The sequence below is a fragment of the Flavobacterium flavigenum genome (genome assembly GCF_027111255.2).
GTDB lineage: Bacteria > Bacteroidota > Bacteroidia > Flavobacteriales > Flavobacteriaceae > Flavobacterium > Flavobacterium flavigenum.
Genome location: NZ_CP114285.2, coordinates 3,056,586 through 3,114,256 on the forward strand (window position 1 = coordinate 3,056,586; position 57,671 = coordinate 3,114,256).

At 32.4% G+C, this 57,671-nt stretch carries 48 protein-coding genes and 1 tRNA gene (2 of these 49 cut by a window edge); 18 read left to right on the top strand and 31 right to left on the bottom strand.

Annotated features, from left to right (window positions below; all coding sequences use genetic code 11):
* From OZP09_RS12450 to OZP09_RS12470, 5 genes are all read right to left on the bottom strand, one after another.
* Nucleotides 1-436, bottom strand: partial view of a PorP/SprF family type IX secretion system membrane protein gene (locus OZP09_RS12450; RefSeq protein WP_269234031.1) — the 5' end (the start) only. Its footprint begins 3,596 nt before the window's first position; 436 of the gene's 4,032 nt are visible here — the first part of the coding sequence; its start codon is at nt 434-436; its stop codon lies beyond the left edge, outside the window.
* A 1-nt stretch (nt 437) separates the two neighbouring features.
* The gene (gene sprC / locus OZP09_RS12455) at nt 438-1,910 is read right to left on the bottom strand and encodes a gliding motility protein SprC (RefSeq protein ID WP_281309466.1); all 1,473 of its coding nucleotides are present in this window, start codon (nt 1,908-1,910) and stop codon (nt 438-440) included.
* Entirely contained in the window at nt 1,907-2,329 is a 423-nt protein-coding gene (locus OZP09_RS12460; protein WP_269234033.1) for a hypothetical protein, read from the bottom strand. The genes sprC and OZP09_RS12460 overlap by 4 nt, the downstream gene beginning before the upstream one ends.
* Before the next feature lie 102 nt (nt 2,330-2,431).
* Entirely contained in the window at nt 2,432-3,724 is a 1,293-nt protein-coding gene (locus OZP09_RS12465) for a hypothetical protein (protein ID WP_281309467.1), read from the bottom strand.
* 185 nt (nt 3,725-3,909) lie between these two features.
* A complete protein-coding gene (locus tag OZP09_RS12470) occupies nt 3,910-4,362 on the bottom strand; it encodes a hypothetical protein (protein WP_223682283.1) in 453 nt (150 codons plus the stop codon).
* A gap of 449 nt (nt 4,363-4,811) precedes the next feature.
* On the opposite strand from OZP09_RS12470, the gene OZP09_RS12475 reads away from it, so the two are divergent.
* The 4 genes from OZP09_RS12475 to recA all read left to right on the top strand — a co-directional run bounded on the left by OZP09_RS12475 (nt 4,812) and on the right by recA (nt 8,054).
* Nucleotides 4,812-5,960 carry a DNA polymerase III subunit gene (locus OZP09_RS12475; protein WP_281309468.1) on the top strand — a complete coding sequence of 383 codons (1,149 nt, stop codon included), beginning with the start codon at nt 4,812-4,814 and terminating at the stop codon, nt 5,958-5,960.
* A 6-nt stretch (nt 5,961-5,966) separates the two neighbouring features.
* Entirely contained in the window at nt 5,967-6,350 is a 384-nt protein-coding gene (locus OZP09_RS12480; protein ID WP_269234037.1) for a DoxX family protein, read from the top strand.
* 30 nt (nt 6,351-6,380) lie between these two features.
* A complete protein-coding gene (locus OZP09_RS12485; protein ID WP_269234038.1) occupies nt 6,381-6,890 on the top strand; it encodes an acyl-CoA thioesterase in 510 nt (169 codons plus the stop codon).
* Between the two features lie 156 nt (nt 6,891-7,046).
* Complete coding sequence (recA, locus tag OZP09_RS12490; protein WP_223682384.1) at nt 7,047-8,054, top strand: recombinase RecA; 1,008 nt, start codon at nt 7,047-7,049, stop codon at nt 8,052-8,054.
* 527 nt (nt 8,055-8,581) lie between these two features.
* On the opposite strand, the gene OZP09_RS12495 is transcribed toward recA, so the two are convergent.
* Nucleotides 8,582-9,328, bottom strand: a complete 747-nt coding sequence (locus OZP09_RS12495; protein ID WP_281309469.1) for a lysophospholipid acyltransferase family protein — start codon at nt 9,326-9,328, stop codon at nt 8,582-8,584.
* A gap of 187 nt (nt 9,329-9,515) precedes the next feature.
* Between OZP09_RS12495 and trpS the strand changes: the two genes are divergently transcribed.
* Nucleotides 9,516-10,490: a tryptophan--tRNA ligase gene (gene trpS, locus OZP09_RS12500; RefSeq protein WP_269234040.1), complete on the top strand. Its 975-nt coding sequence runs from the start codon at nt 9,516-9,518 to the stop codon at nt 10,488-10,490.
* Nucleotides 10,491-10,565: 75 nt separating this feature from the next.
* Here trpS and OZP09_RS12505 read toward each other — a convergent pair whose 3' ends face one another.
* Both OZP09_RS12505 and dprA read right to left on the bottom strand, forming a co-directional pair.
* Nucleotides 10,566-11,414, bottom strand: a complete 849-nt coding sequence (locus OZP09_RS12505) for a hypothetical protein (RefSeq protein WP_269234041.1) — start codon at nt 11,412-11,414, stop codon at nt 10,566-10,568.
* 72 nt (nt 11,415-11,486) lie between these two features.
* Nucleotides 11,487-12,587: a DNA-processing protein DprA gene (gene dprA, locus OZP09_RS12510; protein WP_269234042.1), complete on the bottom strand. Its 1,101-nt coding sequence runs from the start codon at nt 12,585-12,587 to the stop codon at nt 11,487-11,489.
* Between the two features lie 243 nt (nt 12,588-12,830).
* On the opposite strand from dprA, the gene OZP09_RS12515 reads away from it, so the two are divergent.
* A complete protein-coding gene (locus tag OZP09_RS12515; protein ID WP_269234043.1) occupies nt 12,831-13,784 on the top strand; it encodes an HU domain-containing protein in 954 nt (317 codons plus the stop codon).
* Nucleotides 13,785-13,841: 57 nt separating this feature from the next.
* Nucleotides 13,842-14,243: a hypothetical protein gene (locus OZP09_RS12520; RefSeq protein ID WP_281309470.1), complete on the top strand. Its 402-nt coding sequence runs from the start codon at nt 13,842-13,844 to the stop codon at nt 14,241-14,243.
* Nucleotides 14,244-14,282: 39 nt separating this feature from the next.
* On the opposite strand, the gene OZP09_RS12525 is transcribed toward OZP09_RS12520, so the two are convergent.
* The 8 genes from OZP09_RS12525 to OZP09_RS12560 form a co-directional block, all read right to left on the bottom strand.
* Nucleotides 14,283-15,044 carry a hypothetical protein gene (locus OZP09_RS12525; protein WP_269234047.1) on the bottom strand — a complete coding sequence of 254 codons (762 nt, stop codon included), beginning with the start codon at nt 15,042-15,044 and terminating at the stop codon, nt 14,283-14,285.
* A gap of 50 nt (nt 15,045-15,094) precedes the next feature.
* On the bottom strand, nt 15,095-17,374 hold the full coding sequence (locus tag OZP09_RS12530; protein WP_281309471.1) for a helix-turn-helix domain-containing protein: 2,280 nt from the start codon (nt 17,372-17,374) through the stop codon (nt 15,095-15,097).
* A 101-nt stretch (nt 17,375-17,475) separates the two neighbouring features.
* Nucleotides 17,476-18,051, bottom strand: a complete 576-nt coding sequence (locus OZP09_RS12535) for an OmpH/Skp family outer membrane protein (protein ID WP_269234049.1) — start codon at nt 18,049-18,051, stop codon at nt 17,476-17,478.
* 246 nt (nt 18,052-18,297) lie between these two features.
* Nucleotides 18,298-19,146 (bottom strand): class I SAM-dependent methyltransferase, encoded by an 849-nt coding sequence (locus OZP09_RS12540; RefSeq protein ID WP_269234051.1) that lies wholly within the window; start codon nt 19,144-19,146, stop codon nt 18,298-18,300.
* Nucleotides 19,147-19,221: 75 nt separating this feature from the next.
* Entirely contained in the window at nt 19,222-19,728 is a 507-nt protein-coding gene (locus OZP09_RS12545) for a GNAT family N-acetyltransferase (protein ID WP_269234052.1), read from the bottom strand.
* 220 nt (nt 19,729-19,948) lie between these two features.
* On the bottom strand, nt 19,949-21,820 hold the full coding sequence (mnmG, locus tag OZP09_RS12550) for a tRNA uridine-5-carboxymethylaminomethyl(34) synthesis enzyme MnmG (protein ID WP_269234053.1): 1,872 nt from the start codon (nt 21,818-21,820) through the stop codon (nt 19,949-19,951).
* Nucleotides 21,821-22,218: 398 nt separating this feature from the next.
* Nucleotides 22,219-22,638 (bottom strand): rRNA maturation RNase YbeY, encoded by a 420-nt coding sequence (gene ybeY, locus OZP09_RS12555; RefSeq protein WP_269234054.1) that lies wholly within the window; start codon nt 22,636-22,638, stop codon nt 22,219-22,221.
* On the bottom strand, nt 22,635-26,048 hold the full coding sequence (locus tag OZP09_RS12560) for a coiled-coil domain-containing protein (protein ID WP_269234056.1): 3,414 nt from the start codon (nt 26,046-26,048) through the stop codon (nt 22,635-22,637). The genes ybeY and OZP09_RS12560 overlap by 4 nt, the downstream gene beginning before the upstream one ends.
* Nucleotides 26,049-26,211: 163 nt before the next feature.
* Here OZP09_RS12560 and gltX point away from each other — a divergent pair, with 163 nt between their 5' ends.
* The gene (gene gltX / locus OZP09_RS12565; RefSeq protein ID WP_269234057.1) at nt 26,212-27,717 is read left to right on the top strand and encodes a glutamate--tRNA ligase; all 1,506 of its coding nucleotides are present in this window, start codon (nt 26,212-26,214) and stop codon (nt 27,715-27,717) included.
* A 52-nt stretch (nt 27,718-27,769) separates the two neighbouring features.
* Here gltX and OZP09_RS12570 read toward each other — a convergent pair whose 3' ends face one another.
* The gene (locus OZP09_RS12570; RefSeq protein ID WP_269234058.1) at nt 27,770-28,741 is read right to left on the bottom strand and encodes a hypothetical protein; all 972 of its coding nucleotides are present in this window, start codon (nt 28,739-28,741) and stop codon (nt 27,770-27,772) included.
* 141 nt (nt 28,742-28,882) lie between these two features.
* Between OZP09_RS12570 and OZP09_RS12575 the strand changes: the two genes are divergently transcribed.
* Complete coding sequence (locus OZP09_RS12575) at nt 28,883-29,863, top strand: SPFH domain-containing protein (protein ID WP_269234059.1); 981 nt, start codon at nt 28,883-28,885, stop codon at nt 29,861-29,863.
* 21 nt (nt 29,864-29,884) lie between these two features.
* On the opposite strand, the gene OZP09_RS12580 is transcribed toward OZP09_RS12575, so the two are convergent.
* The 4 genes from OZP09_RS12580 to OZP09_RS12595 all read right to left on the bottom strand — a co-directional run bounded on the left by OZP09_RS12580 (nt 29,885) and on the right by OZP09_RS12595 (nt 33,705).
* Nucleotides 29,885-30,139: a DUF6327 family protein gene (locus OZP09_RS12580; RefSeq protein WP_269234060.1), complete on the bottom strand. Its 255-nt coding sequence runs from the start codon at nt 30,137-30,139 to the stop codon at nt 29,885-29,887.
* A 3-nt stretch (nt 30,140-30,142) separates the two neighbouring features.
* On the bottom strand, nt 30,143-30,493 hold the full coding sequence (locus OZP09_RS12585) for a competence protein (protein ID WP_269234061.1): 351 nt from the start codon (nt 30,491-30,493) through the stop codon (nt 30,143-30,145).
* A 113-nt stretch (nt 30,494-30,606) separates the two neighbouring features.
* Entirely contained in the window at nt 30,607-30,933 is a 327-nt protein-coding gene (locus OZP09_RS12590) for a YtxH domain-containing protein (RefSeq protein WP_269234062.1), read from the bottom strand.
* Between the two features lie 654 nt (nt 30,934-31,587).
* Entirely contained in the window at nt 31,588-33,705 is a 2,118-nt protein-coding gene (locus OZP09_RS12595) for a glutamine--tRNA ligase/YqeY domain fusion protein (RefSeq protein WP_269234064.1), read from the bottom strand.
* Between the two features lie 118 nt (nt 33,706-33,823).
* Here OZP09_RS12595 and folB point away from each other — a divergent pair, with 118 nt between their 5' ends.
* Both folB and OZP09_RS12605 read left to right on the top strand, forming a co-directional pair.
* Nucleotides 33,824-34,183 (top strand): dihydroneopterin aldolase, encoded by a 360-nt coding sequence (gene folB / locus OZP09_RS12600; protein ID WP_269234065.1) that lies wholly within the window; start codon nt 33,824-33,826, stop codon nt 34,181-34,183.
* 94 nt (nt 34,184-34,277) lie between these two features.
* A tRNA-Cys gene (locus tag OZP09_RS12605) sits at nt 34,278-34,348 on the top strand.
* A 768-nt stretch (nt 34,349-35,116) separates the two neighbouring features.
* Here OZP09_RS12605 and OZP09_RS12610 read toward each other — a convergent pair.
* The 3 genes from OZP09_RS12610 to rnr are packed head-to-tail and all read right to left on the bottom strand — an operon-like array spanning nt 35,117 to nt 38,676.
* Nucleotides 35,117-35,794 carry a LysE family translocator gene (locus OZP09_RS12610; protein WP_269234067.1) on the bottom strand — a complete coding sequence of 226 codons (678 nt, stop codon included), beginning with the start codon at nt 35,792-35,794 and terminating at the stop codon, nt 35,117-35,119.
* A gap of 6 nt (nt 35,795-35,800) precedes the next feature.
* Nucleotides 35,801-36,469, bottom strand: a complete 669-nt coding sequence (locus tag OZP09_RS12615) for a head GIN domain-containing protein (RefSeq protein ID WP_269234068.1) — start codon at nt 36,467-36,469, stop codon at nt 35,801-35,803.
* Nucleotides 36,470-36,495: 26 nt separating this feature from the next.
* Nucleotides 36,496-38,676 carry a ribonuclease R gene (gene rnr / locus OZP09_RS12620; protein WP_281309472.1) on the bottom strand — a complete coding sequence of 727 codons (2,181 nt, stop codon included), beginning with the start codon at nt 38,674-38,676 and terminating at the stop codon, nt 36,496-36,498.
* Nucleotides 38,677-38,869: 193 nt separating this feature from the next.
* Here rnr and OZP09_RS12625 point away from each other — a divergent pair, with 193 nt between their 5' ends.
* From OZP09_RS12625 to OZP09_RS12635, 3 genes are all read left to right on the top strand, one after another.
* Nucleotides 38,870-39,103: a putative signal transducing protein gene (locus OZP09_RS12625; RefSeq protein WP_269234069.1), complete on the top strand. Its 234-nt coding sequence runs from the start codon at nt 38,870-38,872 to the stop codon at nt 39,101-39,103.
* 789 nt (nt 39,104-39,892) lie between these two features.
* Entirely contained in the window at nt 39,893-40,324 is a 432-nt protein-coding gene (gene rpiB / locus OZP09_RS12630) for a ribose 5-phosphate isomerase B (protein WP_269234070.1), read from the top strand.
* Nucleotides 40,325-40,557: 233 nt separating this feature from the next.
* Nucleotides 40,558-41,700 carry an ATP-binding protein gene (locus OZP09_RS12635; RefSeq protein WP_281309473.1) on the top strand — a complete coding sequence of 381 codons (1,143 nt, stop codon included), beginning with the start codon at nt 40,558-40,560 and terminating at the stop codon, nt 41,698-41,700.
* On the opposite strand, the gene OZP09_RS12640 is transcribed toward OZP09_RS12635, so the two are convergent.
* Nucleotides 41,683-41,952, bottom strand: a complete 270-nt coding sequence (locus OZP09_RS12640) for a DUF1294 domain-containing protein (RefSeq protein ID WP_269234073.1) — start codon at nt 41,950-41,952, stop codon at nt 41,683-41,685. The genes OZP09_RS12635 and OZP09_RS12640 overlap by 18 nt on opposite strands.
* A 136-nt stretch (nt 41,953-42,088) precedes the next feature.
* Here OZP09_RS12640 and OZP09_RS12645 point away from each other — a divergent pair, with 136 nt between their 5' ends.
* From OZP09_RS12645 to OZP09_RS12655, 3 genes are read left to right on the top strand one after another with little or no spacing between them, the layout of a single operon-like run.
* Nucleotides 42,089-43,951, top strand: a complete 1,863-nt coding sequence (locus tag OZP09_RS12645; RefSeq protein ID WP_281309474.1) for a DUF3857 domain-containing protein — start codon at nt 42,089-42,091, stop codon at nt 43,949-43,951.
* On the top strand, nt 43,951-45,855 hold the full coding sequence (locus tag OZP09_RS12650; protein ID WP_281309475.1) for a DUF3858 domain-containing protein: 1,905 nt from the start codon (nt 43,951-43,953) through the stop codon (nt 45,853-45,855). Before OZP09_RS12645 ends, OZP09_RS12650 begins: the two co-directional genes overlap by 1 nt.
* A gap of 41 nt (nt 45,856-45,896) precedes the next feature.
* The gene (locus OZP09_RS12655) at nt 45,897-48,020 is read left to right on the top strand and encodes a Tex family protein (protein ID WP_281309476.1); all 2,124 of its coding nucleotides are present in this window, start codon (nt 45,897-45,899) and stop codon (nt 48,018-48,020) included.
* A 136-nt stretch (nt 48,021-48,156) separates the two neighbouring features.
* Here the strand turns inward: OZP09_RS12655 and OZP09_RS12660 are convergent, their stop codons facing one another.
* Nucleotides 48,157-50,703: a T9SS type A sorting domain-containing protein gene (locus OZP09_RS12660; protein WP_269234081.1), complete on the bottom strand. Its 2,547-nt coding sequence runs from the start codon at nt 50,701-50,703 to the stop codon at nt 48,157-48,159.
* Nucleotides 50,704-50,849: 146 nt separating this feature from the next.
* On the opposite strand from OZP09_RS12660, the gene OZP09_RS12665 reads away from it, so the two are divergent.
* Nucleotides 50,850-51,497, top strand: a complete 648-nt coding sequence (locus tag OZP09_RS12665) for a hypothetical protein (RefSeq protein WP_281309477.1) — start codon at nt 50,850-50,852, stop codon at nt 51,495-51,497.
* A gap of 57 nt (nt 51,498-51,554) precedes the next feature.
* Here OZP09_RS12665 and OZP09_RS12670 read toward each other — a convergent pair whose 3' ends face one another.
* From OZP09_RS12670 to OZP09_RS12690, 5 genes are all read right to left on the bottom strand, one after another.
* Entirely contained in the window at nt 51,555-52,949 is a 1,395-nt protein-coding gene (locus tag OZP09_RS12670) for a glycosyl hydrolase family 8 (RefSeq protein WP_269234084.1), read from the bottom strand.
* 102 nt (nt 52,950-53,051) lie between these two features.
* Nucleotides 53,052-56,768 (bottom strand): Ig-like domain-containing protein, encoded by a 3,717-nt coding sequence (locus OZP09_RS12675; protein WP_281309478.1) that lies wholly within the window; start codon nt 56,766-56,768, stop codon nt 53,052-53,054.
* 27 nt (nt 56,769-56,795) lie between these two features.
* Entirely contained in the window at nt 56,796-57,095 is a 300-nt protein-coding gene (locus OZP09_RS12680) for a DUF6916 family protein (RefSeq protein WP_269234090.1), read from the bottom strand.
* Between the two features lie 21 nt (nt 57,096-57,116).
* The gene (locus tag OZP09_RS12685; RefSeq protein WP_281309479.1) at nt 57,117-57,617 is read right to left on the bottom strand and encodes a GNAT family N-acetyltransferase; all 501 of its coding nucleotides are present in this window, start codon (nt 57,615-57,617) and stop codon (nt 57,117-57,119) included.
* Nucleotides 57,618-57,630: 13 nt separating this feature from the next.
* Nucleotides 57,631-57,671: the end of a phage tail protein gene (locus tag OZP09_RS12690; RefSeq protein ID WP_269234093.1), read on the bottom strand. The gene runs 478 nt beyond the window's last position; 41 of the gene's 519 nt are visible here — the last part of the coding sequence; its start codon lies off the right edge, out of view — the gene reads right to left on this strand; it ends in the stop codon at nt 57,631-57,633.

Consider the following 57,671-nt stretch of genomic DNA (forward strand, 5'->3'; position numbering starts at 1 on the left):
CAGAAATTATTTTTCCTTTATTTAAGGCACTCTGATAAGCACCCACATTTAATCCAAAAGTTAAATTGCTGTCTTCCTGTAAAACAATATTGTGTGCAAAATTGACAACTCCTCCAAAAACAGTCATCAATCCATAATTTTGCTGAAATAAGCCAATGGCATACCCATCATTTTCTTTTAAACGTCCTGAATAGTTAAAAAGATAGGTATTAGGGGCATCATCAAATTGTATGTATTGTCTTTTGTTATAAAAACTTATGATTGGGTTTTGCTCACGCACAAAACTAAATGTTGGGTTGATTAAATATCTATTAAACTTTAATGAATTTCGGACAGGTAATGAAAACGAAACAACTCCATTCTCATTTGTATCCTGAGAATAGAGTAATTGTAATGAGCCGTAAAATAAAGTTAAGAATAGTAAAAATTTCTTCATATTATTTCAGCACTGTTATTGATCCTTTTTTTTCACCTGCATCGCCTTTAATAACATAGTAATATACCGGATTTACATTTTTAATATCTAATCCTGTCTGAGGCCAGTCACCCTGATAATTGACAACATCCAGAACTTTTTCGCCATTAGAACTGATAATTATGACTTTTGTGTTTTCGTTTTTATATTCTTCAGGAATATTCCAATAGGGATTTGAATCACCGCTGAGTTTAATTATATTTGGAATTACTGTAGCGTCACCCTGTGGACCTTTAACTTTAAAAGTAAATTCTTTAGTAGAAATACATCCGCCTGCCTGAGAAATTTTTACCTTGTACCTTCCTGCGAAAGAAACTACATAAGTATCAGTTGTAGCTCCTGCAATAAGATTATCATATCTATACCATTCATAAGTTGGACTTGAAGCATCATCTGTTACTGATACGCTTCTGGTTTCACCCTCCTGAAGTTCAATTTCTTCAGCAACATCAATACTTGCATCAAAACTATTACTAACAAGGTTTATACTTCCTGAAGCCGTACACCCTCCAAAATTAACATCAACTGTATAAACGCCGGCTTCACTAGTGGCATAAGTACGGGTTGTTACACCGCTTATTACTACTCCATCTTTTTTCCAAACATAGCTATTTCCGGAAGTTGCAGTTAACACTGTATTACCTCCGTTTGCACAAAATGGATTTCCTAAACTTGAAGATATAGAAGTGGTAGAACCTGATCCGGATATGCTAGTAACGTTAACACGATTAGAACTGTAATTATTATCAGAACAAGGACCGTAGTCAATTTTTGCGTAATAACTACCTGGAGAGTTTACTGCTAAACTTGCTGCACTTTGTCCTGGAATTAATATATCGTTTTTGTACCAAGTGTATTTTAAGTTTATATAGTTGATAGGAGAAGATTCTTTTATAGCAGGTGTCGCATTATCAATAGAAAGTGTCAGGCTTCCACCGCTACAAAAAGCAGCATTTGCACCCTGATTATTAATAGAAAATGGCTCTACATAATTTTTATAATAAATAGAAAAAGTATCTTGATTATTGATGTTTCTTATTCTTTGACTATTGATGCCATTACTGCTTTTTATTCTTAAACTGTAATTATTAGATCCTTTAAAGTCAACAGGAACCGCAAACTTGATCCTTTTTTGTGTAGCAGATATTGTTGTTACTTCTAATACATTAAGGAAAACAGGTGTAGTTGAGAAATTACCATTCTCGTCAGATATCTCAACAGCAAAAGTTACATCAGCAGGTAAACCACTGTATGTAAAAGTTGTGTAATACTCATTAAAGGGTTTGCCGTTTACTATTTCTCCTGCACAAATATTCAAAAAATCAGATTTACTTGCTGATATTGTAGCTTGTGCATTAGAATGGTAAACGGTAAATAAAAATACTCCTAAAAAAAGTAATGATTTTATCAGAGAAAGAGTAGTTTTTTTGATCATATAGTACGAATTCTTGCTAAGTCTATATCTTCAAAAAACAAAATATCTATAAAGGTTTCAGAAAAATCATATTTATAATTTTCAATAATATCTTTTGCGAGTACAGAATACGCTGCGATACCTTTTGATTTATCTTTAAAGTTGACATCTGTATTTCCTTTATCAGTTCTTTCAGCTTCTACAGCAAAGCTATCCTTGGGGATGGATAGCTCTACTATAAGCTGTTTAGAATACTCTAAATTAATTACAGGTGTAATTATTGCTGTTGCTTGGTTTGAATTTTTTAACAATATAGTCTCTCCAATAGCAACATTTGAATTTGTAGTTTTTTCAATTTTGCTTTGGGAATATAAACTTAATGTTAAAGGGGAAACCAAAAATATTGTATATATAAAATACTTTTTAATACGTGGGGCCATATTCTTTTTGATCTTTATTTGGGTCCTGTGTAAGACGTATACATAAATTGTCTGGGGACTTTATTAATAAAATTTACGCTTTGAAATAAAAATCTAAATTATTTATCTGTTACCGCTTGAAGCAGTAATTTTTCCTAATTGAAGTCTGAAATCTGGTTTTTTTGGATTAAAAATATCTATAAAAGTTTCTTTGTTATCGCTTTGAGAGTATACATTAAAGAATACACTATTACCATACCAGCTCTCTAAATCTTCATTATTAGAATTGAATTCTGTAAAGATATTTCCTTTACATTGGTTAAAAAACATTTCCTCAAATTTGATTTTTTTAAGATTGGCATCGTTAATTTCTGTTTTACTATCTAATAAAACTGCAGGATTAAATCCTGAAATTACGCTTCTTTTCATTTGTAGTGAAGCATTTTCAGCAACATAGATAGCTTCTTTTACTAAACCTGACTGGATATCAGCATTAATATTTTCACTATCATTAAGCATCGTAATATTTGATGCTACAACTAGTGTTTGTTTTTTTGTAAAATCTGTTTCACTTTTTTTCTCATAAGAAGCGACCTCCATACAACGGGATCCATCCTTATTACTAGATAAATAAGATGATCTTACTGCTAAAGAATTATGTATACGACATTGCGCTCCCTGAGTAAATTTGTAGTCATCATTAATAGTTTTATATGAAACTAATTTAGTTGCATTAAGATCTCCTCCAAAAACACCAAATGAATCACCACCAGAGTAGCTTACCATTATATTCTCAAGAATTGTCTTATTACCTACTCCTGCTAATGTTAGACCATTAAAAGTGCCAGCACCTTTTACCTTTTTTCCTGCAAATTCAATTCTTACAAATCTTAGTATTCCTGAATTACCTGCAGCATTATCTCCACCATAAGTAGTAAGTGTAGGATCAAGATCTAAATTATAAGAACTAACATTTCCAAATTTATTAATTGGAGCATCACCAAGAATTACAATTCCTCCCCAGTCACCAGCTTTTTTCTGACTTCTGTTAGAAGTAAATACAATTGGATCTGTTTCTAATCCGTCTGCAATAATCGATGCACCTTTTGTAACTACCAAAGTACCTTTTGTCTCAAAATCACCAATAATTAATGTTCCTGGTTCAATTGTTAAAACTGCATTGTTAGTTAAATACACATTTCCCTGCAAAACATAAACATTCTTTTTAAGAAGTTTTGTACTTGTTGAGATATTTCCAGCTAAAATTTGGTTGGCTTCACTGTATTCAACTTTGTTAGGCTTAAATTCAGTCCAGTTATTCAACCAGTTTGTGTAGCCCATAATTCCTTTTTCTTGTTGAGCACTCATACTTGCAACTGTGAAAAGAACGCAGATAATTTGAGTAAATTTTTTCATGATAAGGGGGTATTAGGGTTAATAATAAATTTGGGATGCGTAATTATAAAAACTCATTCCGTGTTTCTAAAAAAATTAGAATACATCGAAAACGAGTTGTTTAAAGACCCTTTTTAAAATGTCCACATGAAATTTAATTCATATTTTTTAGACATCTTAAAAAAGGTTTTAAAATATTTCAAAAATTACATTTCATTCAATTCGTTGAATTCATGTAAAGATTTCAATGTTCCTTCGTAAAATAAAATTGCTGCTATTAAATTTGCCTTGTCAGAGTAAGGCATCATTTTTCTTTGAAAATCTACAGTAGTATCTAAGAAAGTAGTGGTTCCTAGAGCTTGATTTTCTAAAGATTTTTTATGTTCATTATCGTCCGGAATACCTAAATCCGCCATAGTAACACCTGGTTTTGTAACCAAAGCGATATAAGGAAGTGTTTTTACCAATACCTTGATACGCTCAATGTATAACTCCAATAATTCTCCTTTTTGCATACCACTTAATTCTTTTTGGTCGTGATATTTACGAATAAGAGCTGTTGTACTAATAATACTTTTTGGAGCATTTTTAGCCTGGGCAGATACAGCCCCTGTAGTCAATAAAAAAAATACACTTAAAAAAATAATTTTCCCTTTCATAGATTCTTATTAAAAGTTTGTTGTTGATGAAAACAAAAATATGTAAATTAACTTAATTTGCAACTTTAATATTTTTTTTTTTGAAAAAAAGACTTAAAAAAAACTTAAAATTACTCTTAAAATCCTCTGAAATAAGGACTTCGCATGTGTTAAAATTTATTTTGCCCAAGCACTGATTATGTAAGATTTTTATCCGTTTATAAATTGAAAAAGCATTTTTTAACAGTAATATATTAGATAAAAAAGTGTTGATTTTATACTTGATTCCAAAAAACTATTAACAAAAATATCTTAATATCTGTTTCAAATAATATCAATGTTAACAAAACTTAACAGAAAAAAAATTAACAATTAAGTTAAAAACAAATTATCTGATAAAAAATAAATATGATTATTAAAGTTTAATTTATAATATTTTTGACTCTATCAATTTCTTATATCTTTGCTCTATGCAATTTTCACAAATTTTAGGTCAGGATTACATCAAAAGCCACTTAATTAAAAGTGCTTCTTCGGGAAGAATTCCACATGCACAATTATTTATAGGGCCAGAAGGCTGTGGCACATTATTAACTGCTATCGCCTATGCGCAATACATTTTATGTAATAATTCAGGTAATGAAAATTCAAATGGAAATGATTCCTGTAATCTGAAATTTGAAAATATTTCGCATCCTGATCTTCACTTTATATATCCAACAGTAACTACAGAGGATGTTAAAACAAAACCTAAAAGCTTGGATTTCATTCAGGACTGGCGAACATTTATTCAGGAAATGCCTTACGGTGGCTTATTTGACTGGTATAAAATTTTGGGCGTACAAAACAAACAGGGCGAAATTCGTGTAGAAGATGCTCAGGAAGTTCTAAAATCGCTTTCACTAAAATCATATGAAGGCGGATATAAAATTATGATTATCTGGATGGCTGATAAAATGAATATTGCTGCCTCTAATAAATTATTGAAACTATTAGAAGAACCATCTGATAAGACCATTTTTATTCTGATTTCGGAAAATGAAGAAGACATTATCCAAACTATACGCTCACGTTGCCAGGTAATTCACTTTAATGGTTTACCCGACAAAGTAATTTCAGAAGCATTAGTTTCTCGGGAAAATATAGATCTGAACTTAGCTAAAAAAATTGCACATCAGGCACAAGGAAATTTTAACAAAGCACTTTCCTTATTAAAAGATGATGATTCTGAATATCCTTTTGAACAATGGTTTGTTAATTGGGTCCGTGCCGCATTTAGGGCTAAAGGAAATGCTGCGGCCATTCAGGATCTAATTTCCTGGAGTGAAGAAATTGCCGGTCTGGGCCGGGAAAGTCAGAAAAAATTCATCCAGTTTTGCATTGAAATGTTCAGACAGGCACTTTTGCTAAATTATGAAGCACCTGCTTTGGTTTACATCGAACCAAAAGTTGATAAATTTAAGCTGGAAAATTTTGCTCCTTTCGTAAATGGAAACAACATTCATCTTATTTTCAAAGAACTCTCAGATGCTATGTACCATATCGAAAGAAACGGAAATGCAAAAATAATCCTGACTGATTTATCCATAAAACTTACTCGTTTAATTCATAAAAAATAATTTGTAATGACTAATGTTGCTTCTGTTTTACTGTTGATTTTTTTGGCTTTGACTTTTTTACAATCCGGCTATGAGAAAATTTTTTACTGGAAAGAAAATGTTACATGGCTTAAAGAACATTTTGCTAAAACTATTTTAAAAAATCAGGTTCCACTTGCGCTTCTTCATCTCTTAATTTTAGAATTAATTTCGGGAGTTTTATGTATCGTTGGCGCTATACAATTAGTAACAAAAAGCGGCCGTGAGTTTGGCTTTTACGGCGCTATTTTTTCTTGTATCTGTTTATTAATGATGCTTTTCGGCCAACGTTTGGCTAAGGATTATGATGGAGCAAGAACTATCGTAATTTATTTTATTCCTGCCGTAATGGCGGTTTACTGGCTGAATTAATTAGCCTTTTTTTAATCTTACCAAAAGAAAATGAATCCAAAACACCCTTCAGAATCTCTGACTATACTAACTGATTTAGTTTTACCAAGCGAAACGAATCCTCTAAATAATCTTTTTGGAGGTGAATTACTGGCCCGTATGGATCGTGCTGCCAGTATTGCTGCACGAAGGCATTCACGCAGGATTGTGGTAACTGCTTCTGTAAATCATGTTGCTTTTAACAGGGCAATTCCACTTGGAGCTGTAGTCACAATAGAAGCAAAAGTTTCCAGATCTTTTAAAAGTTCCATGGAAGTTTTTATTGATGTGTGGGTAGAAGACCGTGAATCCGGAAGCAAAACCAAAGCCAATGAAGCCATTTATACTTTTGTAGCAGTGGATGATAGCGGAAGACCTGTTGAAGTACCGCCCATTGTACCTGAAACTGAGCTCGAAATTCAACGTTTTGATGCTGCCTTACGCCGTAAACAATTAAGTTTATTATTAGCAGGCAAAATAAAACCTGAAGATGCAACAGAATTGAAGGCTTTGTTTTTATAGTACAATTTGTAACAATTTGTAACAATGAACTTCAAAAAAAAGAAGTATTTTTACAAATTACAAGCCCATACAAATCTAAATCAGGAAGTTATTAATTCTGATTTATTTTGAAAAAGAATTTATAAAATTTAGATGAAAGAAAAAGAAAAAGAAAAGATGAGTTCAGAGAAAGATGCCAAATTAAAAGCGCTACAACTTACGCTTGACAAATTAGATAAAACTTACGGAAAAGGAACCGTAATGAAAATGGGCGACAAAGCCATTGTAGAAGTTGAGACAATTTCTTCTGGTTCCCTTGGTGTTGATTTAGCACTTGGAGTAAACGGATATCCAAAAGGGAGAATTATCGAAATATATGGTCCGGAATCATCTGGTAAAACCACTTTAACATTGCACGCCATTGCTGAGGCTCAAAAAGCAGGTGGAATTGCTGCTTTTATTGATGCTGAACATGCATTCGACAGAAATTATGCTGAAAAATTAGGGGTAGATATCGAAAACCTGATTATCTCTCAGCCTGACAACGGGGAGCAGGCTTTAGAAATTGCTGAAAATCTTATTCGTTCAGGAGCAATTGATATTGTCGTTATTGACTCTGTTGCTGCTTTAACTCCGAAAAGCGAAATTGAAGGTGAAATGGGAGATTCTAAAATGGGTCTCCATGCTCGTTTGATGTCTCAAGCCTTAAGAAAACTTACCGGGACTATCAGCAAGACAAATTGTACTGTTTTCTTTATCAATCAATTGAGAGAAAAAATAGGTGTAATGTTTGGTAACCCTGAAACTACTACCGGTGGTAACGCTTTGAAGTTTTATGCTTCTGTACGTTTGGATATTCGTCGTTCAGCACAAATTAAAGATGGTGAAAACGTGATCGGAAACAGAACTAAAGTAAAAATTGTAAAAAACAAAGTTGCTCCACCATTTAAAACTGCTGAATTTGATATTATGTACGGAGAAGGTGTTTCTAAAACCGGAGAAATACTAGATTTAGCTGTTGAATTTGATATTATTAAAAAAGCAGGTTCATGGTTTAGCTACGGTGATACTAAATTAGGACAAGGACGTGATGCAGTTAAGACTTTAATTAAGGATAATCCTGAATTAGCTGATGAATTAGAAATAAAAATTAAAGAACACATCAAAGAATTGGCTAACGCTTAAACTTTAAAATCTGTAAGTTACAGAATCTGTTAAACCCGACATTTAAGTTTGTCGGGTTTTTTATTAAAAAAACTACGCAACCTTTTATAAAATATATCATCGTTATAAACGACGTAAAACTTTGAAAGTTTGTCATACTACTTTCAATACTTTTTAGGATAAGTTTGGTTGGTTATTTTTAATAAAAATCCGTTAGTTTTTTGTTTTGGTTACTAGCGGGTTTTTATTATTTAAGATTTTCTCCTTTTTTACGCAACCTTTTTGATTATCAGTCATCTATATTAATAAATTAATTGAGTTTGATGAACTCTTTTTATCAACGTTAATATTTTCAAATCATGAAAGAAAAAAAAGAAGTTCAGTTGGATAAAAAAGGTAAAAATAAGAAGTCAAGAATTAAAAAAATATTACGGTTCATCTCAGATAAAATAATTCACAGATAAAATTTTGAATATAAAAGGGGTTTTAATTCAAAATTAAAGCCCGGCAAGCTAAAAAGTTTGCCGGGCTTAATTCTTATAAACTGTTTAATTTTTCTTTTTAAATTCAAGTAATCCTTTGTAAATCAATTGTCTTATTTCATCACGAAGGTCTTTTCTATTTTCTCCTGTTAATCCTTTTGTTTCAATAAAAGAGAAAATTTTTGCTCTCATTTTGCCCGGGCTACCGCTTAAAAATGTATAAGAAAAACGTTTTTTATTATCCGCGAAAACGATTGGAACAATTGGAATTTGATGGTCTATAGCCAACCTGAATGCACCATCTTTAAATTCATCTAATAAAATTGATTCATCATCAGGAACACCTCCTTCAGGAAAAATACAAATACTAAGCCCCTGATTAAGTCTGTCCTGAGCTCTTTTAAAAACTTCATTTTTACTCTTTGAAGAATTTCTATCCACTAATATACAGGTTCTTTTGTAGAAAAATCCAAATAACGGAATCTTTACCAATTCTTTCTTTCCAACAAAAACAAATGGATTTCTGATAATTGCCAGCATAAGCATAATATCTGTCATTGAAGTGTGGTTCGCTACAATCATGTAACTTTTTCCTTTTTCCAATTTTTGCAGACGCTCGGTTTTGTAATGAAAACCCATTCCGAAAAGGATAAATTTTGCCCAAATCCGGGCCATTTTAAAAAAATAGGGATATCCGCTTTCCGTTATAATTGAAGCCACTAAAAATGGCAGCATAATCAATATTGGAATGGCCATTAAAATGTAGAACCAAATGCGCCAAAAAATCCAAAAAATAATTTTAATTCCTTTCATAACTTCAAATGTAAGAAAACAGATGTGAATTTAGATTTTCGATGGACAGATTTTTGCTATTTTAAAAAAACAAAACCTGAAAAGACTAAGAACATTGCGAAAAACTTTGCGAACTTTGCAATAGAGAAAATAACTTTTCGGATATTGTAAAAACTTTGCAATATTTGCGTTTAAGAAAAAAATTAGAATGGCAAAAATACTAACCGGTGTTCAGAGTACCGGAACACCACACTTAGGCAATTTATTAGGAGCAATTATTCCCGCGATCGAATTATCAAATAATCCGGCAAACGAATCGTATTTGTTTATAGCCGATTTGCATTCGATTACTCAAATAAAAGACGGAAAAACATTAAGAGAAAATACGTATAGTACTGCTGCAGCATGGCTTGCATGTGGCTTAAACCCTGATAAAGTTACATTTTACAGACAATCTGATGTAGTACAAACGGCTGAACTGACATGGTATTTAAGTTGTTTCTTTCCTTATCAACGTTTGACTTTAGCGCATTCTTTCAAAGATAAATCGGATCGTTTAGATGATGTTAATGCAGGACTGTTTACTTATCCGATGCTAATGGCGGCTGATATTTTATTGTATGATGCCGAATTTGTTCCGGTAGGAAAAGACCAATTACAGCATCTTGAAATTACGCGTGATGTAGCATCTCGTTTCAATCACCAAATGGGTGAAACCTTTGTGCTTCCGGAAGCTAAAATTCAGGAAAACATCATGCTTATTCCAGGAACAAACGGGGGAAAAATGAGTAAATCTGCTAATAATATCATCAATATTTTTCTGGATGATAAGGCGTTACGTAAACAAGTAATGAGTATTGAAACTGACAGTACTCCGCTTGAAGATCCTAAAAATCCGGATACCTGCAATGCGTTTGCTATTTACTCTCTTTTAGCAGATGAGACTCAGATTACTCAAATGAGAGCGAATTACTTAGGAGGAAATTATGGTTACGGTCACGCAAAACAAGCCTTATTTGAATTGATTACTGAGAAATTCAAAACAGAAAGAGAAAAATACAATTACTACATAAACAACCTTGAAGAAGTAGATACACTGTTAAAAAAAGGTGCCGCAAAAGCATCTATTGTTGCTGATGGTGTACTAGCAAGAGTTCGGGAAGTTCTTGGATTTGGAAAATAGAAAATTAAATAAAAAAGCCTGAAAGAAATTACTCTCTCAGGCTTTTTTATGTTGTTTAAATTCTATTTTAATAGTTTAAGATCTTGACAACGCGATAATTAAGCGAATTACAATAACTATGACCGCAAAGATTGTCCAGCCCGAAACACCAGAAGAACCTCCTGAATGGTTTACTCTTTCTACTGTTGCATCAAGAGTGTCTTTATTTTTTCGGAACAAAGCATTCAGATCATAATTAATGGCATTATAGTTTACCAAAGATGAAATCATTGGACTCATTAGTTCATATCTAATTGCAGAATTACTATGCAAATTATAAACCTTGTTGTAAACCGCTTTAATTTTCTCATCTTTTTCAGTTGATCTAAAATGAGAAACTAAAACATAAAAACTGCGATATTTAAGAAATTCAACTGTTCTGTTTATATCACTCAATTGCAAATTTCCATTAATTGAATCTATCGCAAAATCAAGCTTTTCAGATATTTTTTTGCTTAGATTTTCCATAGAATTTTCAGGAAGATATTCTTTTACTGCCAAAAGATCATCAATATTATCGAATCGGTTCTGTGCTATTAATTCATTTAAAATCAAATCTAGATCTTTGGATAAAAATTTATCAATAAACGCCTGAACATCAGATTTACTTGAAGAAACTGTATAATCAGAATTAAATCTGTTTCGTGAATAATTCTTTTTAGAGAAAAAATTATATAAAATCCGATTATTACAAATAAATAAAAGTTGCCCGGCAAAGTTATTCATGGCAAAAATTAAATTATCTCCAAGATCAGGCTTCACATTTGCATTACCTGATCGTTCAATTTCAAATTGCTTTCTTGCTTTTTCAATGTCTTCAGAACTGAATTCTCTAAGGTTCTCCTTGTAAATGCCAGTATTTTCAAATAGTTCAATTATATTCATTTAAGTATGATTTTTGGTTGAACAAATATATTCTTTATATCATTTAATCCAAATTTAAGTGTTAAAAAAAACTTAAATAGCTTCAAACAGCTTTCCAGGCAAAGGTCTGATTAATCCTTTTAGTTCCATATTTAAAAGAATCCCTGATATTTTATAAATCGGAAATTCGCATTGGAGTGCAATTATATCGAGCAGTTCTTTTCCGTTTTTAATCAGGAAATCATAAATTTTTTGTTCTTCCTGTTCCAGTTCAATAAATAGTTGTTTCTGAACGGGTTTTATATCGCTTTTGATATCCCAATTGAGCATGTAAACCAAATCAGCAGCACTAGTTAGTACATTCGCTTTTTGAGTTTTAATGAGTTGATTGCATCCCTGACTATATTTGTCAGTCACACGGCCGGGAACGGCAAAAACATCACGGTTATAATCATTCGCAATGTTGGCAGTAATAAGCGAACCTCCCCTATCAGCAGATTCTATTACAATTGTAGCTTCAGTCATGCCCGCAACGATCCGGTTTCGTCGAACAAAATTCTCTTTATCAGGATTGGTTGTGCTCCAGAACTCAGTTATAAAACCGCCATTCTCCTCCATTTTTGACATGTATTTTTTATGTGCTTTAGGATAAATTTGGTTTAATCCATGAGCTAAAACACCAATAGTCTGCAGTTTATTTTCTATTGCCAGCTGATGCGCCACGATATCAACTCCATATGCAAAACCACTAACAATTATGGGATCTAAAGGAGCCAGATCTTCAATTAACGTCCTGCAAAATTCAATTCCGTATGAAGTAATTTGCCTCGTGCCTACTATACTGATTATTCTCTTATTTTTTAGATTAATATTTCCGGCAGAAAAAATTAAAACCGGGCAATCAATACAATGTTTTAAACGATCTGGATAATTTTCATCTTTAAAAAAAGAGACTTGAATATGGTTTTTAGTGATGAAATCTAGTTCCTTATTGGCCTTTTCGAAAACAGTTTTGTCTTTTAGATTCTTTAGTAATACTGAACCAACACCATCTATAGCAGCAATTTTATTCGTTTTTGCCTTGAAAATATCTTCGGCACTTCCAAAATTTGCTAATAATTTTTTAGCCATAATATCTCCAACGCCCTCTACCCGAAGTAAGGCTAATACATAAAATAAATCTTGTTCTGACATGGCTTGTATAATTTTTTAAAGGATGAAATTTTTAAAAACAAGATTTGTTTTCGTTTTGGCAAATATAATAATTAGAAGTAAATTCTTTCAAAAAATAAACTTTTGAAAGTCAAAAATAATTAATCACAAAATGAAAAATAATGTAACTTGCTAAAAAATAAATACATATCAAAATATGCAGATTGTTAATAAAAATTGTGAATAAATTTTTGATAACTATATTGGATGCATAACTTTGTTACTATGAAAATCGAAACTTACATCTCGCAGTTATTATATCGTTATCAGTGTGTAACGGTTCCAGGATTTGGTGCATTCTTAACAGAAATGCAGCCGGCACAGCTCAATGAAAGCACAAATTCGTTTTTTCCACCTAAGAAAATGGTCTCCTTCAACAGTCAAATTAAAAATAATGATGGCTTGTTGGCTAATCATATAGCTAATACAGAAAAAACATCGTATGGTTTTGCTGTTAGTGCGATTGCTTTTGAAATTTTAAATTGGAAAAAGGCTTTAGAAGAAGATGGAATTTTATATTTAAAAAATATTGGTGAAATTCGTTTGAATAGTGATAACAATTTAGTTTTCAGTCCAAACCAGCAAAATAATTACTTGACAACTTCATTTGGATTGAGTCCTTTTGTTTCGCCTTTGGTAAAAAGAGAAAATTTCGAGAAAGAAATTCAAAGAATTGAGGAGAAAGAACCTGCATATGACGAAGAAAGAAAATCTTCAAATTCGTATTTAAAATATGCTGCAATATTTGTTTTGGGTCTTGGAATTACCGGAAGCATCGGATATCCACTTTATCAACAAGAAATTGCAACACAAACGCTTGTTGTTGAAAGCACTGTACAAAAAAAGGTACAGAACAAAATTCAGGAAGCTACCTTCATGATCCAGAATCCTTTACCGGCAGTAACGCTGTCTGTAGATACTTCAAAAACAGAAACTGTTGAAAAGACAATGCCATATCATATTATTGCAGGTGCTTTTAGAAGTGAACAAAATGCTAAAAAAGCATATAATCAACTAATAAAAAATGGCTATGATGCCAGGATGCTTGGTGAAAATAAACACGGATTATTTCCTGTTTTGTATGGAAGTTACGCGACTATGGCTGAAGCTGAAAAAGCACAAAAAGAAATACAAAAGGCTGAAAATCCGGATGCCTGGATATTAGTTGAAAATTTATAATGCCAGACGTAAAAGTACATTCATTTTGTTATTTACTTTAAAAACAAAAAAAAGATTATGAAATTTACCATTCGAGTATTTTTAATTGTATGCCTTTTTTTAACCTCACAAGGCTATTATGCACAGCAAACACCTGTTCAATCAGAAAAAGCGATTCAGGAGGCTAAAAAAGCTAAAGAATATCAAAATAAAGTAGATAAAGAGCAGAAAAAAATTGACAAGCATCAGCGAGAGGTTAAAACCGCAGAAAAATCTATTAAGAAAACAGAAAAGAAAATAGAAAAACAAAAATCTGCAAATCAAAAAACGGAAAGTCAAATTGAATCCAGCAAAAATTCTGAAGAAGAAATTCAGAAACTAAAAATAAAATCTACCAAACAAAAGCTTGAAATAGATAAACTGGAGCTCAAATTATTACAACAAAAAAAAGAATTAGACCAAATTAGAACGTCTTTTTAATACAAAAAAATCCTATTCTGAGCGAATAGGATTTTTTGTTTAACGTGGAACAATTTCAGCGTCCTGGGAAAGAATTACTTTTTTGTTTTGGTAAATAGTCAAACCTGCCGGAGCAGTACCATTTTCTCGTAGAGGCGATATATGACATTCGTAAATATATTCTCCTTTTTTAAATTCAAATCGATGATTTCCTCCATTTCCATCTAAAATCAACTTTCCCTTAGTAATTACCAAATCAGGTACTTCACTCATTGCTTTTTTTATCGACCAGGATGCATAACGGTAATTCTCATTTCCTAAATCATCTATTCTGATCCGGAACTTGCTGGTTTCTAATACACATTCAGGTGCTTTAAACTTTGCTATTGAAGAATGCAATTTTGCTTTCTCTTTAGCAATTATTTTGCTTTTCAAATCCTTTTCGAATTTAGACTGGTAATTTATCGAAATCAGGCGTCCGTCTGTATCAAACCATACTGTGCCCTGATTAAGCACAATACCTCTCCAGCCCATTTCTGACCAGTCTTTCACAGGATTAGATTTTACGATTTCATTCTTTAGGACATCATCAAAAATCTCATCGTATCGCTTTATGAATTCAGTTTTGTTTTTGATTGTTGGTATTGGATATTCCCTTTTGAAAGGATACGAAATCATATCCGCGACAGCCTCTTTTTTATCATTTTTTACATTGTTGATGAACGTCTTTATGAACTTTTGATATCCAGGTTTTAAATCCTGGCCTAAAGCTAAATTTGAGAATACGCCAAGGAATAATAGAATTATGATTTTAAATTTCATTTTTTATAAAATAATCTGTGTTTTACGTGAAACATTTAACTTAAAGATACTTAATTTATACTTGCTTTGAACATTTTTAACTCATCCCAGGTAAATTCATCACCGTGTTTTTCTTTTAATCCGTTTAGGGATTCCTCCTGATAAAATTCAAAAGCATCACGCAGTGCCAGTATCTTATCGTACGGTAGAACATCCGAGATTTCGATTTTTTTTGCCTGAATCAATTTAACCAAATGCATTTCAATAGTTTGTACAGTAAGCTTACGCATTCGGGCAATATCCTGAACCGAATTTTTCTCGATCCACAAATCGTATGTTTCTTCTACAGTAGTTTTCTTAACTGTTTTTGGGTCGTTTTTATCTAATTTTTTTGCAGTATAGCGCATAACTGGCTCATCAAGTTTGAAAATATCAGTATTACTCATTTGAAACTCCTCACGTATTTTCGAAATCTTATCTGATTTGTAATTTTTAATCGCTGTAGACGTTAATTTTTCCCTGCAGATGGTTTCTCCCGAAACAACTATTTCGATCAGTAATTTGGCCTTCATTAAGTGTAAAACAGCCTTTGTCTGAAGATCATCCAATAACGCTAATTCTTCATAAAATTCTTTTACTTTTTTGAATTTCTGAATTTCAGCCATTTTCTGAAGAAGATCTGTAACCAATTTATCCATTGGTTTAAAAAAATAATCATAAGCCGCCACTACCCTTTCCTGAACAAAAAATAAATCAACAGTTTCTTTACTAAAAATTTTATTGAGCTGCTGCACAAATTTTTGCGAAGGGTTAATGAGTAATTCAATTATTTCAAGACGTTTATGAGCCCAAACGGAATGTTTTGATTTTTCGGAATTAGCAGCATTTTCGTTATAACTAAATCTGTGATTACGCCATTCCTGAGCTAAATCAGACCAGTTAAAACTGTTAATCAAATAGTTATGAATAAAATTCTTGGTTTCGAAGTGCAACTGTTTTTCTAAAATATCTTCAGTTGCTTTATTCAAAGCATAATCCATTACATCCTGATCGTTTGAAATACCATTCATTTGAAGCGGAGAAAGCAAAATAAGCCCTTTTAAGGACGTTAAACGAGACAATGCAACATATGCCTGCCCGGGCAAAAAAACCTGCGATACATCAAGCGCAGCTTTCTCAAAAGTCAAACCCTGACTTTTGTGTACTGTAATCGCCCAGGCTAATTTGAGCGGGTAATGCGCAAAAGTCCCTAAAACCTCCTCTTCTATTTCTTTTGTAAGCTCATTTATTTTGTAGCGAATGTTTTTCCATTCGTATTTTTCGACCTCAATTGTTTTATTCTCTTCCGGAAAATGCACAAAGATTTCTTCTGCCGAAAGTGATTTTACAACACCCATCTTTCCGTTAAAATATCTTTTATCAAAAGATAGATCGTTTTTGACAAACATAACCTGTGCCCCTACCTTCAATTTCAGATTTTCTTCAACCGGAAAGATCTTTTCGGGAAAATCGCCAACAATAAAAGGCTGATAAGCATATTCATTTCCGGCCAAATCTCCAATTGCCTGTTCGTTGATCGAATCAGCCTTTGCATTGTGAGTTGTGAGCGTAATATAACCGGGATTATTTTTCAAATCAAAATCTGGTTTGACATATTCGTTTAAAATTTGAATATCCTCAGGCGTAATCTGATTATTTCGAAGATTATTCAAAACGGAGATAAAAGAATCATCAGTCTGTCTATAAATCTTAGATAATTCTATATAAAGCGGTGGATTTTGCTGAATTACATGCGAATGAAAAAAGAATTTTCCTTTGTAATAATTCCGTAATGTTCGCCATTCTTCGTCCCGAATGACTGGCGGTAATTGTAGTAAATCCCCAATAAAAAGCACCTGAACACCTCCAAAAGCCTGCGTATTTTTCCGTACTGTCTGCATCATAAAATCTATAGCATCCAGTAAATCAGCGCGTAACATACTTACTTCATCAATAATCAGCAATTCCATATTACGGATCACATTACGTTTTACATTATTCATTTTGAAATGCCTGCGTAAAGTTTCCTTATTTTCAAATTTAACCGTTTCTGTAAACTGGGAATTGTCTTCATATGACGGAATAAAAGCCGAAAAAGGCAATTGAAACATTGAGTGAATCGTTACTCCGCCAGCATTTAAAGCAGCGATTCCTGTAGGGGCAACAACCACTGTATTTTTATGCGTAGTGGCGATAATTTCACGTAAAAGCGTGGTTTTGCCTGTTCCCGCTTTGCCTGTCAGGAATATCGATTTCTGCGTTTGATTGATGAATTGTAAAGTGTAAGCAGCTGCTTCTGAGACGTTTTGCATTTGGCGTATATTGAACACTAAAAGTATCGCATTTTTATAAAATAAAAAAACCTAAATCTGTTGCTAGATTTAGGTTTTAGAATAGTTAGTTATTTTGGTTATTATTTCTTAGCCTCTTCTTTCGTTGCAGCTTTGTCATCTGCTTTTGGCTCAGCTTTATACTTATCGTTCAAAGCCTTAATAATTTCTTTTGTAATGTCATATTTGTCTTCTGCATATAATACAGTTGCAGCATCACCTGTACCGTAGATATATGAATATCCGTTTTTCTTACCGTAATCTTTAATGAATTTTTTCACACCACTAACAAGAGAATCCATTTCAACTCCGCTTTCTTGCTGTAATTGCTGAGCTAACTGTTGTTGAGCATACCCCAATTGTTGTTCTCTTTTTTGCAATTCAGCACCTCTTTGTTGTGCCCAGGCCTGACCGTTTGCCTGTGCCTGACTTTGAAAATTAGCAGCATCTTGTTTGAAACGATTTATCTCAGCTTGCAGTTGTCTTCCTTTTTCTTCTGATTGGGCTTTGTATTTTGCTTCAAGGTCTTTTGCTTCAGTATACTCTTTCATCAAAACCGAAGTATCTACGTAAGCTGTTTTTACTTCCTTTACTTCAGCTGTTTTGTTACATGAAACAACGAAAACCGAAAGTGCGATAATTACTAATGCTTTTTTCATTTTTATGAATTTCTATTTTTTAATGTATGGATGACAAAAATATAAAAAAATAAATAGCATCGACATAAAGTTTAAAAATTGGACAATTTTTATGATATTAATTTTATTTATCAGAGAAAAAACAACGATAAATAAACATTATTAAAATCGGCTTTAATAGCTCGATTTAAAGGCGATTTCAAAAAAAATCCGATATTTCTCCTCGATTAAGCCGAAATATCGGCTTAAATAAGCTTAAAATGCGTTTTAGTTGTTTTTTAAGACATAAATGTGTGATGAATACTCTTTTGTACTTGATGCTTTTAAATTCGATCGTAAACCCACGAAAAATGCTTTTATAAAATTCATTTTTCCGGTTTTATATTTTTCAGAAAGTAAACTCACATAAAAAGAATCAAATTTCATCGGAAGCACTTTTTCCAATTTCATGTCGACTTTTTCGAACAGCGATTTTATGGCTTTTTTAGAGAAATGCCAAAAATGAATTGGCACATCAAAAGCTGCCCAAAATTCTCCGTAATGTTTTGCGTCATACGATTTGAAATTTGGAACCGCAACAATTAATGTTCCAGTTGGCTTCAATAATCGCTTCAATTCCTGAATTTGTAATTCCAAATTTGGAACATGTTCCAAAACGTGCCACATCGTAATTAAGTCAAAAGAATTATTTTCGAGTTCGCTGATTTCTTCTACAAACTCAATTCCTTTTTTCTTTGCAATTTCTTTTGCTCTTTCGCTTGGTTCTACCCCAATAGTTTTCCAGCCATCATTTTTTGCTGTCAATAAAAAATCTCCGGTCCCGGCACCAATGTCTAAAAGTTGCCCTTTTTGAAATTGCTCGGAATTAATCAAATTCAGTTTATTTTTTAAAGCGATGTTTTTTACAAAATGATAGGCTTTTTCAAAAACTGAACGTTTGTTATCTGTATGCGAAATATAATCTTCGCTTTCATAATATCTTCCTAAGTTTTGTAAATCTGGCTGCGGAGATGTAATCAGCATATCCAAATCTTCATCATAATACAATTCAAAAATTTCTTTAGAAACCGAATGATCTTTTACAGTAAGAAAATGTTTTTTGTTTAAAACGTCCATTTATAATTTTATGTTTTTGATTTAATTTCATAGTAAACCCTAAAAACGAAAGTTCCATTTTTAGTGTCTGTTGTTTTATTTATTTTGAATGTTCCAGTTTATTTTGACACCAGACATTTTCTGATTTTCAATTCTTGTTTCTGCACAGATTGTAAATCCGTTTTTGATATAAAACAACAAAGGAGATTTATAAAATTCCTTATTTTGCTTTACATTATTTTCGTGATCAACAACCCAACCGTTCAAATCTTCTTTGTTCTTTTTTAATTCATTCATCAATAAAGATCCTTTTCCTGTTCCCTGAATTTCTTTATCTAAAATTATTGCAAACCAATCTTCACCGTCTCTTAAAAAAGTAAATGCCCAGCCTTTTGTTTTACCTTCATCGTTAATTAGAAAGTAATGCTGTTTTTCAGTCAAAGGATCAAGATAAACATCGAATTCGTCAATAGTTTGATAATTCAATTTTTGTGCATATTCATTATTCCAAAGCTGCAATAAGACTTCTTTATCTTCATCAGACAAAATTTCTCTTTCAACAATTTTTATAAAATTGAATTTAAATTTCAGCTCTTTTGTCATTCCGAGGAACGAGGAATCTTCGTAAGTAACTCCACAATTTAAAGAACAAAACTTTGTCGATCTAGCAATGAAGATTCCTCGTTCCTCGGAATGACAAACTATATTAATTTCAAAACAGTTCCACGTGGAACAATTAAAAAATTTGTTTCAAGTTTCACATTTAAAGTTTCACGTTATGTTGGAACCTGAAACAAACAAAACCTGATGCTTGAAACAAATTTTACCTTCCCATATAAATCAAAAGCACAGAAATATCACTCGGAGAAACTCCGCTGATTCTTGATGCTTGCGAAATTGTAACTGGGCGAATTTTTGACAACTTTTGTTTTGCTTCAATCGACATAGATTTGATTTTATGATAATCAAAATTCTCGGGGATTTTTACCTCCTCAAGTCTTGTCAATTTATCTGCATTGTTTCTTTCCTTTTCTATATAGCCAGAATATTTAACCTGGATTTCGGCTTGTTCTAAAATTTCCTGATCCAGTTCATTTTCTTCAGCGTATGCTTTCACTTTTTCAAACTTCATCATATCCTCCAAATCCAATTGTGGACGTGAAAAAACTTTAAACATTTTATCACCCTGAGAAATTGGCGCACTTTCTTTAGCTTCTAAAATTGGATTTGTTTCTGCAACCGAAACGCTAGTTTCTTTAAAGAACTGAACCATCTTTTCAGATTCATTTAATTTACGTTCCATTCTTCGCAAACGAGCTTCAGAAGCCAAACCAATTTCGTATGACATTGGCGTCAATCTAAAGTCGGCATTATCTTGTCGCAACAATGTTCGGTATTCTGCTCTGGATGTAAACATGCGATAAGGTTCTTCTGTTCCTTTCGTAATTAAATCGTCGATCAAAACTCCGATATAGGCTTCATCTCGTTTTAAAATTAACGGTGCTTTTTCGTGTACTTTTAAATGCGCATTTATTCCAGCCATCAAACCTTGAGATGCTGCTTCTTCATATCCTGTTGTTCCATTTATTTGTCCGGCAAAATATAACCCTTCAACCAACTTTGTTTCCAAAGTATGTTTCAATTGCGTCGGTGGGAAATAATCATATTCGATTGCATAACCCGGACGTAGAAATTTCACTTTTTCAAAACCGGCAACTGAACGCAACGCTTTAAATTGAATATCTTCCGGAAGCGAAGTTGAAAATCCGTTTACGTAAACTTCGCACGTTTTCCATCCTTCTGGCTCCACAAATAATTGGTGACGCTCTTTATCTGCAAAACGATTTATCTTATCTTCTATCGACGGACAATATCTCGGACCGATGCTTTTTATTCTACCGTTGAACATTGGCGAACGATCAAAACCTGATCTCAAAATATCGTGAACATCCAAAGACGTATACGTCATATGACAAGATCTTTGTTCGGTCAATGGAACGGTCAAATCAGAATACGAAAACTTATCTGGTTTTGCATCTCCTTTTTCTTCGTTCATTTTAGAATAATCCAAAGAACGTCCATCGACTCTCGGCGGCGTTCCTGTTTTCATTCTTCCAGATTCAAAACCTACTGCAACCAAATCTTCGGTAATTCCGAAAGCGGCACTTTCGCCCGCTCTTCCTCCACCGAATTGTTTGTCTCCAATATGAATCAATCCATTCAAAAAAGTTCCGTTTGTCAGGACAACAGATTTAGATCGAATCTCAACTCCAAGCGAAGTTCTGATTCCTTTTATCTTTCCGTTCTCGATAATCAAACCTTTTACCATCTCCTGGTAAAAATCCAAATTTGGAGTTCCCTCCAACATCATTCTCCATTCTTCCGCAAAGCGCATTCGATCACTTTGAACTCTTGGCGACCACATTGCAGGTCCTTTTGATTTGTTCAACATCTTAAACTGGATCGCAGTTCTGTCTGAAACAATTCCGGAGTATCCTCCAAGTGCATCAATCTCACGAACGATTTGGCCTTTTGCGATTCCGCCCATTGCAGGATTGCAAGACATCTGCGCGATGTTCTGCAAACTCATTGTAACCAATAAAGTTTTTGATCCTAAATTTGCAGCCGCTGCCGCGGCTTCTGAACCGGCATGACCGGCACCCACCACAATAACATCGTATTTTTCTAAAAACATTTTGTTTTATTTTTTTTATTTCAGGTTTCTCTTCTTTTGATGTTTCAAGTTTACTGTAAATGTTTCACGTGGAACTTTTCTGTTGTTTCAGGTTTCTTTTTTTTTTATATTTCGAGTTATCTGAAACATGTTTCACGTGGAACATCTCTTTTGCTTTTCGGTTTATTTATTTTAATTTTTCAAGTTATTTCTCTACTGATGTTTCACGTGGAACACCGAACTAATTAAACTTTAAACAAAAAAATTAAAACAAAATTTATGTTCCACGTGGAACGAATTTCATTTAAACCTAAAACTTAAAAACGTTCCACGTGGAACGTTTGATTAATTTGATGCAAAACTTAGAATTATGTTTCACGTGGAACATGAATTCTAAACTTTAAAGAGAGATGTTTAAGTTACAGTTCCACGTGGAACATCGCTATTTTTTCATCTTCTTTCGAACGCATTAACTCTGCATCTTTATCTGTTTTGTCTTTGTATCCACAATAATGTAATATACCGTGAGCTAAAACGCGTTTCAATTCTTCATCAAAAGAAACATTAAAGTCCTTTGCATTATCTTCTACTCTTTCTATAGAAACAAAAATATCTCCGTTTAATTCGTTTCCGACTGTATAATCAAAACTGATAATATCAGTTAATGTATCGTGATCGAGATATTCAATATTGATCTTATGAAGATATTCATCATTACAAAAAATGTAATTTATCTCTCCTTCGTTTTTCTTTTCAGAAACAATTACAGCGCTCAACCAATCAGTAAAGGTTTTTTCGTTTTTTAAATTAAAATCTGTTTCGTAATTAAAATTGATCATTTTGTATTAAAATATTTTTGAACCTTTTGGTTAAAATTTGAGCGCAAAGGTAGCGATTGTCTATTTAAAATTTCTACACTATTTAAATAATCTAATAATGAGCTTGGTAATGCATTTGTTCTGTTTGTAAATTCAGTCTTGTTTGTTTCAGATTGACGCTTCGTATCCTGACCTTGTTGCTGAACTGCGTTATTTAATTTTAATAATTCTTGTTGAATATTTAAGATCCTTTGCAAGTTCTCATTCTTAAATCCTTTATTTAAAAGTTGCTTTTCAGATTGTTTCATTTGTTCAATAACAGATCTTCCTTGAGCATCTAATCCTTTTTTGGCTAACTCCTTTTGCAACTCTTCGCGAAGCTTAACTTGCTCTTTGTAGATTTCCATTATCTTTTCTGCATCCCCTTCTCCATCATCACCGTCTTTATTATCCTTCTCTCCTTTTCCGTTTTTACCGTCTTTTCCAGAAACACCTTTATCGCCACCTTTGCTCTGACCTTCTTTTCCTTGTCCATCTTTGCCCTGACCACTTTGTCCTTGTCCTGTTTTTTGGCCTTGACCTTGTCCCGGTTTGTCGCCAGGTTTATCTCCGGGTTTCTCACCTTGCTTCATCCCGTCTTTCATTTTATCTGCAAGACCTTTTTGTTTTTGAATGATATCTGGTAATTGCATCCCTTGTCCATCACCCGGTTTTGGTTTTCCACTTCCTGGTTTAGACATCGACATCTGCATATTGTTTAAAAGATCACTTAAAAAATCGGCTAATTTATTTGCAGATGAAACAGCATATTGTTGATGCGAAACTCCTTTTGGAACCTGAACGTCTGTCAAAGATTCAATAGCTTTGTCTACATTATATTGTACGTTTCCAATTTCCTTCGTTACATCTTCAGCTACTTTTGGGTTTCTTAAAGACAAAGCAAACAAACTATCATCGACATGTTTGAACTGTTGTTTTAAATTCTGCTGTACTTTTATATTCTTCGTATATATAGAAGAACCCAGTTTCATAGATTTGAATTGTTTCATTACATCTTCCTGAGTTAATGAATATGCCAGAAGATTATCCAAAACCTGACGAAGCATTGCAACGTCTTCTTCTAATTGTTCCTGATCTCCACCTTCCATACTGGAATCCATTTGTTGAGCCATACTCTTCATTTTCTTAGAAGCACTTTTCTGTTTTTGCTTTGCCGAAGAAGTATTCTTTTTGTTCAATTCATCAGATGCTTTTTGTAAATCATCTTTCAAATCTTTTTCTTTAGAAGCATCTGACGGAATATCCATTGGCTTCTTTAAGGTTTCGTTTTCCTTTTTTAAGTCTTTTAAATCTTCCTGAATTTTATCAAAAGCCTTATTGATTTCTTCCTGCTTGTCCTGAGTGTTTTCTTTTTCTTTGTTAGAAAGATCTTCTTGCTTTTCTGCTAGTTTATTTAATTTCTCAGCAACTTGTCCAGCTTTCTTTTCTACATAAAAACGCTTGGTCAATTCAACTAATTGTTCTAAATTTCTGGATTGATTTTTACTGATTTGTTTGAACTTTTCCATTTTATCAAACAACTCTTCACTATTTAATTTGTCATTTAGGTTCTTTAGTTCGTCTAATAGTTTTTGATTTTTTTCTAAATCTTTATCAGCATTCTCTAAACGTTTTTGTAAATCTTCTGCCGTTTTATCCTTTTTATCGTCTTTGTATTTATCTAAATTCTTGTTCATTTTCTCAGCAAACTGTTTCATCATTTCGTCTTGTTGTTTCTGACGTTTGATAAAATCGTTAATCTTTTGCTGATCTTTAAATTCTAAATTGTCTTTTTCTTTTCCTGCATTTTGGATTTTATCCATTTCAGAAATCTGTTTGGTTTGGTTCTTTAATGATTTAGATAAACTGTTTATATTTTGATTTTGCTGTTGCAATTCTAAATCATGAACTTCATCTGTTGTAGAAACTCTGTCTGAAAAAACAGAAGACTTTGTACTCTTAAAACCATGTGGTGCATCGTTATCAAAAACTTCAAAATAGTATTCGTAAGACACTCCTTCTTCGACAGGCAAATTACTTGGAAATGAAAAAACGAACTGATCAAACACAGCTTGCTTTACTGGAATGGTTCCACGCTTTGCAGTTTGTGGTTTGTTACGCTCGTAGAAAACTACTCGTAATTTTGATAAACCATAGTCATCTCCTAATCTTCCTAAGACATAATTTTTATCTAATTTCAAACTGTCTGGAGCTGGTGCAACGGTAATTGTTGGATGCTGATCTTTGATAACAGACAGCTGATAATCCAGTTTTTCGTAGTTTTTAACCTTATTATTCGAAGTAAGAATTTGATATTCTGTATTTTGAGCAATATTTTTACTCAATTTAAACTCATTTTCAGCTTTATTAAACTTTAAAGTTGCGTTTTCATCCTTCCAAACAATCTCCTGAGTCGACTGTGTATTCATTCTCCAAGTTACCAAAGTACCTTCAGGAACGATTGCATTTCCAGTTCCCTGAATGGTTTCTGATTTCTTTTTTAAGTAAGAAGGAAAATTCAAAACCATTTCGAAGTTGGCAATTGATGGAACGGTGATTACTTTTAATTCATATTCTTCAGATGAAACTGAATTTCCTTCAAAAGAAAAAGAAACATTTTCAACCGGTTTTTCAATCTTGAATTCGAACTTTCCTGGCTGAGAAGATTCCATAAAATAACTTTCATCACCAATATGGATCATGACATTTTCGGGAACAACGTTTCCTATTGATTCCATTTTTACAACAAAATCTTTGTTCTGTTCTGTTTGCAAATTTGAATTAAGAACCACAAATTTGAAAGGTGCCGGAGGTAAAAATGTAGCATTAAAATGCACTACTCTATTTAAACTTTGAGAAATGATATTGCTGTTTCCTGAAATATAAAATACGGCAAAAAGCAAAATTGGAATAAGTGCTAATGGTAAATATTTTCTATTTGAATTAAAATTGATCGCATTTCCAAACGGAATTGGTTGTAATGAATTTGCTTTTTGCTCTATCGAAGCCAACATTAATTCTGAACTTTCTGCCGAATTCTCAGAAGCCGAAAGCTGTAAAAAGTTCGTTAGTTTATCACTTACTTCTGTAAAATGATTTCCGATAATTGCCGAAGCATGATTATAATCGATTCCTTTTTGAAGTTTGAATAACTTAAAAATCGGAAATAAAATAAAACGGAACAAAAGGAAAACTTCTACTCCAATAAAAAGCCAGAATAAAAGTGTTCTTCCCAGAGGTTTTAACCAAAGGAAATACTCAATAAAAAGCGTAAACAAAAAATACAAAAGTCCAAAACCGGTAAAAAGAAGTATTCCTTTTATAAGTTCATTCGTGTAATATTTTTTAATAAAAGCTTCCAGCTTCGCGTATATGGCAGACGTTGTTTTCAAAATGAATCTGTTTTATTTATAACCCATAAAAGTAATAATTTTAATTAGATAATGATGAATTAGAAAATTAGTCAATTAAGCTACAAACAAGCCTTTATCTAATTATCTTCATTTTCAAATTATCTAATTATGAGTTGTATCTTTGCATCAAAATTTATACAAAATGTCAAAGCAAGTTCGTGTGCGTTTTGCACCAAGTCCAACAGGACCTTTACATATTGGCGGAGTTCGTACTGCCCTATTTAATTATTTATTTGCCAAGAAAAACAAAGGCGTTTTTTATCTGAGAATTGAAGATACAGATCAGACTCGTTTTGTTCCCGGAGCTGAAGCTTATATTATGGAAGCTTTAGAATGGTTAGGAATAGCTCCTGAAGAAACGATTGGAAAGAATGAAAAATATGGTCCGTACAGACAAAGCGATCGTAAAGATTTGTACCAACAATATGCAGATCAGCTGATCAATTCTGGTTGGGCATATTATGCTTTTGATACTCCGGAAGCACTTGATGCTTTGAGAAAAGAACAAGAAGCAGAAGGAAAAACATTTATTTACAATCATACAAACCGTGAAAAATTGCAAACTTCTTTGGTGATTTCTGCTGATGAAGTGGCGACGAGAATTGCAAATGGAGAACATTATGTTATCCGTTTTAAAACTCCGGTTGACGAAACTTTACATTTAAAAGACATCATTCGTGGAGACGTAAAGTTTGAAACGAATCTTCTTGACGATAAAGTTTTGTTTAAAAGTGACGGAATGCCAACGTATCATTTGGCCAATATTGTGGATGATCATTTAATGGAAACTTCACATGTAATTCGTGGTGAAGAATGGTTGCCGTCTATGCCACTTCACGTTTTATTGTACAGAGCTTTTGGTTGGGATGTTCCGGAATTTGCACATTTACCTTTGATTTTAAAACCTATTGGAAATGGAAAATTATCTAAAAGAGATGGTGATAAATTAGGATTTCCTGTGTTTCCATTAGAATGGAAAACAGAGGAAGGCATTTCATCTGGCTACAGAGAGAAAGGATTTTTCCCGGAAGCTGTTATTAACTTCCTTGCTTTGTTAGGTTGGAATGACGGAACAGATAAAGAATTATTTTCTCTAGAAGAATTAGTAGAAGCTTTTGACTTAAACAGAGTGCATAAATCGGGAGCAAAATTTGATCCTGAGAAAAACAAATGGTTCAATCATCAATATCTTATCAAACAAAATGATGCAGATTTAGCGAAAGACTTCACTCCTATTTTAGTAGAAAAAGGTGTGGATGTTTCTAAATTTGATGTGACGAGAATTGTTTCTTTAATTAAAGAAAGAGCTCATTTCGTTTCTGAATTTTGGGATTTAACTGATTTCTTTTTCCAGTCGCCAACATCTTATGATGAAAAAGCAAGCAAAAACTGGAAGGAAGATACGCCGGCTTTAATGCAGGAATTGATTTCAACTTTAGAATATATTGATGGTTTTGATTCTGCTAATATCGAAGCAATTGTAAAAGACTGGTTAACCAAAAACGAAATTGGAATGGGTAAAGTAATGCAGCCTTTCAGATTAAGTTTAGTTGGAGCATTAAAAGGCCCTCACCTATTTGATATTGTAGAAATCATCGGAAAAGAAGAAACTATTTCTAGGATACAGAAAGCAATTGCTACTTTATAAAAACAAAAAAGTCCCGGTATTATCGGGACTTTTTTAATAGTAACTTTAAAAATTATTTACAGTTTTTGATATTTTCAAAATCCTTCTCAATCATAATTGAAGATATATTTTGCCCCATCACTGCAAAACCTCTAGGCATAAATAGATATAATATTTTACCTGTTTCACAATCTACAACAACTTTATAAGACATAAGAAATGATTGGCCAATAGGTCCCATTTGACCTTTACCTATTTCATAGGGAACTGAAAACAATACAACTTTGTCTTTATCTTTTTCAACAAATGCCCTGTTAATTTCATCATCAGAAACAATATTAAGTGCTCCATCATATTTTTTTATACAATCTTCCTTTTTAGTCTTCTCATATAAAATTGACTCTTTAACTAATAATGTTTTATTTTTTATTAAAGGACAATTGCCTTTTGCCATTTCTTTAACATAATTTTCAGAATTTACACTTTCATTTTGAGCAATTATGTAATTTATATTATCTTGTAATATATTCAAAGAATATTTATAATCTGCCTCCTCTAAAAATACATCTGCTTTTTTACTTGAAATTGGCAAATAAACTTGTGAATCTGGCTTTTGAGGATTTGATTCAATCTTAGTATATACAATTACATTTAAATATAAATTGGATTTAAAATCAAAATCTATATCATTTAAACGTAAATTTCTTAAAACGGCATAAGATTTATTATTAGCTTTTCTTAAAATTTCTACTTCTGATTTATTTTTAAATTCTATGTTCTTATTTATTGTCCAGTATTTTTTTGCATAAACAGTAATTTCTTCATTGTATAATTTAACCATCTTTTTATACGATTGAAGTTCTTCAGCTTTTTTTGGTTTACTCAATTTACTTAATATTTTTTCATCTTCTTCTAACAATTCAATAATTAAAGGTCTGGTTTTTAAATCAATAAAATCCTTTACATTCCCATGGAAATAAGAACTAATTTGAGCTTTTGAAACTAAAGACATAAATAGGAATAAATAAAATAGAATTCTTTTCATAATTTTTGTTTTTATATTAATTTGAGTCAAAAGTATAATAATAATTAACAAATAAAATCATGTAAAAAAATAAATAATAAAAAACAATTGTTATTATTATTCGTATTTTTAAAAAATTAATAAAAACCAAATTATATCACCATGGGTACAGCATTTATTATCTTATTAGTATTCGCATTCTTCATTTTAATGTCCTCTTTTTTTACTGTAAAACAACAATCTTCAGTAGTAATAGAAAGATTTGGAAAATTTCAGAGTGTTAGAAATTCAGGATTACAATTAAAAATTCCGGTTGTTGACAGAGTTGCCGGACGTGTAAATCTTAAAATTCAACAGTTAGATGTTATCATCGAAACCAAAACAAGAGATAACGTTTTTATCAAAATGAAAGTCTCTGTTCAGTTTAAAGTTATTCAGGAAAAAGTATATGATGCTTTCTACAAACTGGAATATCCACACGATCAGATTACCGCTTATGTATTTGATGTGGTTCGTGCCGAAGTTCCAAAACTAAAACTGGATGATGTTTTCGAAAGAAAAGATGACATTGCCATTGCAGTAAAAAGAGAATTAAACGAAGCAATGACTACTTACGGCTATGATATTATCAATACTTTGGTAACCGATATTGATCCGGATATCCAGGTAAAAAATGCAATGAACAGAATCAACGCTGCCGACAGAGAAAAAACGGCTGCAGAATTTGAAGCTGAAAGTTCAAGAATCAGAATCGTTGCAAAAGCAAAAGCTGAAGCTGAAAGTAAACGTTTACAAGGACAAGGTATTGCAGATCAGCGTCGTGAAATTGCAAGAGGTTTAGTAGAAAGTGTTGAAGTTTTGAACAATGTTGGAATCAATTCTCAAGAAGCTTCTGCCCTAATTGTTGTGACGCAGCATTACGATACTTTACAGGCAATTGGGGCTGATGCAAATTCAAATTTAATCCTTCTTCCTAATTCTCCACAAGCCGGAAGTGACATGCTAAATAATATGGTTGCGTCATTTACAGCTTCTAATCAAGTTGGTGAAATGATGAAAAAGACAAACAAAAAAGTCGAAAAACCAAAACCAATTCAGCCACAATCTGGTTACGAAGATGACATTCAACCAGAAACAAAATAATACAAAAAATGAAAAAGAGGCTTAATTGCCTCTTTTTTTATTTAAAAACCAATTGATTACAAAAGCTAAAATTGATGGCAAAATGCTTCCGTAAGAATTTGAAATGTAATCTTTGAATGAAGAAAAAATTCCACCAAGTACATTTTCTGGAGTAATGCTTTCCTTCGTTTTCTGAAAGCTCAAAACCAATTTCTGATAATTGATCTCTTTTTCGAGTTTCAAAATTTCAAGATCTTTTTCTATTTCAGCATAAGATGAGTATTTTTTTACTTGCATAAATTAATCATTAAAAAAGATTTCTGAAAATTTCTCTAAAATCGGACCTTCAACAAACTTGTCTTTTATAAAGAAAAGTAAAATTGTAAACACAAGATAGATCCCTCCTACTGCTAAAAATCCGAGGGCGTTACTTTCAAATAAAGAACCAAAAGCATATGCTGCAGCGAAAGATCCGAAAATCATAACCATACTAAAACACAATAAAATCAAAGTAAACTTAAAAATTAAAGTCGTTGATTTCATTGCAACTTTAAAACCCCAAAGTTTATAATACGCTAAATTACTGTCAATATAAGCCTTGGTGCTTTCCTGAATATTCTCTGTATTTTCTTTTAATTCTTCAAAAGCCATAATTTTAAATTTCATTAAAAAAGAAACACAAAATAAACTGATTACAATTGAATGTCAATATAATAAATATTTAATCAACTATAAATCAGGTAAACTTTGTGTTTCCTCGATTATTACTTTTGATATTTAGCGTTTTGTGTCTTTAAATCAGCTAGCTTCGATTCTAAAAAAGAAATAACTTCTTCTGTTTTATGACTTACATTTGAAAGTAATTCATCAAAAGTTCCATCGAGATTTTCTGTAGCACTTGCAAATTTTTCACGCAAAACTTCTGAACTTGCTTCTAAAGAATCTTTTAAATTGTTGGCAGTATCTCCCAGACTTTCTTTAATTTTTGCTCTTGTGTTCGAACCTTTATCAGGAGCTAACAAAATTCCTATCGCTGCACCTACTGCTGCACCGGCTAAAATTGCTGCAATCGTATTTGAATTGTTTGACATAATATTAAAAATTTAAAGTGATTAATAAAGATACTACTTTCTGAATTATAAAATTCATATTTGACCTTTGTACATAAAAATACCAACTTTATAAACAATTGAATGTTAACAACCCGTTAAACTGACCAAATCTACAGTAAAAAGTAAAATTATGCCTTAAAATGAATAATAATTTAAAAGATGGTTAATGTGATGGATAAAATTAAAAGACGTCTGAAAATGAATTTATGAAAGTTAATTTTAATTTAAATAAATTATATACTTTTTATTTTCAATAGTTTTTACAAATAATAAATAAAATATTTAAAATTTAATTATTAAATAGGTAAAATTGATTTTTATATAAAAGAGAATTTTTGAGCTTGAATTTCTGAATTAAATGAAAATAAAATCTCATTTTCAACTTTATCAACAATCCACTGTTGATAATCCTTAAAACATCCATAAATATAGTTCAAAACTAAAATAAAGCTCAATTTTAAAAGATTTTTAAAAAGATGATAAATGAATCGGAAGTATTTTAAAAACGTCTTAAAATCAATTTATGAAAGTCAATTTTAATTTATAAAAATTATAAAATATTTAGTTTTAATAGAAAAAATAAATAATAAAAAAAAGCGCTTATAAAAGCGCTTTTAATAAATAATATTGATTTTATTTTTTTACTATTTCAGAAAGAATTTCGATTTCTCTCTCTGAAGCAGATTTTGGAGGATTTGAATATAATTTCAAAATATCGCCTTCAAATTGATTTTTGAGATCTGAATTTTCAATATCTCTCAAATTCAAAAGTGCTTTCGATCTCACATAAGTCGATTCACTTCTAAGAGACATTGTATATAATTTTTTAATATCCTCTTCTTCAAAATCTGTAGATTTCCAATTTGAATATTTCAATAAAAATTGAGAAAACAACAGTGAAGCCTTATTATTGTTGATATTCTTCTTTAATGAATTTTGTAATAAAGAAAAACTTGAAATAGTTGCGATGCTCTCCCCTATCGCACTTTCAATTGCAATACGTTCCGGTTTAGTTTCAACTTTAAAATATTTATTGATATCTTTTAAAGAATTATTGATACTGTTTTCTTCTTTTTTACCTTTTTCTTCCCAGGCATCTTTCAGTCCAACAGTTTTATTAAATACTAATTTTGAAGCAGTTGAGTCTTTATCAACAGTAAAATAACCTAAACGTTGAAATTGGAATTTATCTTCATTTTGAGCTGTTGCTAAACTTGGCTCCACATATCCGGTTACGATTTCTAATGAATTTGGATTCACAAAATCTAAGAAATTTTTGTCTTTATAACTGTCCGGAGCTTCATCTGTAAACAAACGATCGTACAAACGAACTTCTGCTTCTACAGCATGTTTGATAGAAACCCAATGCAATGTTCCAGACACTTTTCTTTGGCTTGCTTCTGTCCCGCTTCCGCTTAAAGAATCGGTATCATAAGTCACATGAATTTCAGTAATATTTCCTTCTGCATCTTTTATAACAGATTCTCCTTTAATGATATACGCATTTTTAAGACGTACTTCTTTTCCTAAAGTCAAACGGAAATATTTAGCCGGAGCCTCTTCTAAAAAGTCTTCTCTTTCGATATATAATTCACTGGAAAATGGCACTTTTCTGAAACCTGCATTCTCATCTTCCTGATTATTTTCAGCTTCCAACCACTCTTCTTTTCCTTCCGGATAATTCGTAATTACCAATTTTACAGGATCTAAAACAGCCATTACACGAGGTGCAATTTTGTTCAGATCTTCACGAATACAAAACTCTAAAACCGATACATTTATTAAATTATCACGTTTAGCAATACCAATTGTGTTGGCAAAATTACGTAAAGAAGCAGCTGTATAACCACGTCTTCTTAATCCTGAAATAGTAGACATTCTAGGATCATCCCAACCGTTAACATGCTTTTCCTTAACTAGTTGCTGTAATTTTCGTTTACTCACAACAGTATGTGATAAGTTACGTCTTGCAAATTCTCTTTGTTTTGGACGAATTAGATTTTCATCAATAATCTGGTCTAAAAACCAATCGTACAATTCACGGTGAGGCAAAAATTCAAGCGTACAAAACGAATGTGAAATAGCTTCTAAATAATCACTTTGTCCATGTGCCCAATCGTACATTGGATAAATTTTCCAGATATCTCCGGTTCTATGGTGATGTTTGTGCAGAATCCTGTACATGATAGGATCACGCATCAACATGTTAGTTGATTTCATGTCAATTTTAGCACGAAGAATATGAGTACCGGCTTCAAATTCACCGTTTTTCATTCTTTCGAACAAATCTAAATTTTCTTCAACAGAACGATTTCTGTATGGACTATCAGTTCCTACAGTTGTAGGAGTTCCTTTTTGAGCAGCCATTTCTTCAGAAGTCTGACTGTCAACATACGCCTTATCTTTTTTAATTAATAAAACGGCCCAATCGTACAACTGTTGAAAATAATCTGAAGCATAACATTCTTCTGCCCAGGTATATCCTAACCATTCTACGTCTTTTTTAATAGCATCAACAAATTCCTGTTCTTCTTTCTCTGGGTTTGTATCGTCAAAACGTAAATTTACAGGTGATTGATAATCAATTCCTAAACCAAAATTTAAAGCAATAGAACTTGCGTGTCCAATGTGTAAATAACCGTTTGGTTCAGGTGGAAAACGAAAGCGTAATTTAGAATTTGAAAGACCTGATTTAAGATCTTCTTCTATGATTTGTTCAATAAAATTGAGAGATTTATCTTCTGATGCCATTATTTATAGTAATTTTAGCAAAGATAAAAAAGTTTATAGTTTACAGTTTATAGTTTATGGTTTTCTTTGGGAAACTTACTCTAAACTTGAAACTTAAAACTTGAAACTAAATTTTAAAATGGGAGTTATAAAATTAAAAAACATCCGTACTTTTTCTTATCATGGATGTATGATTGAAGAAGGAAAAATAGGATCTAATTACACTGTTGACTTAAAAATTAAAACCAATTTACAGCAATCAGCAGAAACAGATGACTTAACTGATACAGTCGATTATGTACATTTGAATAAAATTGTTACGGAAGAAATGGCAATTCGTTCGCATTTATTAGAACATGTAGCCAAAAGAATCAACATTCGCATATTAAATGAGATTGAAACAGTAGAAAAAACAACAGTTTCCGTTTCGAAGATTAATCCCCCTATTAGTGGTGATGTTGAATCAGTTACCATAAAAATGACGGAAATAAGAAAGTAATTCTTTAGGTTAAAACCGTATTTTTTCAAAATAGTTTATTCGAAACTTTTGAATTTTAAAGATTTTAGTTACTTTTGCCATCCGTTCAAGCAATGGCGTCGTGGCCGAGTGGCTAGGCTGGGCTCTGCAAAAGCTCCTACTCCGGTTCGAATCCGGACGATGCCTCTAAACCTTCAAGGAAACTTGGAGGTTTTTTTTATGGTTAATTTTTAAGAAAAATTAATTAAAGAGATAGTTCGAATCCAGACGATGCCCCTAAACCTTCAAGGAAACTTGGAGGTTTTTTTATATCTAATTTTTAGGAAAAATTAATTAAAGAGATAGTTCGAATCCGGACGATGCCCCTAAACCTTCAAGGAAACTTGGAGGTTTTTTTTATGGTTAATTTTTAAGAAAAATTAATTAAAGAGATAGTTCGAATCCAGACGATGCCCCTAAACCTTCAAGGAAACTTGGAGGTTTTTTTATATCTAATTTTTAGGAAAAATTAATTAAAGAGATAGTTCGAATCCGGAGGATGAATCAAAATTTTCAAGGAAACATGGAGTTTTTTATGTTTAATTTTTAAGAAAAATTAATTAAAGAGATAGTTCGAATCCGGACGATGAATCAAAATCTTAAAGGAAACTTGGATTTTTTTATGATTAAATTTTAGATAAATTAATTAAAGGTTTTGGATCCAATCCAGACGATTCTTCAAAAGAGATACAGTAATGTGTGTATTTTTATATTTCTATTTTCTCAATCTTTTCATTCGACGGAGGAAAAATCAAACGTAGGATTCGACAAAGATTATAGACATTCTTTGTGGAGTTTCTAGTGTGATTTCTCCTTCCGTCGAAATGACAAACCTATCCAAAAATCAAACTTATAAACACAAAAAAACCTCTGCAATTCAGAGGTTCTATTTGTATTTTGAGTTATTAACAACTCTTATTTTTCTATCCTTTCAAAAGCATTTTTCATCATTTCTTTTTCTTTTGGAAACCATCCCTGAGTAATTAATACTACACCAAAGACCATTAAAACAATACTGATTCCTTTTTTAATTTTAAGAATATTCACAGGTGTCATTTTAGATTTTAATTGCTTGGCCAATACGATTTTAAGACAGTCAACCAATAAATATGTTATGATCACAGAAGTAAAAAAAGTAATCATTCTTGAGTTTTGCATTTCTAATTTTGGTCCGACAGAAATGATGACTGCAAGCCAGAATCCAAGAACTCCAATGTTAATAACGTTCAGTAAAAAGCCTTTTACAAATAAACTGCCGTAATTTCTTTTTAAAATATCCCGATCAATTTCTTCATCATTGATTTTTTCTACTTTTTTTAATTTTACAAATGAAATAATACCATAAGACAACATAATGATACCGCCAAAAATAAAAAGAGCAGGATCATCCTTTAAACTTGAAATTAACCTGTAACTTCCTAAATAGGCAATTGCTATAAAAAAAATATCACCTAATACTACTCCAAGATCAAAGACAATTGCAGATCTAAAACCTTTGGTAATACTGGTTTCTAATAAAACAAAAAATACCGGACCCACCATAAAGCTCAGAACAAGTCCCCATGGCAGCCCAGCCAGAATATCATTTATCATTCAATATTATTTTACTTCTTCTATTTTACCTCCAAAAACTGTTTTTTGGTTAATTTGTTTAGGTTTCCCATAAATGTAAATAGAGCCTCCTGCGCTTACTTTTGCATCCACAAGTGTAGAAGCATTCACATCTGCTTTTCCTCCCGCAGAAACGCTTACTGTGGTCTGAGAGGTTTCTAATTTACTTGCTAGTAAATAACCGCCTGCACCTAAACTTGCCACCTGGTTCGAAGCTTTTCCGGCTAAAGTAATTTCTCCTCCGGAAACTGAACTAACCTTAAGTTTTTCAACCTCCAAATTTACATTAATTTTTCCACCTTCCTGAGCACTTACTTTAAAACTTGTTGCTTTTATAGTTTCTGAACTTGTAACAATTGCTCCTTCATTAACATCAATAAGCTCAATATGTTTGTAATACAAAGTAACTTCTAAATCCTCGCCGGACAAAAGTTTTGGAAATGGCATTCTTATTTTTAGAATACCATTCTTATTAACAGCTTCTAATTCTGCTTCCCTTGCTCCTTTTATAACCAATTTATTTTCAGATGACTGAACTAATTTTACATTTAATTTATCATAAACTTTAACCGTATCAAAATCTCCTAATTCTTTGGTGACCTGACCAAAAGACATTTGGAAAAATAAAACAACTGCAATTATAATTAATTTTTTCATTTCTTTAAATTTTTAAATTTAACAACTTATTCTGCTCGTCGTAAAAAATGGAAATCCAGTTGTTTTTTAACTAAATCTGCATTTTTCACTTTAACGTAAATTTCATCCCCTAATTGTAAAATACTGTCTGAAGTTGCTCCCACCAGTGCATATTGCTTTTCATCGAAAGTATAATAATCATCCTTGATCTCTCTGATTCTTACCATTCCTTCGCATTTATTAGAAACAATTTCAACGTAAATTCCCCATTCGGTAACACCGGAAATAACACCAAGGAATTCTTCATCCTGATGATCCTGCATGTATTTAACCTGCATGTATTTGATACTATCTCTTTCAGCATTTGTTGCTAAGCTTTCCATGTTCGAACAATGCAGGCATTTGGTTTCGTACGTTTCTTCGTCTACAGAAGCACCTCCATCCAGATAATACTGCAGTAAACGATGTACCATAACGTCCGGATAACGACGAATTGGCGATGTAAAATGGCTGTAATAATCAAAAGCTAAACCGTAATGTCCTATATTATCTGTAGAATATTTGGCTTTGCTCATACTTCTAATTGCAAGAGTATCAATTAAGTTTTGTTCTTTTTTGCCGTTTACTTCTTCCATCAGGGCATTCAATGATTTCGAAATATCGCCTTTATTTCTAAAGTCAATTTTATAACCAAACTTCGAAATCACCTGCTGCATGGCAATCAGTTTATCTTCATTTGGTTCATCGTGAATTCGGTACACAAAGGTTTTCTTTTGTTTTCCAATGTATTCAGCCACTTTTCTATTCGCTAAAAGCATGAATTCTTCAATAAGATGATTGGCATCTTTAGAAACTTTGAAATAAACACCTTCCGGTTCTCCTTCTGCATCCAAGTTGAATTTTACTTCAACTTTATCAAAAGAAATGGCACCATTCTGCATTCTTTTCTTTCTTAAAATTTTAGCTAATTCATCTAATTTTAAAGTAGCTTCCACAATTTCATCTGAAACTACATAGGATTCCCCGGTAATAGAAGTTTCCAATGGAATCGTATTGTCTTTTGTTTCAATAATATATTGTGCTTCTTCGTAAGCAAAACGCTGATCAGAATAAATTACAGTTCTGCCAAACCATTGGTTAATAACCTGAGCAGTTGGCGAAACTTCAAAAACGGCAGAGAAAGTATATTTTTCTTCATGCGGACGAAGTGAACAGGCAAAATTCGATAAAACTTCCGGAAGCATTGGCACTACCCTATCGACCAAATAAACCGAAGTTGCTCTTTGATAGGCTTCATCATCCAGAATTGTTCCTTCTTCAAGATAATACGAAACATCAGCAATATGAACACCAATTTCGTAATTTCCGTTTTCTAACTTTTTGAAAGACAAGGCATCATCAAAATCTTTAGCGTCTTTTGGATCAATGGTAAAGGTAAGCGTGTAACGCATATCGCGACGTTTTGCAATCTCAGATTCCTGAATCGAAGTATCTATTTTTTGAGCATAGACCTCTACTTCTACCGGAAAATCTGATGGCAAACCATATTCAGCTAAAATAGCATGAATCTCTGTATTGTGTTCTCCTGGCTTGCCTAAAACTTTAATGACAGAACCAAACGGACTATCAGCTCTCTTTGGCCAGTCTTCAATTGTTACTAAAACAACATCTCCATTTTCGGCCTCTCCTATTTTGTCTTTCGGAATAAAAATATCCGTGTACATTTTAGGATTTGCTGTCGAAACAAAAGCAAAATTGGGCTGTATATCAATTACTCCAACGAATTCTGTTTTGTTTCTTTCAACAACTTCAATTACTTCACCTTCAGGACGTTTTCCTTTTCTACGGTTATAAACATAAACTTTGACTTTATCTTTATCTAATGCACGATTCAGATTATTGGTTGGAATAAAAACGTCTTCTGCAAAATCTTCACAAATAAAATAAGCTGTTTTACGGCTTGTCATATCAATAGTTCCTTCGTAATAATCCTGACTTTCAGCTTTTACTAAATATTTTCCAGGTTCCGATTCAATAATTTTCTTCGAACCAGCCATTATTTTTAAATCTTTTATGATCTGGTTTCTGCTTTTTGTATCATCAAGTTCAAGCTTTGCAGCTATCTGTTTGTAATTAAATGCTTTATTAGGGCTTTTCGATAAAATCTTCAGTATTTTTCCTGAGAAATCTTTCTCATTTTTTATCGGTTTTCTAATTTTCTTACTCATATATCTTTTCTTATAAGGTTTAAAATTACAAATAAGATATCAGATTAAATATTTTAACAAATAGAATTATTAAAATTATAACTTTCAACTGCTGGTTTTCATCGTTTTACACAATCAAAACAACTGAACTATTTAGTTATAGCTTTTTCAACTAAAATGCTTCTCATTTCGTATCTTTATAAAAATGCCTTTTATGGAAAGCTTTAAAACCATTGCTACATTCTATTATGACCACGAAACAGTCATTCTTAAACACTTATTAGAGCAAGAGGACATTCCATACTATTTTGAAAATGAAATCACTTTATCGGTTGTTCCAATGTATTCGGCAGCACTGGGTGGAATCAAACTCAAAGTTCATCCGAGCGATTTCGAACAAGTTCAGGAAATTCTCGACAATTTGAACAATCCGCTTAAAATCGTCTGAAACAAAAATTCAAACAAACTCAAATCAGACTAAAATTCAATTCAAAAAATAAAATTTTTCCTTTTCAACTTTTTTAGTTTTCAACATATATTAAATACAACAAAAAAGATTTTTAAAAATTTAAAAAAATTTGATGGTTATTATAGTGTGTTAATATGTCGAATAAATTTATTTTTAAAAGTATTGAAATGAAGTTTCTTTTAGTTATTGGGAGTTATCAACATAGTTATTTGTAGTTAAAAGATTAATTTTTAAGCCTTTTTGAATTTTAATTAACAACGGTTGACAACCAAAATTTGATTCATTTTGTAGATAAGTTGATATGTTCATTTCTGTTGAAAATAGCATTTTTAATATTGATAACTTTTCTAAAAATTCCTGAAACTTTTCTTGCATTTTTGATTTCAGTTTTGGATTAAGTATTTTTTTGACACAACCAAAAAAAACTTCTAATTTTCTATCTCAACTTATCAACATTTCCTGTTAATTTAAAGTTAACTGAATATCAACGAATTAAGAACTCCTATTAACACCCTAAAAATTTAACAAAAAAAATGATCTTTATTTATTGAATATCAGTATTTTATATATTTATAAAAAATGTTGATAACTGATAAAGGTTTGAAATTTAGGTAATTGCAATTATGATTTTTGTATTACATTTTAAGCAACATATTTAAGCAACAATTTTCTGTTAATAAACAAAAAAATAGTGAAAATTCCTCTAATTTATAGAGAACATTTAATTATTGAGTAAATTTGCAGAAACACAACTTAATAGTATTTAAAATGAAAATTTCGATAGGAAACGATCACGCAGGACCAGAGTACAAAAAAGCTATTGTAGCTATGCTTAAAGCAAAAGGATATGAAGTAACCAATTACGGAACAGATTCTGAAGATTCAGTTGATTATCCGGATTTTGGACATCCCGTTGCGAATGATGTATCTGAAGGAAAAGCTGATTTTGGAATCGTGATCTGCGGCAGCGGAAACGGAATTGCCATGACGGTTAATAAACACCCAAAAGTGAGAGCTGGTTTATGCTGGACAAAAGAAATTGCGGTTTTAATACGTTTACATAATGATGCCAACATTATAAGCATTCCGGCACGTTTTACTTCAATTCCACAGGCAGTAGAAATGGTAGAAACTTTTCTTAGTACTGAATTTGAAGGTGGAAGACACCAAAACCGAGTGAATAAAATTGCTTGCTCGTAAAAAAGCTAAAAAATTTCGGTGCTTCGCACCTCTATAAAAGCAAACCGGGCGGATTTTTTAAATCTTTCCGGTTTTTTATTTAATGTTTTGAAAATAACTTATTTGATTTTTTACTGACTGAATTAACGTAAATTTAGTCAATACACTGACGCAATTAATATAAATTCAGTCAATCTACTGACAGAATTAATGTTTTTTGTGTATATTTGAAATGTATTTTTAATCTGTTTAGTATGAAAAAACATTTAAAAAGAGCAGTTGTTGATGAATTTCGTCAAAAAGTGATACCAAATAAAGTTCTAATTTTATTAGGAGCAAGACGTGTTGGAAAAACAGAATTAATTAAAAATTATGTATCAGAACTTCCATCTGAAAGTTATTTGCAATTAAATGGAGAGGATATCAATGATATCAATTTATTAAAGGAACGTTCTGTTAATAACTATAAAAGACTTTTGGCAGGGATTGATTTACTGGTAATTGACGAAGCACAAAACGTTCCGGATATTGGTTTGATCCTGAAATTAATTGTAGATTCAATCAACGGAATCAAAATTATTGCAACAGGATCTTCAATGTTTGATTTGAGTAATAAACTGGGCGAACCTTTAGTTGGCAGAAAAAATACAATTTACTTATTTCCATTATCTCAAATCGAATTTTCTGAAGTTGAAAACTTTAAACAAACAACCGAAAATTTAGAAGAAAAATTACTCTTTGGAGGCTATCCTGAATTGATTCAGTACGAATCTTGGGAAGAAAAAAAGGACTATCTTTTTGAAATAATCAATTCTTATTTATTAAAAGATATTTTGGTTTTTGAAGGCATTAAACATGCAGATAAAATCTATGATTTGCTCCGTTTAATTGCTTATCAGGTTGGAAAAGAGGTTTCTGTACAGGAATTGGCCAATCAATTACAATTATCAAAAAACACGGTTGGCAATTATTTAGATTTACTTTCTAAGGTTTTTATTCTCTTTAAAATAGAAGGTTTTAGCAGAAATCTCCGCAAGGAAATTGTAAAATCAAATAGATGGTATTTTTACGATAATGGAATTCGAAACGCAATTATTAACAACTTTACTAAACTGGAATCCAGAACAGATGTTGGAGATTTATGGGAAAATTATCTGGCTTACGAAAGGATTAAAAAGCAAAATTATAAGAAGATAAAAACCAAAAATTACTTCTGGAGAACTTACGATCAGCAAGAACTGGACTGGCTTGAAGAACGAGAAGACAAACTTTCCGGATTTGAGTTTAAATGGAACGAAAATAAGAAAGTAAAAATTCCAACAGCATTCAAAAATGCCTATCCGGAAGCTGAATTTGAAGTTATCAACAAAGCCAATTACTTAGATTTTATTAGTTAATTTCAAATAAATCAATAAGATCTGAACTAAAATAATTACAAAAAACTTTACAATAAAAGAAGTTTTAGCCGTTTTATGTCTAAAGATTAACATCGCTGTTAATAACCCAATCGATCCGCCAATTAAAGCGAGAAAAAACAAGGTGTTTTCAGGAATTCGACGTTTTTGTTTACGAGCCAAAAATTTATCGTAACCCGTAATTATAAACTCAAGAACATTTACAAATAAAAAATATAGTAATAAAACTTCCATTGGTTAAAAAATAGAAACAAAGATATTATTTTAGCTGTCCGAAATTATCTCGAAAATAGATTTAATTGTTTATAAAATTTCTAATAACGGTGATAAATATAATAGGTAAGAATATTGTTTACACCAAATCAAATCAATGAAAAAGTATATTGTACTGTTTATATTTTCTTTTCAATTGTATTCTCAGGAAAAGTCAAAAATAGTTTTTAGCAACGAAACCATAGTAATAAATTCTGGTAATGCCTTAGAAGTTGAAACTTTTGTAAATGAAAGCAGAGCAATTTCAAAAAGCAAAAATACTCAGGAATATGCTATTAGAATTCCTTTTGATAGTTTTAGTGAAATTTCAAATATAAAAGGGTCAACTTATATTGCAAAAACAAATAAAAAGATAGATTTAAGTTCCTATTCTATTGTTACAATCGATGCAGAGAATGAAAACATTTATAAAAGCGACAATAAATACAAATATTTTGTGATGCCTAAAGTGGAAGATAATTCCTTAATTGAATTTTCTTATAAAACAAAGCTCAAACAGCCTAGGTTTTTATCCAGTTTCCGATTTCAAAATCCGATAAAAACACAAACTGCAAAACTTCAGATTCGATGTAATTCTTCTACTGAAATTGGATATAAACTTTTTGGAAATTATCAGGAAAAAATAGCTTTCAGTAAAACGAAAGAAGGAAATTTTGATATTTATACCTGGGAAGCGAATGATATTCCTGAATTTGAAGGAGAAGAGAATATGCCGAGTTCTTTATATTTCATGCCACATATTATTTTTTATATCAAAAGTTATGAAATAGAAGGCAAAAAAGAAGAGTTATTAGGTACACCTGAAAAATTATACCAATGGTATTATTCAATCACAAAAAATATTAATAAAACGGATCAAACGGCTTTGAAGAACAAAACATTAGATCTGATAAAAGATAAAAAATCTGATTTAGAAAAGGCAAAAGCGATATATCAATGGGTTCAGCAAAATGTTCATTATGTTGCCTTTGAAGACGGAATGGGCGGTTTTATTCCCAGGGAAGCTTCAGATATTTTTCAAAAGTTATATGGAGACTGTAAAGATATGGCGAATCTTTTGAATGAAATGTTTAGATATGCGCAATTAAATTCTAATCTGACCTGGATTGGAACACGCCATAAGCCATACACATATGCAGATGTTCCAACGCCACAGGTAGACAACCATATGATTACGAATGTAGTTATTGATGGTAAAAGTTATTTTATGGATGCCACTGATAAATTTTGTCCTTTTCCGTTTCCTTCCTCTTTTATTCAGGGTAAAGAAGCTTTGATAGGAAAAACAGAAAAGGAATTTAAAATAGAAAAAATCCCGGAAGTTGAATCCGGCAGGAATAAAACTACAATCCTGATGAAATTGAATCTTGAAAATTCTAGTATTGTGGGAGATGCAAGCGTAACTGTATCTGGTTTTAAAAAGAGTTATTTATTGACCCATCTTTCTGCTTATAATCAAAAAGAAAGTGAAATTTGGAAAGACATCATTACTGAAAATAATCAGAAGATACTTTTGGATATTCAGGAATTGCAAAAAAACGACTATCAGGAGTTCCCATCAAAAGCAAATTTTAAATTAATATTAGAAAATGGTATTAAAGATGTCAATGGCAAATTATTATTAAAACCGGTATTGCTTTTTCCATTAAAAGAAAGTCTTATTGATATTGAAAAAAGAAAACTTTCTATAGAAAATGACTTTGCTTATGTTTATGAAATACAGTATGAGTATCAATTACCATTGGATTATAAAGTAGAATTTATGCCTGAAAATGCAAAAGCTGAAAACGATTTAGGAAGCTTTGATATTCAATACAAGCTTCTGAAAAATAATCTTATAGTAACTCAAAAGATAGCATCAAAAAAATTAGTATTAGAAAATAAGGATTTTATACTTTGGAATTCTTTTATAAAAACACTAACCAAACAATACAGTCAATCCATAATTCTTTCTAAATAATGAAAAAAATAACTCTAATTTTTGTCTTGTTATTCTTCTTTCAAAGTTATTCGCAGGAAATAAAAAGCTACACTTGGGACGAAAAACCAATTTTTGATGAAATTTCGGCTGAACACAAAGACCAGCCTGCTGTAGTCTTGTTTGACAAACGCTGGATACATACAAGAGTTGGAGCTTATGCTTATGCAACTTTTGGAATGAATCATTTTGCCATAAAAATCAATAAAGCCGGGGAAATTAACAAATACAATAAAATTAAAGCCCAAGACAACGGATACATTCGTGATGTTCGTGATTTTCATGCTCGTATCATAAAACCTAACGGAGAAATAAAAATAATACCTCAGGATAAAATTATTGAAACGGAGATCGACAAAGTAAAATCAATCGTTTTTGAAGGTGTAGAAGCAGGGGATATTTTGGAATATTATTTCATTATAAAAGAAAATCCATCTGCTTATGGAGTTGAAGTTTTCCAGAAAGATATTCCGGTTTTGTTTGCCGAATTCACACACACTCAGGAAGGCGTAAAATTTGAAACTTATGCATCTTCAGAGTTTAAAAAAAGCAGTAGCAAGAACAAGACTATATTAACAGCCACTAATATTCCGATTTTTAAAGAAGAATCGAATGCAACAAACATAAAGAATTTGGTGAAGTTAATTTATATGGTTTCAACGCCATCAATGGACATTTATAATTGGAATTATTTTTTACCACAATATCTTGCTAAACCGTCTTTTCAATATTTTAAGAAAGCGCAGGCCAGAGAGTTTATTCAAAAATTAAATATTGGTACTGAATCAACCGAAGAGAAATTAATTAAAATCGATGAGTACATAAAAACCAATTTTGATTTTATAAGCAGAGGAGAAACAGCTCAAAAAATCACGAATTTAAACAATGGAAAACAAAAATTAACAGGCGGTGATATTTTTGACTTATATGGATTTACACTCAAAGAATTAAAAATTCCCTATAAAGTTGCAGTGGGTATGTCGCGATTTAATGGAGAGATTGATACCGAAAAATTTGTTGTACCTCTGTCTCATGAATTCATGTATTACATTCCTGAAACTAAAAAATTCCTGTCTCCGTATGAGAAATATTTGTCTTATGGTTATCCACCTTATGAGCTTCAGGGTTCAGAAGGCAGAACATATTATCCTGCCCTTAAAGAGAATTATGTATTAAGTTTTCCTATTGCTCCTGCTGAATTTACTGTAAATGAATCAAAAAGTACTGTTACATTTTCAGATGACCTGACAATGGCAAATATAGAAAAAACACTTTCTTATACCGGGTATGATGGACAGTTGAATAGGAATTGGGTGAAATACATTAATGAAAATCAGGATGACAAAAAACTAGGGGAGTATATTAAGGAAAGAGTATTTGGTGATGATTTTAATATAAAAATAACCAATTATAGTTTTGAAAATCAAGAGTTCAAATACAATTACTCCAACACACCTTACAATGTTATAGTTAAAGCGGAAGCACAGGAATCCTTAACTGAAAATGCCGGTAATCTGGTTTTGGTAAACCTCGGCAAAATGATTGGTAAGCAAGGAAATTTATATCAGGAAACGGATAGAAAATGGGATGTGGATTTAAAGTATGCTAAAACGTTCAAACACAAAATAGTTTTCAATATTCCGAACGGTTATGAAGTCGAAAGTTTTAAAGATTTGGAAATTGATAAGAAAACAGGAGGAGATGAAACCACAAATTGTTCTTTCAAATCAACCGTAAAAGTGGAAGGAAATCAATTAATTGTTGAGGTTTTTGAGATTTACAAATCTATAAATTACCCAAAAGAAATCTATCAGGAATACAGAAATGTAGTCAACGCTTCTTCCGACTTTACAAAAGCATCAGTAGTATTGAGACCAAAAAAATAAAAAGGTTTTAAAAATAAACATTCATTATTAGAATAATAAAAATGACTAACATACAATTTATCGCTAAATCCGTTAACACGGCTCCAATAAACATTCAAAACACAGTAAAACTTTTAGAAGAAGATTGTACGATTCCGTTTATCTCGCGTTACCGAAAAGATTCGACCGGAAATCTCGATGAAGTTGTAATCGAACAGATTGCAAAACTTCAAAAAGAATACGATACGCTTATAAAACGTAAAGAAGCGGTTTTAAAATCTATTGAAGAGCAAAAAGCGCTTACACCGGATTTGAAGAAAAAAATTGAAGACAGTTTTGATTTACAAGAAATTGAAGATTTCTACCTTCCATACAAAAAGAAGAAAAAAACGAAAGCTGATGTGGCTCGCGAATTTGGATTGGAACCATTGGCCAAATTAATGATGTCTGAAAGCGATTCTGATTTCGATTTTATTTCGACTCAATATTTAAATGAAAATGTTGTTAACGAAGAAGCTGCCATTCAGGGTGCGAGAGATATTGTGGCGGAATGGATCAACGAAAATATTTATGTCCGTAAACAGTTAAGAAGATTATTTCAGCGAAAAGCCACAATTGCTACCAAGGTTGTAAAAAAGAAAGCGGAAGAAGAAGGAGCACAGAAATTCAGCCAGTATTTTGATTGGGAAGAACCGTTGACAAAAGCTCCGGCACACCGTTTATTAGCCATGCTTCGTGCAGAAAATGAAGGTTTTATAAAATTAAAAATAGATGTAGATATTGACGAAGCGTACGATGTTATTGATGAAATTATCATTAAAAAACAGAATAATTCGACAGCACATTTACAGCTGGCGATTGAAGACAGTTACAAACGTTTATTGAATCCGGCAATTGGGAATGAAACCTTGCAGGAAGCCAAAGCTAAAGCTGATGCTAACTCAATTCAGGTTTTTGCCAACAATTTAGGGCAGCTTTTATTGGCACCGCCGTTGGGAGAAAAAAGAATTTTAGCGATTGATCCGGGATTTAGAAGTGGTTGTAAAGTCGTTTGTCTGGATGAAAAGGGAGATTTACTATACAATGAAACCATTTATCCTCATGCTCCTCAAAACGAGGAAACCATGGCGATTAAAAAAATCCGTTCTATGGTAAATTCGTATAAAATTGATGCTATTTCTATTGGAAACGGGACGGCTTCAAGAGAAACCGAATTTTTCATCAAAAAAATTGCTTTCGATAAACCTATACAGGTTTTTATAGTTTCAGAAGCCGGTGCTTCGGTTTATTCGGCATCAAAAATTGCGAGAGAAGAATTTCCTAATTATGATGTCACGGTTCGTGGTTCAGTTTCGATCGGTAGACGACTTTCAGATCCGTTGGCCGAACTGGTAAAAATCGACCCAAAAGCAATTGGAGTAGGGCAGTACCAGCATGACGTTGATCAGACTAAACTAAAAGAAGAACTTGATAATACGGTAATTCGCTGTGTAAACTCGGTTGGAATCAACATCAACACGGCCAGTAAACATTTGTTAAGCTACGTGAGTGGAATAGGAGAGAAGCTGGCCGAAAATATCGTTCAATACCGTTCTGAAAATGGACCTTTTGAAGACAGAAAACAGCTGAAAAAAGTGCCTCGATTGGGGGATAAAGCGTATCAGCAGGGAGCGGCGTTTATCAGGATTTCGAATGCTAAAAATCCATTAGACAATTCGGCGGTGCATCCGGAAGCTTATCCGGTTGTGGAGAAAATGGCTAAAGATTTGAAATTATCGGTAAACGATTTAATTGGCAACAAAGAAAAAACAGCCCTGATTAAGGCCGAAAACTATACTACATCAGAAGTTGGTCTACTAACACTGAAAGACATCATAAAAGAGCTTGAAAAGCCCGGATTAGACCCAAGAAAATCGGCTAAGGTTTTTGAGTTTGATGCGAATGTAAAATCAATCAAAGATTTGAAAATCGGAATGATTTTACCGGGAATTGTAAACAACATTACCAACTTTGGCTGTTTTGTAGATATCGGAATCAAAGAAAGCGGATTGGTTCATATCTCACAGCTAAAAGCCGGTTTTGTGAGTGATGTGAATGAAGTGGTAAAATTACATCAGCATGTGGATGTAAAGGTGACTGAGGTTGATGAGGATAGAAAGAGGATCCAGTTGACCATGGTGCTTTAAAAATCCAATATTTAAAATTGCTTCGCCTGTTCGCTATCGGTCGGGTCAAAATTCCAAAAATGATGGAATTATTAAAAACTGAAAACTCCCAAACTACAATTGTAATTTGGGAGTTTTCAGTTTTCAATTTAAGCAATTATATTTTTATAAATTTTTGAGAAGTTTCACCGTTTTCGGTTTTTATTTTAATTAGATATAAACCAGAGTGGAATGAACTTATGTCTATTGATGAATTCGCATTTTCTTTCGTGTAAACTAATCTTCCAAATAAATCATAAATTTTTACAGCGCAACTATTTTCTTTTAAAGAAATTATATTTAATGTGTTCTTTACTGGATTTGGCCATATTGAGAAAGATGTAGCTTTTTCACTAAACTCATCGTTTGATAAGTTAGATATATTCCCTTGTATTCCAATTAAATAAGATGATAAGTTGTTTCCCTGATATGCAGTAAAGTCACCACCAATCAATAATTGATTATTTGGCTGCAATAATATGGAATAAACAGTTGCGTTTGTGTTGTTATTATTGAAAAATGTAATTCCAGGGTCAAAACTGTTGTCTTTACTTCCGTTTGTATTTAAAACAACCAGGTTATTTTGAGTTAATGTACCATTAGAAGAGTAACTTCCAACAATTATTTTTCCATCATTTTGCAGGACGGTAGCATACACAAAGCAATTTTGAAAAGTAGATTCTACATCAAAAGAATTGTCTGCACTTCCATCGGTATTTAAGCGAATTAATTTCTCTCTCTGAATTCCCTGATAACTTGAAAAAACACCTCCCACTAGAATTTTATTATCTGGCTGTAAAGTTATAGAATAAACAGGATCACTAAATCCAGACCCTATATCAAAAGAAGTGTCTTTGCTTCCATTTGCATTTAATCGAATTAAATTGGCCTGATTCAAACTTGCGAATTTTTGAAAATATCCGCCCACCAGTATTTTTCCATCGGATTGTACTATTATAGTTTTGACTACGTTTACAGGATTTGGCTTACTGTTATAAAAACCAGTTCCTATATTAAATGTTGTGTCTTTTGTTCCGTCTGTGTTTAAACGAATCAAACAATTCTGAGATGTTCCTTGATATTTTCCAAAATTACCACCTACTAATATTTTCCCGTCAGGTTGTATAGCTACAAAATTAACCGTGTTATCAAACCCTGTACCTATATTAAAAGAGGAATCTTTGGATCCATCTGTATTCAAACGAATTAAGTAATTTTGACCCGTTTCCTGGTATTTAGTAAATTTACCGCCAACAATTATTTTTCCATCACTTTGCAATACTATAGAATTAACTGAACCATTGAATCCGGTTCCTATAGAAAAGGAATCATCTTTACTTTTATCTGAATTAAGACGCATTAGATTATTTTGAGAAATTTCTTTATAGTTCGTAAAATTTCCACCAACTAAGATTTTTCCATCATTTTGTTGTACCATTGAATTAACGGGAAAATTTAATCCTGTTCCAATACTCAAAGACGAATCCTTCATTCCATTGGAATTTAATCGGGTTAAATGTTTTTGAGTAATTCCCTGATTATTTATAATATCCCATCCTACTAATAATTTTCCATCAGATTGGATTGTCACAGTTTTAGATTTTGTAGGGTCATTATTAAACTGAGTACCAATATCAAAAGTGGTGTCTCTGGATCCATCTTTATTTATACGAATTAACCCGTTTACATTACTTCCCTGATAGCTGGTAAAGTTTCCCATAACCAATATTTTTTCATCAGACTGTATGGCTATATTTCTAATTCCGTAATGAAAATGACTTGAATTATCAGTCGATATTTTATTAAAACCACTTTTAACGTCGAAAGAAACATCTTTGCTTCCATCGGCATTTAAACGAATTAAGCCATTTTCAGTACTTTCTTTATAACTGCTAAAAGTTCCTACAACTATTATTTTACCATCAGATTGTAGTGCCATTGCCTGAACGTTATTATTTTCAAAACCACTTGTTCCAATGTCAAATGAAGTATCGTGGGTTCCATCAGGATTTAACCGTACTATTTCATTTTGAGGGGCGCTAAAATTTCCTTCTGCGAGTATTTTACCGTTAGGTTGCACAATCAAAGATTTTACATACCTATAATCACTAATTGGGGACTTAAAGGAAATATCAGTACCTCCATTTGAATTCAACAGAACTATACTTTTGCTACTCCTGCCACTAAAGCTTTGAAATCCACCTCCAACTAATATTTTACCATTGGATAATAGTGCCAAACAATATACAGTATCGGCTCCGGTGCCTATTTCAAATGAAGTATCTTTGCTTCCATCACTATTTAAACGAATGATACCTTTTTGATCAGATTCCTGATATTTACTAAATAAGCCACCTACCAGAATTTTTCCATCGGATTGTAACAAAATGGCTTCCACATCATAGTTAAAGCCAGCTCCAATATCAAAAGAAGTGTCCTTGCTTCCATCAGCATTTAAACGAATCAATCGGTTTTGAATCGCACCCTGATAGCAAGTAAAGCGACCGCCAACAAGTATTTTTCCATCGGGTTGTTGTTTTATAACTGTAACATCGTTATTAAATCCCGGATAAGCCCCAAAAAGATGTGTTATTTCTGCTGTATTTTGTGCAAATATTAAAACGGATTGGAAAACAAGTAATAAAAAGAGTAAAGTTTTTTTCATAAAATAATTTTTCTCAAATATATAAGATTTGACTGTAAAATATTTAAATGTTGTCACAAAAAAACTCAATTCTAATAAGGTCGGTGTATTTAAAATATATCCTTTCCAATACTATATATTTGTAAGAAATCATAAATCCCTAAATCATGAAAAAAACAATTTTAATACTCGTCTTATTACTTTTTTCAGTAATTGGACATGCTAAATTTCAAAAAGCAGTTTTGTATATGGAAAACGGAACCAAAAAATCAGGCCTGGCTGAAATGGTCGAAAATGGCGATTCGAAAGTCGTTTTCAAAACAGATGAAAAAGCGAAAAAAGAAAAGATTGCTAGTGATCTTATCAAAAAGATAGAATTCACAGATGATGAAAAAAATGAATTTCTGGCTGAAAGATTATATTTAACTTCTGCTAATGCTTTTTCCGGAAAGTTTTCTAAGTCAAAGGAAAAAAAATGGTTTTACATTCTGTATGACAGAGATATAAAAATTGGATGTGTAGATTTTGCAGGAACGATGCAATACAATCCTTCAAAAGGTAAAACTTCAGGACAGTTTGGAGATACAACGTACTATTTTGGAAAGAAAAAAGGGGATGAATTGTATTTTGGTTTTTTAAAATCGAGTGCTGGTATCACTGTTCATACCCAGACAGGATCGAATATCAAAAAAATGTCTAAGGAAGCTTTTGCCGGATGTCCGAAACTGATCGCTGCTATTGAAAAAGAAGATTTTAAAACCAAAACAGCACTAGAGCAGTTGATTTCTCTTTTCGAAAGAAATAAATGTAAATAAGAACATCGATAATAAAAAAACTCCCAAATTACAATTCGTAGTTTGGGAGTTTTTAGTTTATTTTAAAATCACTTTTTTGGTGACACTTTTAGTACCGTTTGTAATTTTTATAAGATATAAACCGGAAGATTGATTGGCAAGATTAATTTCAGTATTTTCAGATAATGTTTTTTGTTCTGAAATTAGATTTCCCTGAGGCGAAAAAACGGTAACGGTTGAATTTTCAGGAGCGTAAACTGTAAATTTATCAGCACTCGGATTTGGATAAAGCGTAATTTCTGATTTTTCAATATCAAAATCATTATTAGATAAAGTTGCAGTTGGCGGAAGGTAGAAATTACCTGTCAGCAAAAACGAATATAGTGTTTTTAATGTATGGTTAAAATAACTGTTTGGCTCGTTGAGGTTTTTCAGATCATTATAAGAGGCATCTAAATGCGACTGATTTTCTCCTGCCATTGCGGCACAGGCAAAAGCACCCACAAAAGTAGCGTTGTGCCATTGTCCGGTTGCGGCGCCGTTTTGGTTATAACCGTCTTTAACATTGGAAGAACCGCCAAGATTAACGCGAACAAAATCTGATGATTTTTTGGCATAAGATTTTGCATCAGCATTTCCGTACCATACATAATCTACAGCAATCCTCCACGGTGTTCTGGCTGCATCGTAAGTATACAATTTACCCTGATTGGCATAAGAGCCTGCTTGTGAAGAATAATTTCCTGAAGCTTCACACCAGTCAGAAACCAATCCGCCAACAGCATTGTTTTGCGTTAAATTATTATTAATAATGGTATAAGATTTAGCTGCAACCGAATTCCAAAAGGAAGTATCATTGGTAAAAACACCAAAAGCCCTGTAATACGCCGGAGAAAAGTACGATGGGTTTGTAATCTGGCTTCCGCCAAAAGCTTCGCCTGGTTTTAGAACAAAGGTATTGGCTTCAACTTCGTGAGTTTTAATAGCAGCAATTAAAGTCTTAGCATCATTTTTATAATTTATGGTTCCAATGCTTCCCCATTGGTAATCAGCAATAATCAGGGCAAAAGCTACATCAAGTTCGGCGTCGGTTGCCCCATTTTGTCCTATGGTTCCTGAGCAGCCGTTAATTTTCCAGTTCATAACGCCGTTGCTGTTTACATTATCTTTGTAGTACAGCCAGAGTCCGTCGAAAAGGCTTTTATCCGCTTTATAAACGCTTAAAAGCATTCCATAGCCAATTCCTTCAGAAACGGTTTCCCATGAATTATCAAATTTTACTCTGTACCTGCCATTGCTGCAGGCTTCTGTAAAATTGGTTTTCCAGATATCGTAATTATTGTAGGCATCCTGACTATTTTTTGATGTTGCCATTAAGCCATTATTAAAAACAACATTGGCAGGGAAGGGTTTTGTTTGTGAATAATTTTCATAACATAGAAAAATAGTCACCAATAGAAATAGGTTTTTCATATTTATATAAATTTAGGGACCATAAAAGTAAGATTTTTTATATAAATAAAAAACCCAAAACCATAATTCCGATTTTGGGTTTGAGAAGGTTGTAAAATATTTTTATTTTTTAATGATCAGTTTCTGGGTTTTTATATTACTATCACTGATATTTTTAATAAAATAAGTCCCGTCAGAGACGTTTTCTAAATTTAAAATATTAACTATATTTTCGTGTAAATCAAAAGATTTAATAGTTTTTCCTAAGGCGTCTACTATAATATAATTTCCTTCATAAGGAGTTATAATATTTACGATTCCTTTGCTTGGATTGGGGTAAATTTTAAATTCATTTGGTTTGAATTCATCAGTAGCCAGATTAGATATGGTTGTACAATTTGAAGTTTTTGTACATTGTCCTACAGTTATCTCTACTTTATAATCACCATTTGCCAAAGCAGTATAAGACTGGTTTGTTTCACCCGAAAGCAAAGTATTTGGACATTGATACCATTGGTAAGTTGCCCCAGACTGAGCAGCCGTTAGTACACCTGAATTTACTGTAACAGCAGTATTAATTGCGGAAGAGTAATTTATTGTTAAATCTAAGATTTTAGTATCACACCCAACCGTTTTAGAGTAGATTCCGGAAGTTGTATAAGTAGTAGTGTTTTCAGACCATAAATAACTGTCACAAGCTGTAATTGTTTGGGTTGATGAGGTTGAAGGTGTTCCCGTAACCGTTTTTACCAAAAGGATATCACTTGAACAATATGCTGCTTCACAGGCTACACAATAAGTAGTATTATTTGCTGTTGGAGTAGCAGTTACAGATGCACCGGTCGCAAAACTGGTTCCACCCGATAATGAAGTATACCAGGTTGGAGTAGTACCTAATGGACATGTAGCATTTAAAGTCACCGTTGCAGTTCCTAAACATAGAATATTTTCTGTAGTGTTTGTAAAAGTTGCATTTGCTGGTTTAATTGATGTAGTTGTAATATTTGAATTCAGAGTTGAAAAATTAGATCCGCTTACTGTTGCCTGATTGGTTACGGCGCATGTGTTTGCAGGTAAAGTATTGGCTGCATTAACAGTAGCGCTAAAAGTTATAACAGTGTTTTTTCCTGCCGGTAAAGTGAATGGACCTACAGAAATTGTTTCTCCCGCAGCCATTTTTGAAGTACTTTTTTGAGTAGTAGCAATATTTTCGCTGTTCTTTGGCGTTTCGGTTACAGGACCTGATTTTTCCTCTATTACCGGAGCAGCAAATTTGGCTGCAGATGGATTGTCAGGAACTAAAGCTGTTCCTGATACTATTGTTCCTCCGCCTACTTCATCTATAGCGGCTCTTGGTCCGGTATTATTAGCATTCCAGAAATTGGTAAGTGCTGTAGTTCTGTCACCAGATCCGTTAATTAAAGCTGTTGTTCCTTGCAAAATTATCTGACTGTTTGCCCCTGAAGAAAGCACATCAAAAGTTCCCGCTGCCAGCCCGGTTACAGGACTGTTGGTTGTATTGCCACCAATGTTAGCTGCGCTTATCAAAGTACTTGAAGCAATATTTCCAAAAGCAATTACTCCAACATGTGCGTAGGCATTTGTTACCAGACTAATATTGTTGTTTTTTATAGTAGCATCCATACGTGCATTTCCTGATACGATATTATCATTCGATTCAGAAAGAATACCATAATTGCTTATGTTAGTAATCGTATTATTTACTATTTCTGTAATATGTTTGGCATTTCCATAAGCAGCAACAGAAATACCATTAGATACAGATAATGTTCCACCTCCTTCAATAGTATTATTGTTGATTCGGCCTTTCATCGTTCCGGTACCCTGATTACCAATATTACAGGTAAAGCTTCCATTGAAGCTTGATTTTATGGTATTGTTAATTACATTGTAGTTTACAGTAGATGTTCCTGTTGACTGCAATTGCAAACCATTACTGCCAGGACTAGAAACCGCAGCATTTATAATATTTCCATCTGCTAAGAGATTTCCTCCAACCTGAATATTATTTGTGGAAGCACCACCAAAATTTAATGTTAAACCATATGTTTTGGAGTTTGAAAAATCATTTCCTTTTAAGGTTAAAATATTATTGGAAGTTCCGTAGCCCTGGAAAACAAAATTACTGTCACCATTGGCTTTGTTAAATGAATTTTTGAACTGACATCCGGTAACGGTTAAAGTTAGCGCAGGATTTGTGGACAGGATTCCATTGTAGCCATAAAAGCCTCTGCCCCAGGAATCATTAACATTTGTATTGGTTATAGAACTCGTTCCACCAAGATTCAAAGCAAAGATTCCACCCACATCTGGACTGCCAGTATTACTTCCGCAACCTGTCAAGGTACTGTTTGCTAGTGAAAAACCATTTACATTGTTTATGTTTATTCCTGTTGAATTATTTGTACCTGTAATTGAAATATTATCCAGTGTAGCCCCTGTAACCGTTTTTAAATGAATTGCAGCATTGCAATTAGAGTTATCAACAGCCGGGGTACTGCAGGCTCCTCCAGTATTAGCATTTAAAAAATTAATATTTTTCAGCGTCACGTTTGTACAAGAAATAAACTCGATCCCTCTGTTAGCTATATTTTGGATAATTCCTCCTGATCCGGCAGTTGTTCCCGTACCGATTACCTGAAAGCTTCCTGTAGAATTGGCTACAGATATTCCTTTTGTAGCACCATTCACTGAAATACTTTTGAAAATGCAATCCAGGGCACCACCGGCACCAATGTTTACAGCAATTGCAGTTCCTCCAGTAATGCTGACATCTCTTACTTTTAAGGCACCAACGCTTGTTCCGGTCATAGAAGCTGTTGCTCCGGAAAGTGTAATTCCTTCAACATCATTGTTTAGTTTAAGATTCAAAACCCCAAAATTTGGATTTGTACCGCCAGTTGATGGTAAAGGATTACTATATGGAGGTACAGTTATACTTAATATTGATGCTAAGCTTGCGGTTGCTCCCTGGCCAATTAATTTTTGATTGTCTGATAATGTTAATGTGGTACCACTGCTTCCTGTACCGGTATAAACAAAAATAGAAGCTGTTGTTGAAACAGGAACTTCCTGTACCGTTTTAAAAGGACTTCCTAAAGTACCATTACCAGTTGTGGCTACAGAACTGTTTACAAAAAAGATAGGAGCAGACACTGTAATGTTTGCTGTAGCTGTACTTGTTTTTCCGTTGCTGCTTGTAATGGTATAAGTAAAGCTGTCTGTACCTGAATAACCTGATGTAGAAATGTAAGTAAAAGAACCATTAGAATTTAAAACTACTGTACCATTAACAGGATTACTTAAGATGGCTGCTGTTAGAGCAGTTCCATCAGGACTAATATCATTTGAAAGAACCCCTCCGGCAGCATTTACAGTAATCCCAACATTTCCAATACTGCTGTATGCATCATTTACTGCGATCGGTGTTACTTTTAAGGAACCGGGAACCAGAGTTAGATTAGCATCTAAAATATCCTGAAAAGTCATTCCTAAAGCATCATCCGTACCGCTATTGGTAATAGTAACTGTAAAATCAAGCTGGGAACCTGGTGCAGCGTTTCCTCCACCATTCACTACAACTGCATTTGTAACACCAATAGTTGCCGCAACAGCAGATTTTACACTTGTCTTGTCTTTACTTACAAATGAATTATTTCGATTATTTACAACTTTTTTAATTGTGATGTTTTCCGGTTTTGTCAACTGTTTAACTAATGCAGTAACAAAATTTTCTTTCATAAGGTTACCATACGATATTCCTAAAGAAAGGAATATAAGCAAAACCATTATAATAATTAAGAGTTTGTTTTTTTTCATTTTTTTTCATTTAATGAGTTAGCATTATTAAGAAAAGACAGCTTCGTATTTCATTCCAATACTATCAAAACCTAACGGAGTCATAAATAATTCTAAATGTCCTTTTTCAGGATGTATAATGGTAAAAATACCCTGCTCATAATATTCATTTTTTTGTGCTGTACGAAAAACGATCGAAAAAGGATTTCTTTCTAAAGGCGAATAATTGTCTAGTTTTGTCAGCTCAATCAATTCTGCGTCAAGCTGTACTTCATTTGAAATACGAATTGTAAATACAGTATTAAGTAAGGTATCAAAATCGTTAAAAGTAAGTAAAGCTATATCCATGTATTCTGTTTTGTTTTTGAATCAAATTTGTTCAGGAATCCATTCCATCAAATGATAAACACCATTTGTTTCACTGATTTTTTTGAATCCCAGTCTTTTGTATAGATTCATCGCAGGATTAAAACTTTCTACATGAATACTCACACACCTATTTTTAATTCCAGCTTTTTTTAGTATTTCTTCTAAAATTGAACCTCCAATATTTTTTTTTCGCCAGGCAGGCAATAAAGTGATGTCTATAATCCGGACACCTTTTTTTTCAAAAAAGAAATCAATATAAAGTCTTCCGACTATATTATTTTCCTTTTCAATTATATAGAATTTAGCACCGGTATAATTTTTTTGATAATAATCATGCTGGGCAAAAAACTGCTGTTCAATAAAAAACCTTTTTTGCTCTTGGTTCCAGTTTGTTCCTCTTTCGAGCTCCTCCGTACGGGTACTTCCGTATATTTCACACAAAATGGGTAAATCATCTTGTTGAATATCGCGAAGAGTAATAGTATCTATCTTTAGCTCCAAATCAAATATTTAATTAACCTCTCGGAGGAAAAACTCCCTGAAGTGCAATACAGA

Excerpts from the sequence above, each read along its gene's own strand:
- gltX (WP_269234057.1), top strand. The coding sequence starts at position 26,212 with ATGTCAAAGCAAGTTCGTGTGCGTTTTGCACCAAGTCCAACAGGACCT.
- OZP09_RS12485 (WP_269234038.1), top strand. The coding sequence starts at position 6,381 with ATGAATCCAAAACACCCTTCAGAATCTCTGACTATACTAACTGATTTA.
- OZP09_RS12470 (WP_223682283.1), bottom strand. The coding sequence starts at position 4,362 with ATGAAAGGGAAAATTATTTTTTTAAGTGTATTTTTTTTATTGACTACA.
- OZP09_RS12570 (WP_269234058.1), bottom strand. The coding sequence starts at position 28,741 with ATGAAAAGAATTCTATTTTATTTATTCCTATTTATGTCTTTAGTTTCA.
- sprC (WP_281309466.1), bottom strand. The coding sequence starts at position 1,910 with ATGATCAAAAAAACTACTCTTTCTCTGATAAAATCATTACTTTTTTTA.
- trpS (WP_269234040.1), top strand. The coding sequence starts at position 9,516 with ATGGCAAAAATACTAACCGGTGTTCAGAGTACCGGAACACCACACTTA.
- rnr (WP_281309472.1), bottom strand. The coding sequence starts at position 38,676 with ATGAGTAAGAAAATTAGAAAACCGATAAAAAATGAGAAAGATTTCTCA.
- OZP09_RS12615 (WP_269234068.1), bottom strand. The coding sequence starts at position 36,469 with ATGAAAAAATTAATTATAATTGCAGTTGTTTTATTTTTCCAAATGTCT.
- ybeY (WP_269234054.1), bottom strand. The coding sequence starts at position 22,638 with ATGATCAATTTTAATTACGAAACAGATTTTAATTTAAAAAACGAAAAA.
- OZP09_RS12480 (WP_269234037.1), top strand. The coding sequence starts at position 5,967 with ATGACTAATGTTGCTTCTGTTTTACTGTTGATTTTTTTGGCTTTGACT.
- recA (WP_223682384.1), top strand. The coding sequence starts at position 7,047 with ATGAGTTCAGAGAAAGATGCCAAATTAAAAGCGCTACAACTTACGCTT.
- mnmG (WP_269234053.1), bottom strand. The coding sequence starts at position 21,820 with ATGTTTTTAGAAAAATACGATGTTATTGTGGTGGGTGCCGGTCATGCC.
- OZP09_RS12530 (WP_281309471.1), bottom strand. The coding sequence starts at position 17,374 with ATGCAAAACGTCTCAGAAGCAGCTGCTTACACTTTACAATTCATCAAT.
- OZP09_RS12635 (WP_281309473.1), top strand. The coding sequence starts at position 40,558 with ATGAAAAAACATTTAAAAAGAGCAGTTGTTGATGAATTTCGTCAAAAA.
- OZP09_RS12540 (WP_269234051.1), bottom strand. The coding sequence starts at position 19,146 with ATGGACGTTTTAAACAAAAAACATTTTCTTACTGTAAAAGATCATTCG.
- OZP09_RS12460 (WP_269234033.1), bottom strand. The coding sequence starts at position 2,329 with ATGGCCCCACGTATTAAAAAGTATTTTATATATACAATATTTTTGGTT.
- OZP09_RS12585 (WP_269234061.1), bottom strand. The coding sequence starts at position 30,493 with ATGGCTTTTGAAGAATTAAAAGAAAATACAGAGAATATTCAGGAAAGC.
- OZP09_RS12680 (WP_269234090.1), bottom strand. The coding sequence starts at position 57,095 with ATGGATATAGCTTTACTTACTTTTAACGATTTTGATACCTTACTTAAT.
- OZP09_RS12675 (WP_281309478.1), bottom strand. The coding sequence starts at position 56,768 with ATGAAAAAAAACAAACTCTTAATTATTATAATGGTTTTGCTTATATTC.
- OZP09_RS12595 (WP_269234064.1), bottom strand. The coding sequence starts at position 33,705 with ATGGCATCAGAAGATAAATCTCTCAATTTTATTGAACAAATCATAGAA.
- OZP09_RS12660 (WP_269234081.1), bottom strand. The coding sequence starts at position 50,703 with ATGAAAAAAACTTTACTCTTTTTATTACTTGTTTTCCAATCCGTTTTA.
- OZP09_RS12525 (WP_269234047.1), bottom strand. The coding sequence starts at position 15,044 with ATGAAATTTAAAATCATAATTCTATTATTCCTTGGCGTATTCTCAAAT.
- OZP09_RS12610 (WP_269234067.1), bottom strand. The coding sequence starts at position 35,794 with ATGATAAATGATATTCTGGCTGGGCTGCCATGGGGACTTGTTCTGAGC.
- OZP09_RS12535 (WP_269234049.1), bottom strand. The coding sequence starts at position 18,051 with ATGAAAAAAGCATTAGTAATTATCGCACTTTCGGTTTTCGTTGTTTCA.
- OZP09_RS12575 (WP_269234059.1), top strand. The coding sequence starts at position 28,883 with ATGGGTACAGCATTTATTATCTTATTAGTATTCGCATTCTTCATTTTA.
- OZP09_RS12495 (WP_281309469.1), bottom strand. The coding sequence starts at position 9,328 with ATGAAAGGAATTAAAATTATTTTTTGGATTTTTTGGCGCATTTGGTTC.
- OZP09_RS12670 (WP_269234084.1), bottom strand. The coding sequence starts at position 52,949 with ATGAAAAACCTATTTCTATTGGTGACTATTTTTCTATGTTATGAAAAT.
- OZP09_RS12665 (WP_281309477.1), top strand. The coding sequence starts at position 50,850 with ATGAAAAAAACAATTTTAATACTCGTCTTATTACTTTTTTCAGTAATT.
- rpiB (WP_269234070.1), top strand. The coding sequence starts at position 39,893 with ATGAAAATTTCGATAGGAAACGATCACGCAGGACCAGAGTACAAAAAA.
- OZP09_RS12545 (WP_269234052.1), bottom strand. The coding sequence starts at position 19,728 with ATGACAAAAGAGCTGAAATTTAAATTCAATTTTATAAAAATTGTTGAA.
- OZP09_RS12520 (WP_281309470.1), top strand. The coding sequence starts at position 13,842 with ATGAAATTTACCATTCGAGTATTTTTAATTGTATGCCTTTTTTTAACC.
- dprA (WP_269234042.1), bottom strand. The coding sequence starts at position 12,587 with ATGTCAGAACAAGATTTATTTTATGTATTAGCCTTACTTCGGGTAGAG.
- OZP09_RS12465 (WP_281309467.1), bottom strand. The coding sequence starts at position 3,724 with ATGAAAAAATTTACTCAAATTATCTGCGTTCTTTTCACAGTTGCAAGT.
- OZP09_RS12590 (WP_269234062.1), bottom strand. The coding sequence starts at position 30,933 with ATGTCAAACAATTCAAATACGATTGCAGCAATTTTAGCCGGTGCAGCA.
- OZP09_RS12655 (WP_281309476.1), top strand. The coding sequence starts at position 45,897 with ATGACTAACATACAATTTATCGCTAAATCCGTTAACACGGCTCCAATA.
- OZP09_RS12505 (WP_269234041.1), bottom strand. The coding sequence starts at position 11,414 with ATGAATATAATTGAACTATTTGAAAATACTGGCATTTACAAGGAGAAC.
- OZP09_RS12640 (WP_269234073.1), bottom strand. The coding sequence starts at position 41,952 with ATGGAAGTTTTATTACTATATTTTTTATTTGTAAATGTTCTTGAGTTT.
- folB (WP_269234065.1), top strand. The coding sequence starts at position 33,824 with ATGGGAGTTATAAAATTAAAAAACATCCGTACTTTTTCTTATCATGGA.
- OZP09_RS12625 (WP_269234069.1), top strand. The coding sequence starts at position 38,870 with ATGGAAAGCTTTAAAACCATTGCTACATTCTATTATGACCACGAAACA.
- OZP09_RS12475 (WP_281309468.1), top strand. The coding sequence starts at position 4,812 with ATGCAATTTTCACAAATTTTAGGTCAGGATTACATCAAAAGCCACTTA.
- OZP09_RS12645 (WP_281309474.1), top strand. The coding sequence starts at position 42,089 with ATGAAAAAGTATATTGTACTGTTTATATTTTCTTTTCAATTGTATTCT.
- OZP09_RS12580 (WP_269234060.1), bottom strand. The coding sequence starts at position 30,139 with ATGCAAGTAAAAAAATACTCATCTTATGCTGAAATAGAAAAAGATCTT.
- OZP09_RS12515 (WP_269234043.1), top strand. The coding sequence starts at position 12,831 with ATGAAAATCGAAACTTACATCTCGCAGTTATTATATCGTTATCAGTGT.
- OZP09_RS12650 (WP_281309475.1), top strand. The coding sequence starts at position 43,951 with ATGAAAAAAATAACTCTAATTTTTGTCTTGTTATTCTTCTTTCAAAGT.